This window comes from Ruminococcus sp. 1001136sp1, assembly GCF_039841815.1.
In the GTDB taxonomy this organism is placed as follows: domain Bacteria; phylum Bacillota; class Clostridia; order Lachnospirales; family Lachnospiraceae; genus Blautia_A; species Blautia_A faecis.
The window spans coordinates 1-44,993 of the sequence record NZ_JBDPGY010000001.1 but is presented as its reverse complement, the minus strand read 5'-3'; the positions used below and the strand labels follow the sequence as shown (position 1 = coordinate 44,993).

The following is a 44,993-nucleotide window of genomic DNA, read 5'->3' as shown; positions in this document are numbered from 1 at the left end:
TTCTTTCATATCATTTTTGGCCTGCTTATAGGCAGAATAGGCTTTCCGTTTTTGTTCCAGAAGATCGGTGTATTCCTCCCGGAGAGATTTGACAGAGGGGAGCTTTTTGATTCCCAGCTCGTCAAAATGATTCTTTGCCGCCTGGTGCAGCAGAATTTCAGCTTCATGTTCTGTTCGGAATTTTTTGCTGTACCCGGCTTTGCGATATTCTACATAGACAGCCCGCGTTTTCGCATAGTTTACGATCTGTTTTTGCAGCTCGGCATTGGCGTTCATTTTTGACTCCAGATCTTTGATCTGAACGGATAAGGTATTGAAATTAGTGGTAGTGGCGTTGGCTTTTTCCAGAAGATCCTCATAACCCATATCGCCATGTTCTTTTAAGTAGAGCACTGCCTGAGAAAGCTGCTTTAGGTTGAACACTTTTGCCCAGCGCTCATAACCAGGGCCCTTGCCGGAACGGATTGCAACTTCAATATCAACCAGCAATCCAACTTTGGAAACCGTTTTTTTAGAAAAGGCATGGCGGGGTTTTACTGTCCGTGTACCGGCAATCCGTTCTTTGATGGCTTGTTCTGTATAATCGCCTTTGAGCGTATCGCATCGGGTATAATTTTCTTGTCCCGGAACTCGGAACCGAAGATGTTTTCTTTCACGGTTGACTTCCAGCCCAGCAGTTTCCAGCTTCTGTAGAAGTTCCTCAAAATCTTTTGGCTTTTCCTCTAATGCAGCATCAATAGCAATGCGTATCTGCTCCTGAAAGGAAGGCTGCTTTTTATTCCCCAGCCATGTGCCATAATGCTCCCGGCTGGGTTTCGGATTTTCTACAATCGAAAGTCCATGTTCCAAACACAGCTTGTCATTCATTCGCCGGATTGCCCAGGTAGAACCCCAGAAGTTGCGAAATTTTTTCTGACAGTCCAGTGTAGTAGAGTTGATAATGATGTGATTATGGACATGGTGCTTATCCACATGGGTGCAGACAACAAAGGCATGGTTTCCTTTTGTGAGCTTCAGTGCCAGCTCCCTGCCGATCTGATTAGCTTCTTCTGGCGTAACTTCGCCGGGCTTAAATGCCTGACGGAGATGGTAGGCGATCACATCATCTGCACCCTGATTTCTGCCGGTCAGATTTGCATACTGTCGTTTGGACAGAAGAAACTCTGCATCAGCAAGCCGGGTATCACACTCATAGCCATAAATGAATTTTCCAAAATCGGTTTTCTGCGGATTTTCTACATAATCAATAATATCTGCAATCGCAGTAGAGATATTCCGACCTTTTCCTACATGCAGAGGCATCAGTCTTGTGGTCGCTATTTTCGTCACCTCCTTAACTTAATTTCAATCAGAGAAGTTATAATTGCAGAAAAAGAGCGGGGCTGCCTATGCGCCCCGCCAAATCTGCTTAACCAAATATAAAATCCTTTAAGGCACTGTTTGCCCCGCCAATGATCCCTACCAGCCATGCAGCCGCCAGAGGCAGACCGTATGGACTGATAAGAAAGGCGATCATAAGCCATGCAAGACCCGGCAAAAAACCTGCGACAAAGAACAGCACCAATGCCGCCAGAAAGATGATCCCGGAAAGAATCCCAAGTACCGCACCGGAAAAAACCACTAAAAATTTACATACCAGATAAAGAATCCCCGTAACCAGCATAAAGGGAAGTGCCAGTAATTTACCTATCAAACGCATACGCTTTGCCTCCTTTCAGAAGGGCATCTGCCCTTATAAAAATTTTACCGTGACGGCAAAAAGAAAGCAACGGCTTTCCGGTTGTTTATGAAATGTTTGCAAATCCCCGGATTAGTTTATCCATGCCATCCCAAAGGCTGTCCAGACGGGTGCGGATGTCCTCTATATCTGCGGCATAAATACTGCCGGTCTCATTGGCCCGTCTGGTATATTGGTTTAAGTTATTGGAACAAATGCGGAGAAGTCGGATCATTTCTTGAATGTCTCCCATATCAAGGTGAATGATGTAACCGTCTACGGCCATCTTTCGCAGATATGCCGACAGGTTGGTAATGCCAAGTTCCGCCATGCGTTCTTTTACCAGTTCGGCCTCCGCTTCGGACATGACAAATTCGACGCGGACGGATTTTTTGTTATGCCTGCCCTTCATCGTTCCAACCCTCTTTTATGAGATGAGACCTCCTGTGTTGAAACCACCGTCTTTGCTCTTTTGAGTTTTTCCCGCAGGGTGGTCTTTTCCAGCTTATCAAGATATTCCTCCAGATTTCCGGCTGTCGCATGATAGCTGCGTTTGAAGCGTTCCCGTTTTAGGATCATCATCAGCTCCGGCTCATTTTCCGGCAGATAAGTCATTGTTTTAGGGACTCCATGCTCTGGCATAAGCCGGTTCATAAGCTGTCTCCGTTCCTGATAGGGAATCGTGATAACATTTCCATCCTCAAATGCAACGGCTACATTTCCGATTGGACAGGTCAGCTTTTTCATCCGTTCCACATGTTCTCTATAATTTAGCGGATAGAGATCGCCAAATATTTTTCCGTCCCTGACTTCTTTCGAAGAGATGGCATAAGCCAAAACTGGATCATTTGTCTGTTCATGGTAAAACCGCCACACTTTATTTTCATGGCTTCCATCCAGATAAACTTCCCGTTCGCGCAGGGTATAGGTTCCGCAGGAGCGTGACATCCAAAGAAGCTGTTTATCCTCTGAACGTTCTGACACAGCCAGTTTTGAGATTAGTTCTTTATCCAGGTCAAAGTCCTCTTTATAATGTTGGGTATGAAGATCTACGATACGGGAAAGAGCACCCAGAAGATCTACATCCTCAAATCTTACCTCGGCCATCAGCGTTCCCTTTCCGGCACAGGAGGGATCATCTGCCTTGCTTCATGCTCCGGTTTGTCTGCTTTCAAACGGTCCATCAAAGACGGCTTTGCTTCCGGCACCAGCTCCCGGATTTCTTCATCCGTCTGTCCGTCTGTCAGATCCGGGCGCACAGGAGGTTCGTTGTTCAGCCTGCCATCCAGCATATTGTAGTTGCCGGTCTGACCTTCCTCATAAAGTTCCGCATTGCGCAGATAACTCTCCGGCGCCTGAAATGGCTGTCCGGCAAACAGAATTTCTCTTTGGGTGGTAAACTGTGCAAGGACCCCATTTTGCAGTCTTGCAAATTCTTCATACTGGCGCAGGGTAAGCCCTCGTTCCAGCATTTCCGCCTGGGTATGCGCCCAGCCTTCTCCATAGAGAAAATAGTACATGTCGGGCTGATCACAGACAAAACACAGGGAACCGTCCTGATTGTCATAGTAAGATGGCTGCATATTCTGGTAATGGCAGCGTTCCTCACGCCCCAAATACACACGGTTGTCCGCACCCAGCATAGCGACCATACCCGCGTAATTACTATGGACCGCAGAGCGGATTTCTACCAGCGGATCTGTTTGAGAAGGAATCTGTCTGCCCGGAATCTCATTTTGTTTTTCCGCTGCATCATTTCTTGGTATCACTTCTTCATGGCTGCGTGCATCCAGCTCCGATTGAGATGTTCCTTTCCGAACAGCACCGGGCTCCGGTTCTTTTTCTTTCACATAGTATCGGACATTTGCTGTCGTATGTTCGTTGGCTTCCTTTGCATAGTTTTCAGCAGCAGCTTTGGTATCAAACTCCAACGGTTTTCCATTTTCCTTGCACCAGCTTTGTGCCGGTCCGAAAATAGAAGTGCTGCTTCGTACTGCCCATACACCATAGGTCCGTTTCCTTTCCATTTCGCATCCCTCCTTATCGTTCCTGCTGTTTGGAAGTTTGTTGCTTTTTTACTGGGTCTGCCGGTTTTGTTGCCTTTAGCTGCTGACGGAGAGAATTCTTATGCTCCGGTTCGGAATCTGTGATGTTGACATATTCGCCAATGATACAGAGCGCTTCTCCATAACTGCCGGAAACAAATACCCGATCAGACATTTCTTTTGCCTGTTCTTTCAAACCATGCTCCCGCAAAGTACGGGAAGCAATACCCAGCAGATTAAAAATGTTCCCATCTGCTCCGATCAGCGGACAATCCGGTTTATCTGCCAACGCTTCCGGTGTTTCTATAAATCCGCCTAAATAATTCGGCACAAAGTCCGACAGCCATGTGCCGCCATAGACTTCATGGGTCTGTAAACGCCACAGGGCAAGTTTTCCTATATCCAGTTTCACATCATCAAACGGGTAAAGCAGACAGGTCAGTTCGCCGTGCTGAAAAGCAGCCACATTCTCAAACTGACAGCCATCTTTCAATATGCCTGCTTTTGTCAGCATTTCATTGATCCCGTCCACCCACTCTGTCAGATCCCCGCCACAGCCCTGTAAAATCAGTCCTTCCTTATCCGGCATGCGGCGAAGGTCCTCCGCGGTAATCGTGTTGATATTCAAAAAATCGCCTCCTATCGTTTTTGTTAAAATATATGTTTTGTCTGCAACTTAACCTCATTTCAAAGCACCGGAGTATTCTTATACAGCTCCCTTGAAAACAGGTGCAAAAAGCCCTTGAAAATCAAGGACTTTTAAGGCTAAGTTGCGGACATATCATGGTTGGTTTTGCCGCTTCCGGCGTTTGCGTTCCCGCTCGGATTTCCGTCTTGCATAGACCCGGCAGGCAGCGGAACAATATGCCTGGCTGGTTGTAGGAAGATATGCCTTTCCACACACAGGGCATATTTTCTGTCTCATGGAGGTGTCCTCGCCGGTAATGGCTGATTCCAGTGCTGCATCCACCGGCAGCACCGCTTTTTCAAAGTACCTGCAATAAGCACCGGTCCACCATTTATTCAGCATGTAACAAGGGCTGTCCAGAGGAAGGCAGATCTTATCCTGGGAGTCATAGTTGGCGCAAAGCTCCGTAACCAGCTTTCGGATCGTAGCCCGCTCCGAGCGGTTCAATTCTCTCTCCGCCATAACGCCTACCTTTCCGGGGCTCTGCTTTGCCGACCGCTGGAAATTTCGGTTGTATCAGTAACATTCCTGGGCTGTGAAAGGGCATCGGCGATAGAGTTCCGCTTTTTCTGTTTTGGTTCATGGTAAATAAAAAGTTCATTTTTTCCTGGTACATACAACAATCCATTTTCTTCGCAGCGGAAAATATCACATTCTTTGTCTGTTGAAACGGTATAAAAGTCTTTGTAATCATAAGGTGCTTTTTGCCGATCCTGATAGGTACACAGCCCTAAGTTGGGGTCACTTGCCAGCCGTTTCGATATGGCGAAAAAGTCGCCTTCTTTTTTGTGAAATTTTCGTATGGGCGTGAAGTGATAACCGCCATATTCAAAGGTTTTTCGATCGCTCATTTACGCCTGCCTTTCTTTACTGGAAATTCCAGCTTGAAATTCACATATTTACCGCCGGTATCATCCAGAATCACTTCCGCATCATAGGTCCTTCCTGTTTTTTCACTGTAAAGCCCGGACATAGAAATGCGGCCCTCTTTCAAAAGAGCCGCTGCCACAGACTTTGTGATAGATTTTTTCTTGCTGGAAAAGAAACGGTTATCTTTCCAAAGAGCAAAAGAACATTCCCTGTTGCCGCAGAAAAAACCTTTCTTTCCTTCAAATACCGGGGCACCGCAGCGGGGACATACCCCCACGGCTTCGTGTGCAGTTCCTTTGGAAGAAGGAAACAGATCCGCAAAACGTTCTTCCGGGGTAGTATGTTCTTTTACCAGCGTCCGGCTCATATCTGCAATCTGATCCATAAAAGATGTTGCCGACAGTTCGCCATGTTCCACTTGTTTCAGCATGGATTCCCATTCTGCAGTTAAGATGGGAGATTTGATATTGTCCGGCAGGACTGCGATCAGGTTCTTTCCTTTTTCCGTAGGAATGAGCTGCTTTTTCTTTCGCTGTACAAATCCGGCAGAAACCAGCTTTTCCAGTGTTGCCGCACGGGTAGCCGGAGTACCCAATCCTTTACGCTCGGCATCTTCCGGCATATCTTCCGCACCGGCAGTCTCCATAGCGGACAGCAGTGTGTCCTCCGTATAGTGTTTCGGCGGTGAAGTTTTCCCTTCACGGAGACTTGCTGATACAGCTTCAAAAGTCTGTCCTTCCTGCAGCACAGGGAGAGCGACAGCTTCATTTTCTTTGTGTTCCGTTTCACTCTGCCTGATACTCATACGGTGAATCCGTTCCACCTCTTTCCAGCCGGACTGTAAAATAGTCTTTCCTTTTGCCGTAAAAGTATATCCCTGGCAGTCCAATATAGCGGTGACCGCTTCAAATCGGTGTACCTGCGTTGTGGCACAAAGCAGTCTGACGGCAAGCAGGGTAAGCACATCCCGCTCCCCGGAAGGAAGCTCTGACAGGTCTGTCCGTGCGATTTCCACAGTTGGGATAATGGCATGGTGGTCAGTCACTTTGCTGTCATCTGTTACCCGGTCAATGTCCGGCTCTCCGGCGTAGCCTTTTCCAAAGGTCATATTGTCACGCAGCCACAGGATCAGGGAAGCGGCGGTTGCCTGCATGTCCTTCGTCAAATACTGGCTGTCCGTTCTCGGATAGGTTGCCAGCTTCTTTTCATAGAGAGATTGCACATAATCAAGGGTCTGTTGAGCCGTATAGCCATAAATACGGTTACATTCCCTTTGCAGAGTTGTAAGGTCATAAAGGCGGGGAGGCTGTATAGTTTTTACCTGCTTTTCCACAGAACGCACAAAAGCGGAGTTGTGGTCACAGTCCATACGGATTTTTTCAGCCTCGGATCGTTCCGTCATTTTTTCGCCGGAAGCAGTAAAACCTCCGCAGGTGATTTCCGGCACATAAAAAGGCTTACTGATGAAGGATTCAATATCCGACTCACGCTGTACCAAAAGTGCCAGTGTCGGTGACATAACACGGCCGACATTTAGGGTGACACCATACAGGACAGAAAAAAGCCGGGTGGCATTGATCCCGATCAGCCAGTCGGCTCCTGCCCGGCAGACCGCCGCATCATAGAGCTTATCGTAATCACTGCCGGGGTGGAGATGGTCAAAGCCCTCACGGATCGCCGCATCCTCCATACTGGAAATCCAAAGGCGCTCCATAGGCTTTTTACATCCGGCATATTCATAGACCAGACGGAAGATCAGTTCTCCTTCTCGTCCGGCATCCGTAGCGCATACCACGGAATCCACCCGTTTGTCCTTCATCAATCGGCACAAAAGGGCAAGCTGCGTTTTCTTATCCTTTGGCACTTCATATTTCCAGTTTTCCGGTAGGATCGGAAGATCCTCATACCGCCATTTGGCGTACTGTTCTTTGTAAGCCTCCGGCTGTGCCAGTTCCAAAAGATGTCCCACGCACCAGCTCACCAGATAGCCGGAACCTTCGAGATAACCGTCTTTTCTTTCCGTTGCGCCTAATACTGCTGCCAGTGACATAGCAACAGAGGGCTTTTCTGCAATCACAAGTTTCAATTTTTATTCCTCCTTCATAGTTTCAAATTCTTTATCCGCAAGTTTTCCGGTTTGCATAAGACACATCAACATAACGCCGGAAGCCATTCCTCCGGCAAAGGTAAGGAAATGTGAAATCAGGTTCCACATAAGCATTCCTCCTAAAAATGGGTAAAGAAAAACGCCCACTTCAAAGTGAGCGCATCAACAGGTATCTATTTTGTTTTTGGTTTCAAGTGATCCGGCAGGACGATCTCTCCAACCGGGATTTCCCGCAGTTCCTTTTTCATCCGATGGGTGAAGCGGATCGTCTTTGCCGTACCGCCGGTTTCCCGTCCGTCATATACAGCGATCACTCGGTCGGAGTGCTCCACCATATAGCGGTTTCTGTGGGAGTAGACGCTTGGGAGATATTTTTCCTGTATGACAACAACATCCGCACAAGCCTCCAGCAGTTCACGGGTTCTTGTTTTCTTATTCAGGCTGTCCAGACGTTTGCGGTAAGGGATCACTGCGATCAGCTCCAGCGCCGGATTAGTCTGCTTTCTTTCCAACACCAGCTCTGCAAAATACTGATCCACGCCATCTGCAAAGCCACTCATAAAACAGGTAAATCCATCTGTAACGGCAGCATCGATCTCATGTTCCAAAGCGGCTTTTATTTTGTTGATCTCATTCTGCGGCAAATCCCTGTGTCCGGTAACACAGCAAGTCTTTCCTTTCATCGGTCATCCCTCCATCTGATAGGTAAAATTCTTCACTTTTCATATAGTAATAGATTTAATTTAGCAAGTCAACGATAATACCCTTTTTCCTTTTGCGGATAATAAAGGGGCGTGAGGTACAATCTATTACAGAATGGGAGGTGAAGGCGATGTATGAAGATTTTGTCCCGGAACGATTAGCGAAGCTGCGGACACAAAAAGGAGTTTCCGCACGCGATATGTCTTTATCGTTAGGTCAGGCAAACAACTACATCAATAATATTGAGAATAAAAAGTCACTTCCCGCTATGCAGTCTTTTTTCTACATCTGCGAATATCTGGGTGTGACACCGCAGGAATTCTTTGATGAAGGAAATACCTACCCGGAAACCTTAAAGGAATTCATTGCAGAGGCAAGACAGCTTGATCCTCAATCCATGCAATATATCCTCGGTATTATGAAAGAACTCAATAGCAGAAAGTAAGCGGTCACGGTAATGGCCGCTTTTTTCGTGACTTTCTTTATTATATTTTATAATGTTCTCGAAATGTCCGCTCCCTATACCGATAAGTATTCAAAAACTGTTCTCCAAACAGCCTTTTTCTATTCGCCGGTACTGCCAAAGCTGCCGGTTCCTCGTTCTGTTCCCAGATCGGTTACAAAATCCGCAATGACGATCGGCGTGATCACAAGCTGCCCGATACGGGCTCCCTTAAAAAGAGACTGCGCCTGATTGCTTACATTGCTGATGATCGCATGGATCTCTCCACGGTAGCCGGAATCCACAGGCGGCAGTTCACAGACCAGACCTTTTACCGCCATGCTGGTACGGGGAAAGATATATCCCGCATATCCATCCGGTATTTCCAGTCCAAAACCCAAAGGAATTTTGGCGATTTCTCCGGGCTGTAAGGTACAGTCATAGGGCAGATAAACATCCGCTCCGGCATCATTGCCATGCGGACGGTAAGGACGCTGGTGCTCCGGTACGCCAAAGTCGATCAGTTTTATTTTCATCGGCAGTCTCCTTCCCAAAGAGCAGGATAATCTTTTTCCAAAATATCCTCTGGCGTCATATTTGCCTGCAGTTTTCGTCCGCAGGTCATTTTCCCTTCCAGACATCGATCCATCTGACAAAAAGGCCCGGTCAGTGATGGGGCAAACAAAGTAGGGCTTAGTTCATAAAGTTCTTTCCAGACCTTTAGCAGCACGATCCTTGTTTCATCTGTATTTCTCCGGCATACCCGCTGGCTGATGATATGTTTCCACTGATAAGGGGTGGCGCTGATGAGCAGTACATTCCGCAATCCCTGGGGCGTGGCATAGCCGGCCGCATCGTGCCCGCTTCCGGCAGTGCACAGGGCTTCATAACATTTCATGCTTTCATTACAGCTTTTTAAGTACAGTTCCCGTACCACTGCCGGAGCCGTCATAATAGAATACGGGACAGCGAAATCCGCCTGTCCCGTATAGTTGCTGTACTGCAGCGATGCACTCATAAATTTTACTTCGTTCTGGTGGCGGGTGATCTGCGCCAGAAAACGCCTGCTGGCGCCGACAATGGCTACCGTGATCACCGCAAATTTCTGGATGGTAGGATGGGGAAGCGCCCCCATAGCTGCTACTGTCTGAACGCTGAATGATTTTTCGTAGAGCTCCATCAGGTCGTCCATTGAGGCAATCTTATGTCCCTGCTGGGTAAGCCTTGCCGCAAAGACCATGTTTTTTTCTGCTTCCGCTACCGCCTGGCAGTTCAAAATTTTTACTTCAATCTGTTTAATTGGTATGTCCCTCCTTTACAATCGCTTTCAGTAAGAACAGATAGTTAAGACTGTCTGTGATCTTTTCGTCCCATGTGTCCATCGGATAAACCACTTCTTCGGCAAAGCACATATCGTATAGAGAAACAATATGCTTTGCCAGCATACCGGCAAGGGCACGCTGGGGCGTTGTGTGCTGTAAAGCTGCCGCTGCCTTAAATGCACCCAGCCGGTCCGGGTCATCCCCGGTGTATTCTTTGGTTTTCCGTTTCAAGGTATCAGCACAGAGCCGCACCTGTTCGTCAAAAACGGCATTGACTTCATTTTGCGTAATATAGCATCCCTCCTTTGAAAACAAGAAACCGGCTATTCTAAAGCATCTTAGAATAGCCGGCAAATAAATGGATATGTAATTGTTTATAGTGTATTGATCTCTTTTTCCAGTTCCTGGACCGCTGCTATGACTGTCTCAAATGTCGGAACATCCCCATACAACATATCCTGCATAGAGTTATAGTCCGCTTCCAATGCTGCAAACCGATATTCCGGCGGGAGTAATTTTAATGTGCCCGGCACAGCCTCCGGGTACTTCGCCCATGATCTGGGATAGAATTTCATTTTGAAATCTACAACTTTCTTCAGGAGGTCAAGCCTGGAAAAAGCAGCTTCTTTAACCGGTGTTGCAGCCATGCGGTAGAGATCATAATAATGTCTGGAATACCGCTGCGGCATTTCCAAATGTTCCGGTCTGTTCGCTTCATGGTGCAGGATTGTGGCTTTTTCCCAGAAGGTCCGTTCCGGGGCAACGGTAAGGATTGCGGTTTCTTTTTGCTCAAAAATCTTCGGATAATATTTTGCCGCGTATGGTTCGATCAGCGCTGTTTTTGCAGGAGTCCACGCTGCCAGCGCACCAATCTCTAAACGGATCACCTGTAAAGTCGCCGTATTCGTAAAAAGGTGCGGATAGGCGAAAATGACCGTCTGTTTATCCTTTTCATCTATGTAGACATTTGCTTCACAACCGATTTCCTGGGATAAGCCGGCTTTGACTGCCGGGCAGAATGTTTCGGACAGAAATACCTCTGCACGCACATTGGCTTCTTTGTTAAAAGCATCCTGTTTTGTATTGGAACGTTTCTCCCATGGTTCATCTTTGCCATATCCCAATACACGCCAGTCCAGAATCAAATCAATATCTTCTGAAAACCGGCTGATCAGGTGAAAGGCTTTTGAAAGGCTGGTACCACCCTTAAAGGTGATGGACTCTTTCCATGGTGAGCGGTGAAATAAATAATCCAGCGTAAAACATACCCAAAAGTCTTTTTCCACGATGGCATCATTCAGCCCCATTTTATCTGCTGTATTTCTGAACAGCTCCCTGCGGTCGTTATCTGAAAGTCTTGCTATATTTCTCATTGTACCTTTTCACCTCCACAAATCTGCCGTATCGTATCGTAAACCCAATCCGTAGACTCGGTTGCTTCCTTCAAACAAGCCTGTTTATCCTTGTCTGTCAGTTTTTCGGAAAGCATCTGTATGACTTCTGGCGTAACATTCGATCTGCCAAGCGTTTTTAATGCCTGTATAACCAAACTTGTCATATAGGACAATCCGGTAATCTCCTTATTGGTCCGGTGCTTAAATTCCAGCTTTGTAGAGTTCCACTCGTAGGTCTTATATGGACCATCGCTGATATAGGACCATACTGCTGTTACCTGTGTTGAAAGACCTAACAGGTTCAATGCTGTATTCCCACATGGGGCAATCGTCCAGTGATAACTTCGTGCCAATGCGTTCGCCACCGCTTCCGGGTCTGCCGCCACATATTCATCCAGAAGTTTGCTATATTTTGGTTTTTCATAAACTCCTTTCAAAATACGGCGCAATGTTCCTGATTGCACTAAACGGCTTAAACTTTGACGAATAGTGGATGTATCTGCAATATCCGCAAAATCAGACATCACAAAAACAGTTCCATCTTCAAGAGAAAGAACACGCTCTCGTATTCGTTTTGTATATCCGTTGTCCACAATACCGCCTCCCTTCATGTCACGAATATTATATATTATTCGTGACATGATTGCAATAGGTCCTATTCCTCTTATTTTGAGTGTTCCCATTAAAAATCTGATTTATACATCAAAAATCAAAAATTTTGCAAGGCAGTACAGTTTTCATATATGTCACATATTTTATATATTATTCGTGACATCAGGCAGTTGGCAGGTAGATCCAGTCGTGCATCAGGCACACGCTGGGTTCATCCTCCCTGGGAACCAGACGGTAGGTACATTCCCCATAGACCGTGCGTTTGTCCTCGATCTCCATGCCATAGGCTTTATAAAAGCGGTATTCCAGATTGGAGATAATACAGCGCAGGGTTTGCAGAGCCTCCCTTTGAGCTGATACGATCAGGTCACGGTCAATGCTGCGCTTCAAAAACAGCAGCGATTTGTAAAGCTGTACCTCTGTGCGGTAAGGGCGGCAGTCTTTCGTTTCCAGCCATCCGCAAAAAGCGACCGGTCCGCTCTGGATCACACTGCGGTCCGGGTGATAATACTCATAGCAGTCCAGGTTTGCCGTATTCAGAAGATAGAGCATTTCCCGGACTTCATTTTCCGGCATGTCGTAAAACCGCAAAAGCGAGCGGTAAAGATGGACATAGCCGGGAATGGAAATCATGGTATTTACCATAAAATAAAATCCTCCTTGTAAACAGCAGGTGCGGGAGCTTTTGCCCCCGCACCGTCTAAAATCTATATTTCGTTATCTACTTTCACGAGTTTTCCCATGACAAGAAAGCGTCCTGTGCCGCCCGGCGTACAGGTAGAAAGGGTCAGTACCTTATCGCTGCAGGTCACAGTCACATCACTTTCCACCGCAGAACGTTCCTTCATAGCTGTAAGCCAGGTAGTATAAGCACCGTCATCCTTCCAGGAAAGCTGCCAGGGAGAAGTTTTACTGCCGGATTCTTCCGGTTTTGCTGCAAATGCCGTAAAGATCTCCATGACATAACCCCCCTTCGGAGTAACGAGATACATCTGCCTGTGAGTATCAAAGTAACTTTGTTCATCGTACCGGTTCAGCAAGGCAAACATGGAACCATCCCGCATATTATGACCGTAAATGATCGTATTGCGGTCTGAAAAATCTGCCCGGTTTTCATAGTCGGCAAACAGGCAGCCAACCTTGTTATAGGTCCCGTCATAAAGATGGTTCAGGTAATACTCGTTGTTGTCGGTCTGCGTCACCGGATAATTGAGCACCGTATCAGGAAGAGAAAGCCATCCGATGATGTCCGGTCCATTTTCACGGAGCGTTTCAAAGTCTACCGAAGGCAGGACAATATCGGTATCGTCCCGTTTTGGTTCTGTCGGATCGGGTGCCGACTCCGGGGAAGCTGTCTGCTCCGGCACTTCCACATATCCGGCAAGATCTCGATAGGCATCTTTACTCTCAGCATACTGGTTCAAGTCACGGAACACCAAAAAACCGCTGCCAAGAGCCACCAGAACGCAGAGTGAAAGGACAGAAACCCCGACAGCCGTTCTTTTCAGGGAAGTCCTGCTGTATTTTCCCTTTTTGAAATAATACACAGCAAATACGCTGCCGCCGATCAGTGCGGCTGCCAGCAGTCCGCCATACAGGAAAATATACGGATCATCCCCGGTCTGCGGTACCGGCTTTTGAGGGGTGGAAGGATTGGAGGGAACAGAAGGCTTTTCCGGGTTCTTTGGGTTATCCGGCTTTTCCGGTTTTTCATTAAAGAACTGGACCGTAGATGTCTGATCTGCCTTGATCTCCACCGTAGCGGCATCAGGAATGATGTAATCCTTGCTTGCCCGGTTTGCAACTTCTGTTACGGTATAAATACCGACACGAAGGCCCTTAACTTCAATCACGCCGGATTTTGGAGTGGTGAATGTCTCGCAGTAGGAGCCGTCCGCACTCTTAACCTCGATGGCAAAACCATCTTTGCGCCCGTCGCTGGAATCCTTTGTGATCTTTAAGTTGCCGCGGTAAGCCTCATTGGTAAATCCGTGCCCGGCTTCTCCATTTTCCACAACTGCGACCTGTCCATCTTCTGTGATGGAAAAATAGTAAGCGTTTGAGTCAGGCTGATAGCCCTCCGGCGCTTTGCTTTCTTTGATAAAGTAGCCGCCAGCCAGAAGGTTTTCCGCCGTATGATAGCCTGCATCGGTTTCTTTCAGCGTACCGATCTTTTGATCGTCAGGATCATATTCCTGGTTGGCGTTGGAATCCGCATACAGGTCGAACACTGCACCGGGCAGGAAGCGCAGGAAAGAATTCTTGTCTTTCTTATCCTCCTTTTCCACAGGGGACGGTTCCTCCACAGCTTCGGTTTTAGTTACCTGCACACTGCCGCGGATCAGGGTGTTTTCCACACGGATCTCGATATGCTGTCCGTCTGCACCGATATATACATGGTGCTGCTGCGGGCTTACCGTATAAAGGTCAGGGGCAGAGATCTCCTTGACGATCCAGGGTCCGTAAGGAATGTTCTCAAAGGAAAAACTGCCGTCTTTTCCGGTAATAGCAGTAAGCAGCGCATTTTCTTCAGTAAATTCTTCGGTATCAGGTCTAAACAGACCCATGAGCGCACCGGCAAGCGTGACATCCTCGCCGCCTTCCGGGTTTTCCCCGACTTTTACACCGTCTACACGCCCACGGAGAAGTTCATTGGAAACAGCCTCGCCTTCATTGACAAGGATCTGTACCAGGGCGGTTTCCTGACCAGCATACTCAAAGACAACCGGATATTCCTGATTCGAAAGGATATAGGCGCCGTTGGTTGTGCGTTCCTTGACATAATAGCTGCCAAAAGGCAGGTCGGAAGCGAAGGAAGCGCTGTAACCGCCGGATTCCTCAGACGAAACAGAGACCACTTCCAGAAGTCCACCTGCCGGGATTACGCTGCCATCTGCCGCCGTCAGGTCTGCGGAAGCATAAAGTCCAAAGGAAATATCCTTATATTCCTCGTTCATGCCAAGACCGAACAGGTCATCGGTCTCCATTGCCTTGAAAAGTGTGACATCCACTTTCTGGCGTTCGTCATAAAGACCGGCCGCTGTCTGTGTAACCTCTACGGTCTCACCCGCATAGGTCAGTTCCACATATTCCGGTTGAGGATTCAACACACAGCCGGAAGGCGCCTGACGTTCCTCCAGACGATAACGGCCAAGATAGAGAGACCCGCTTTTCGCTGTGCCGTCCTCGCCGGTCGTAAGTGTTTCCACAACCGTATCTTTTTCTGCCCGCAAGGTACCGTCACCGGTATAAATATCTTCATCTGCGATCACATCATAGACCGCTCCAGGAAGTCCGGCAACCTCATATACCGGTTGGTACAGTCCGTCGTTTTCCTGGACAGAAGCAAATACTTCTCCGGTCTTTGTGATGGTAAGCTGGCCTTTCTGCGGCATATTGTACTGAGTGACCGTCACAACCGCCTCGCTGCCGTCAATGGTAAACGGTACCGGCTGATCGGAAAGCACATAGCCATAAGGGGCAGCCACCTCATAAAGTTCATAATCCCCGGCGGCCAAAGGCTCCGGCAGCATCAGCCAGCCCTCGTCAGAAACATAGAAGGTATCCAGTGTTTCCGGGTTCGGATAGTAGACGGTCTGGGTGATAAATTCCCCGGTGGAAAGATCCTTGATCTGAAAACCGGTTCCGGTCACAGGGATAATCTTTCCGGTCTCTGCGTCACATTTTTCAACTTTCAGACGGGCTGTGATGGTGCGGTTGTTCAGGATATAGCTGTAAGTCTTTCCGTCAGAGGAAATGAATACCGTAAAGTCCGGGACAAAGGCTTTGCCTTCCTCGCCTGCGATCTGATGGACCGTATAATGTCCATAAGGAAGCGGTTTACTGGAAGCAAAACCATCCGCATCCGTGGTAAGAAGGTCACGTTCACTTTCCTTTGCCGCGTCATAGCTCCCGGCTGCCTTTAAGTAAACTTCAAAGACTGCGCCTGCTTCCGGGCGTTCGATGATACCAGCATTGGGATCGTCGGTATTTTCGCCCTCAGGCACATCCGGGTCCAGGTCATCGGTGTGCTTGACAAGCTGGATATTTCCGTAAATAACCGTTTCCGTCACCTGATTTTCTGTGGTATTGAGTTCCACTTCATACAGGGAAGGGGATGCACCCACTTCATAAATGGTTTCATTCAGAAGATACCCGGTGCTCGGTTCGATTTCCCGGATCGTCCAGCCATCCCCGCATACATAATAGCGGGTCATAAAGCTGCCATCCGGTCCGGTAGTATAAGTGTCGATCAGTTCGCCATCACGGAAGATCCCATAGGCCGCCCCTGCAAGCGTGGCATCCCCCTGAGCATTTCCGGTGTCAGCATCACTCTTTACCACATGGACGCGAAATTTCTTCAGAATATTGCTGAAATGTACCGAAGAAGTCTGCCCGCTTTCAATGGTCACGTACTGTGCGGAAGGGGTCACATAGCGGTCCACCGGAAGTTCTTTTACCAGATAGGTTCCCGGCAGGAGCTTCTTTTCAATCTGGCCGTTTTCTCCGGTCGTAACTTCCTCATTGACTTCATTTCCCAAAATGTCCGTACCGGAGATATGGAAGGTGATACCGGAAACAATGCCGTCCTCACTGGTCTTGACAAGTTTTGCGGTACCGTAAGTTTCCGTTTTGAATTTTACAAAGAAGGAAACCGGATCGCTGGCGCCGGTCATCATGGTCTGGTAGCCGGGTCTGCCCCAGATCAGCATGTCGTTTGCCACCGGGATATTCTTTCGGAATTCAAACAGCACCGGGTCCATCATCATCTGCCTGCTGGTAAAGGTGTATTCATTTCCGTTTCTTGTCACAGAAACGCCGCTGCCTTTCAAAGCCTCCAGATCGATCTTCAAGTTATTGGTATCTGTGACCGTCAGGGTATAGACCTTTTTTTCTACATCCCATTTCAGTTCCAGTTCCGGTGCTTCGCTTTTCTTAGAAGAAGTAAAGGAAGGTACTGTGGAATGGGAAGCGACCTGTGCAAGAATCCAGTCATAGGCTTTTTCTGCCGGTCGTCCGGCGATCACGCTGAAATACTGGTCGGCGTCTGCGTGGCCGTTTCCGTGGCGGTTGTACGGATCGCTTCTAAGTTGCTGCTGGTATTCCCAAAGGATGATCTGGGTTGCCATCTTATAGTCATCCTCGTTGATTCCGGAAACAGGGAGCGCCGCACCGGGTTTCCAGCCATAGATCGCAGTCAGGGTGATCCCCCTCCTTGCCTCGGCAGGAAGCAGGTTCAGGTATTGGCTGTTGGTCCCGCTTTCCGAAACATAGGTATTTTCCGAAGTATGGTAAGGAATCCCGCTCTCCACACAGTAAACCTGGTGGCTGATCCCGTCAGAATCCGTCAGCATATAGTGCCGGTAAGCATTGCCCCCGGAACTGGTGTGTACATCGATGGTTCCGTCTGCATGGTAGGCAAGATAAGTGTAAGGCGCCGGGGCACGGTAGTGGTTCCCATCAGAGCCCACATACTGGTCGCCCAGCCAGGAGCTTGCCGTCTGTCCGACAGACATGGCAAAAGCCTGAGCCGGAAGAAGCCCCAAAATGCTTGCCATACAAAGCAAAAACGCCAACAGCTTGCGAAAGCCGCGGCGTCTGGTTATGATATGTTCCATGAAAAAATCCTCACTTTCATAAAATCTAAAAGGACAGCCTTATTTGCTGTCCTTGTCGTCAAAATCATCCTCGGAAAGATATTCCGGTTCCCCGTATGCCTCATCCGGGTCAAAGCCTTCGCCATAACCGTCATCCTCAAATTCCGCATCGTCCTCGGCCTGCTGTTTCGGACGCACGATTTTTACATAGTAACCGATCCCGCCGACCGCAAGTAAGGCAGCAAGGATAAACAGGATCGTGCCGACGCTGCCGGTTTCTTTCTTCGGCTTTTCCGGTTCTGCCGGTTTTTCAGTTTCCGCCGGCTTTTCTTTTCCTTTGCAGCCATTTAAGTCATTTTTGCAGACCGGACAGCCGGTATTAACCTTTCCTGCCTCACATTTTTCTGTGCAGTTACAGCTTTCTTCCTGGGGGATCATGCTCATGCTGCCATTGTTCTTTTCTGCAAGTGCCATCAGGTCGGACTCTGTGACGCCGTTTAAGAAGTAGACATTGTTATCTTCCCGTTTCCCGTCGATCACCAGATAAAAGACATTGCCCGCGTCCGTAGTGATGGTGTAAAACTGTTTTTCCCCATCCGTACCGCTGATGTTGTCCTGTACCGTTCCGGTGCCTTCCGGGGTAAATGCACCTTCCGGGATCGCAGAAGTATTTTCCTGCTGTCCGGTACTGTTATCTGAACCGGAAGAATTTCCGCCGCCGGAAGGGGTTGCAGCGTTTGAGCCGGAAGGTTTTTCTTCCTTAGGCGGTTTTGTCTGTGTACCGGACGGACTCTGGGGTGCTGTCGTAGCAGGTTTCTTTTCAGGAGCCGGTTCTTTGTAATACGGATTATCCAGCTTTACCACATCAGAACGGTTGCCGGCATAATCTTTTGCGTATATGCTTACCTGTTTTTCTGTTCCGGCATAATCTTTCAGTGCGACCGACGCTTTCCCGTCGGTGAGGGAGTTGATACGGTTTTCATCAACAAAGACCGCCTCCACGCCGGATAGATCGTCACTGCTTTCTATTTTCAGGGCATCGCCCTCCATGGAAGCAGTCAGCGTTGGCGGTGTGGTGTCTTTGGAACCGCCGGCATGAGCCGTTACAGGTAATGCGCTGACACTTACAAGAAGCGTAAGCGCCAGCAGCAGGGAAAGTTTTTTAAGCCTCATGCACATCCTCCTTCTCCTGCGGTAAAACAGTTTCCGAAGGGGCTGCCTGCTGTGATTTCAAAAAATCCGCAAGCTGCTGGGGCGTCAGTTTGAAACTGCGCGCCACCGCTACATAATCGGTATTTTCCAGCTCTGTTTTCTGTTCCTCCAGCTTATGGAGCTTTGCCTGCATTTCCGCAATCCTTGTTTTGGTCTTTTCAATTTCCTTTTCCAGTTTTTCAATTTTAGGATTCAATTTATTACCTCCAATCTGTTAAGGCAGACGCCCAAATGTATAAAAATGCTGCTGCCAGTAGCTTGTATTGATGTTTGCATAAGAAATCGGGTCTCCACAGTGGATCATCATTCCATTTCCCACATAGATCCCTACATGGCTTGCGCCGCTGGTGTTGTAGGTCCCCTGGAAGAAGATCAGGTCGCCCGGTTTTGCATCCGCACTTGATACCGGCGTACATACACCTAAAAGACCATCCGCGGTCAGCCTTCCGAAATTCCAGCCAACGCCGCAGTTGTTGATCACCCAGGACACATAGCCGGAACAGTCAAAGGAAGTGGAAGGGCTTGCGCCTCCCCATACATACGGATAGCCAAGATATTTTTCCGCCTCGGCCATCATTGCGGCAAACTGTTCATCCGCAAGGGCTTCCGGTGGAATGTCATAATCGAAGTAGTTTCCTGTGCCGCCTGAACCAACTTCCGGCAGGTGCCGTTCGCTGGTATCGCCGGTATCGGCAAAATACAGGGGATTCAAATACTGGCCGTCAACCAGGACTTCTAAGTGCAGGTGGGCCCCGGTAGAATTTCCGGTATTCCCGACCTTTGCGATCACATCCCCGGCTTTGACCTCCTGCCCGGCAGAAACAAGGATCTGGGAACAGTGCCCGTATTTGGTCGTCAGGGTATGTCCTTCGTATGCCTCGCCTTCAATAGCGACACACAAGCCATAACCGCCGGCATTTCCCGCAAGGGTGACCGTTCCGTCATGCCCGGCAAGGATCTCTGTGCCCTCCGGCATCCCGATGTCCACACCGGTGTGATAGTTCTTTTCCCCACTGATGGGATGTACCCGGTAGCCGTAATAACTGGTCACATAAGGGAGCCAGTTGGTGCCAAAGACATTTTTGACATACTGGCGGTTTCCTTTTGTCTGCAGCAGGATCTCGCAGATCTCTTTCTGGTCTGCGTTCATCCGGGAAACGACCAGGTTTTCTAGAGGTGTGACTGTGAGCTTGACATTTAAGATGCGCCATTCATAAGGCACTTCCTCCTGGGTTTCTTCCCCGGTTTCCGGATCAACGGAAGTTTCGGTGCGGTAACGGATCTCGGTTTCTTCTGAAAAGGACAGGGTATATTGTTCCTGGAAAAGCTGCCGCAGCACGCTTTCCACTTCATCGTAAGTAAATCCCTGATAAGCAGAAGTCAGATACCCCATCAGCACATACGGGTCATGCTCGATTGCGCCCAGGTTATACCGGTATTCGTCATAGCCGGGGCGGTCTGATTCCACCCGGTCTATTTCCATTTGCAGATCCGTTTCCCATTCGGTATAGGTAAGCTCCGCCTGGTTGATGTCCTGATCATCTGCAAGATAGGTAGAAGCAGCCAGACTTCCCAAACCGCCGGTCCCGATATTGGAGAACGTGGAAAACAGGGATGTGATCAGGAAAATTACCAAAAGGAGAAGCAGGAGGACAAGGCAGATTACAGGGTGCCGTTTGACCGCATGGACAATACCGACGCTGACCCTCTCTGTTGCGACTGCGGCATTTTTTGCCTGTTTCCCGGCTTCACGGGCAGCCTTGGCATACTGCCTTTTCAGTTTTTGTTTCTGCCATATCCGGGCAATCGCATGTTTCTTCAGCTCCGGGTGGTCGCTAAGAGCCTGCCGGTAAGCAAGTCTTGCGTTTGCTTTTGCTGATTTTTGCTGTAATTTCGCTGCCTTTCGGTAGGGGGCAGTTTTATGCCGGTGATATGCCGTGCGAAGCCCTGCCTCGCCCACAAGTTCAGAGCGGTGGGCTGCCTTGATGCCCACATTTTCATCCTCTGCCTCATAAATCTTTTTATGAGCGTAACCAATGGCAGTATTGGCGCCCGCCTTGACCGGACGCAGGGGTACAGGTCCTTTTACATGGACCTTTTGGGATTTGACCTCCTTTTCAAATTTTAAGTGTTTTTTGGCTTTTCCGGTCTCCGGGTCGGAAACCGTCTCCATGCGCAGTTTCTTCCGGGCAGGTAGACGATTTTGCGCCTGCTCTGCTTTTTGTGCAGTCCGTTCCGCCTTCCGTCTTGCATGGGTGAGCTTTTTATCCTTTGTCTCCGGCGGTAGTTCATCCGCAGTAAATTCCAGCTTGGATGTTTTCGGCGGTTCGCTATCCATACCCTTTTCCTTCTGCGCTGCCTGTTCCTCCGCCTGTGCCGCTTCCTGAAAACGCTGCTGATATTTGTTCCCATGCTGGTGTGTTCGGTAACGGTGTTCCTGACCGGATCTGTCTGTGCCGTTCGGTGGGGCTGAGCCTTCGGAAGAAGGAGCATATTTTCCGGTATCATGGTCTGTCACATCCTCTGTTACAAAAGAACGCCTGGAAGCCTCCTGCCGGAAATTGCTTCGCACGTTGTCCTGTATCGGGGGCGCTGTCCTGGTAGCATCCGGTGTCTCAAAGTGTTCCGAAAAACCATCCAAAGCGGTTGCATACGCTTCGCCCTGTTCCAGCAAGGACGCCGGTGTTTCCGGTGACAGATGGGAAAATTCCGTCTGTACAGGGATGTCCTGCCTGTGTGTCTTGCCGTTGACAGAAGAAGGGGTGTCCCGTGCCCTGCGCAGGTCAAAATCCTGTTCGGTCTGCCTGGCTGCCGGTTGATCCTCCCCGTGGGAATCACGCACCGGCATCCGGGTATCTTTGCGCTTCCTTTGAAATTCCCTGTCGTGTGCCATTGTTCTCACCTCCGATCCATTTTAATTTTTGTCTCACGCTTTGGTCCCCGCTACTTCATCCGGTCTTGTGGTAAGCACGCTGTACAAGAGTGTGTCCTTCGGGAAGTGGTCCACAAAGGGGATGATCACATTTCCAAAGAACAAAAGCCCCTCGCCGGGACCGGAATGGGTCACATACGAAAGCTGGTGCGGGGAGATTCCCAACTGCTTTGCCAAAATCTGACGGTCTCCCTGGGCCTGGTTGAGCATATAGATAAAGTCCGAGTTCTCAAAAATATTTTCGATCTCACGGGAAGCCAGAAGGTCCTTGACATTCTGCGTTAAACCTGATGGGATTCCGCCCCATTTACGGAAGCGTTTCCAGATCTCCACGCTGAAACTTCCTGTCTGCCCTTTCAAAAGAAGATGGAATTCGTCGATATAGAACCAGGTTGTTTTATGTTTGGAGCGATTGGCCGTGACACGGTTCCACACCGCATCCTGCATGATCAAAAGCCCGATTTCCTTTAAGGCTTTTCCCAGTGACTTAAGCTGGAAACACAGTACCCGGTGTTTATCCATCTGGATATTGGAACGGTGGTTGAACACGTTAAGGGAACCATTGACATAGATTTCCAGCGCCGTTGCGATATTCTGTGCCTCCGGTTCAGACTGTTTCAAAAGCAGCTCGTAAAGATCACCTAAGATCGGCATATTTTCCGGGCACGGGTCCTGCAGGTATTCCCGGTACACCAGTCTGGTACAACGGTCGATGATCGTCCTTTCAATGGGGGAAAGTCCTTCTTTGCCGCCGATGATAAGGTCACACAGCGACAGGATAAAATCACTTTTCAAAGTGATCGGGTTTTCATCATCGGAATAGTCCAGATTGATGTCCATCGGGTTGATGTAGTTCGTGGAAGTAGGGGAAATATCAATGACCTGCCCCTGGGAACCGAACTGCTGTACCAGCGGCCCATACTCATTTTCCGGGTCGGCGATAATGATGTCGTCCTCCGTCAGAAGGAACACATTGACGATCTCACGCTTGGCAGAGAAAGATTTGCCGCTTCCTGGGGTACCGAGAAACAGCCCATTGGGGTTTTTCAGCGTTTTTCTGTTCGCCATGATCAAGTTATTGGAAAGGGCGTTCAGGCCGTAATACAATGCCTCGCCCTCCTGGAACAGTTCACAGGTCGTAAACGGTACAAAAATCGCTGTGCTGCTGGTCGTAAGCCCGCGCTCAATTTCAATCTGGTTCGTACCAAGAGCAAGCGAGGACATAAGCCCCTGTTCCTGCTGGTAATCCAGCCGTTTTAAGGCACAGTTGTATTTCTGTGCCACACCCGAAGCGGCAAAAATATCATTGAACAGCTTTTGGCGTTTGGCAGCGATATTTTCCACCAGTACCGTCACAAGGAACATGCGCTCATTGCGGCTCTGCAAATCCTGCAAAAGATTTTTGGCTTCCTCTCCATAGGTGGCAAGGTCGGTGGGAATGATGTCCATGTCATACCCGGATCGGACCGCTTTCTTTTGTTCCTCAATGGTCATTTTCTGCAGGTCCGACATTTTGCGCTTGATGTTTCGGATCGCCTGCGCCTGGTCGATAGACTGGATATGCAGGTTGACGGTCACGGCGTCGTTTAAGTCAAGAAGATCCGCTAAAAGCCGGTCAGTAAGCTCCGGCGCTAGAATCTGCAAAAAGGAGACAGCACCGGAATGGTCGCCTACCCGAAATGTCTTTCCATCCTTTGAAAAAGACAGCCCGGATGGGGAAACGAAGTCTTTGGTAGAAAGACCGGTCTTAGGCAGATCCGACCACTGGAAATGAAACTTTTCCTGGCCGTCCGGGTGAAGCTGGCTGTGAAGAAGTTCCAGACGTTCCAGTCCGTTTAAGGATCTCGCCTGAACTCCCAGAGTCTTGAAATTTGCCAGCACATCCGTTTCAATGCGTTCCAGACGCATTTTCGCAGTACGCAGGTCATCTGCCTCGATCCCAAAGGTAATGTATTTGCGTTTGGTGAGACCGTTATTTCCTTTCTGCAACTGGTTCTTTAACATATCCCCGTATTCCTTGCGGATTCCGTCATACTCGTCGCCGCGGGGAGGGATGTCAATGCTTTTGGTAAAATCCTGCATATTGGCTCGCTGGTTGATAAAGGTAAGCTGCACATGGATCGAGGCGTCGAAGTAATTTAAGAAATCGCAGTAACCCTCGAAGATCTGTGCTTTATCATCTGCCTGTGCAAGCTGATAGTTAATATCAAAAAACTGCACCGTTTTGGTGTAAAGGGTATCGGTCAGCCGGCAGATCCCATCCCGGTACATTTCACGGTAGGGAATGCTCTGCTGGACCGTCTGCGGGGCATCTGCTTTCAGCCCGGCAAAAAAGCCGCCTTTTTTAGACGGCTTGGAACGGGCAGACTTAGTTTTGCCCTGCTTTGCATCGGCTCCGGTCTTTTTGGCCTGCCTGATGTTTTTTTGCAGACGCTTTTCCTGAGCTTCCTGCTGCTTGTTTTTTGGCAATCTTTGTAACCTCCTTCTTTGACATAGATTTATACAGGTTATCCGTCCTGTATGGACGGTCCTTCGGCCAGAGCTTATAACGGAGCCGGTTCTTCAAGATCTTTTCTGCCGGCTGCCCGTCACGCTCATACATGGCGAAGAAGAAAAAGGGCATCATCAGCCCGATCATCAAAAGTACAGCCGCCGAATTGCCGATCGCCCCGCGGGTAAAGAAATACACCGGAAGGCCGACAAGTCCGGCAAGGCTGAAACAAATAAGCTGGCGCTTCGTCAGATTGAAGGCCAGCTTAGTCTTAACTTTGGTTAAATCCTTTGGTACAGGTACATAAGGCATCTATACACCTCCCATCGTAATATAATTTCCGGCCCATTACCGTGCACCGAAATCGCGTACCGGTTTCTCCACAGCCGGACATTCCCGCACTTCCTGAGCCGCATTTTGCAGCCGTGCCAGGACAGAAACAGCCGGCTCTCTCTGACACAGGTATTCCTGGCTGTCTCGGATTCCGGCAATATTTTCCCGAATATCCATATCCACGTCGAGCACATCTGAAACCGGCATAAGCCAACGGTCTGCAAAGTATTTCAAAGGATTCTCAAGCGCCAGCACATCATCCAGCATTTCATCCCTGAACTCAAACTTTGTTGTCAGATAGGAATACGCCTCCTGCATGGCTGTAATTTCAGCAGCTTTTTCAATTAAGGATTCCTTATCTCTTGACATAAGGCTTTCCCTGTAAGCAAAGTAATTCTGTCCCAGCCGTTTCATCAGGAGCGTATATTTGTCCTGTGCGGAAGGTTCGCTTGTGAAATGTTCAAATTTTTGCGCTGCATCAATTTCTTTGAGAAGATCGCAGATCGGGAAACTGTGTTCATGGTTATTTTCTTCCCAACACCATCGGGCTACATCCAACGGGTCCTGAAAAGAAAGAAGCGCCTCTACTTCCGCCGGAGTAAATACATGCTCAACCTTCAGATAATAGTGGAGTTCCGAAAGTCCCTGTAACTCGTAAATACTGCCGATGTTCTGTGCATCCAGCATATCCGCATGAACCTTCAAACACTCGTCCAGCCGTTCCATAAGCAGCCGCTTTGCATCTTGTTCTATCAAAATCACCCCTTTCGCTCCGGCATAGTCAGCGTACAGTTCACTTCATTGCCCCATACATCCCAGCCGGGTGTCTTTTGTCTTGCAAACAGTTCCACTCTGGGCTGATCGCCCATGAGTTTTACGATCTTATCCCGCACCTCGTCCGGTTTCTTGCTGTGCTGCTCAATATGGGAGATCACAAACTGATGGATTCCCGCACATTGGCGTTTCGGACGGCCTCTGGTTGCCAGCAGGCAGACCTCCGCGTTTGAGCGGGTCCAAAAGCCCATGCCATAAAACCAGCTATCCGCTTTCCGGTTCTGTTTGAGCCATAGAAAAGCCAGCGTTTTATATTTGAATCCCCAGGCATCGATCACCCGGAAGGCTTCATTGAGCTGCGGGAAGGTCGCCCACAGAAAAAGGGCACTGTCTTTTGCGGCAAGTTCCGATACCGGCAGGGCACAGATTTCTTCAATGCTCATTGTGGGGTAATGGTTTTCCGCAACGCCGCTTCCATGTTTCCTGTCATAATGCCAGGGCGGATCGGCATAGATAATGCCGTACTGTTTCGTTTCCGGCATTAGCGAGCCTGCTCATTCTTAGATGTGGCCGGTTTGGCCGGCTGTTCTTTGACCTTACCGGCATTTTCTTTCAATGCACCGGTCAGGGAAGGCTTTTCCGCTGCTCCCTTTGTCGCTTCAAGAGTTGCCTGCAAATTTTCAATAGCCTGCCCGTACCCATCGATTAAGGCATCGTTGAGCTGCTTGCGGAACTCTGCCGTAACCGGCCAGCAGACATCTTTCCAGTTGCCTCCCTTATCCTGGGTTGCGGGCATATTGACATACAGCCCCTTTTCACTGGAACAGATACGGAAGCCGTCAATCTTAAAGCATCCGCCAATCGTAACATTGGCAAACGCCAGCAGGTTTCCCATTGGGGCGATCGGACGCACGCGGACATCCAGCTTCATGCCGTTTGCCATTTCCGGCGTCTGTGTCTCCGGCGCCATTTTTTCTGTATTGGTTTTACTCATATATAAAATCCTCCTTTTTAGAATTGGTTTTGTTCATGCTATCTTGCATTAAATATGGATTTGGATAACGAACCTGTCTTAAACAGGGCAAAAGCCAGCAGTACCGTATAACCCGCCGTTCCCCAGATCGCGCCGTGCACGTCGCCGGACGATGGGATAGACTGGACCAGCACTGCATAAATGGCAACACAGATCAGGATCAAAAACCCCTGAAAGCCCAGGGCAAAAAGGGAACGCAGATACCCGGTTCCCATTTGTCCCCATTCCCGGTTTGCCATTGTGGAAAACGGGATCGGTGCAAGGCTCACGGTTAAATAAATCTCGATCATACGGCCATATACAATGACAAAGATCACGATGGACAGTACCCACATACACAGATTGATGATGTTGGTTTCCAGCCACAGTCCAATCAGTTCCCACATTCCCATTGCTTCAAGCTGGGTTTTCAGATCAGACAACGCCGCCTGCACATCCAGGTTCCCGTTTATGACACCGGCACTTTGCGACACCACATTTTGGGCCACATCAAAGACCGCCATCACAATCGTAAAACAGTTGGTGAGCAGGTAAGTGGCAACAAAAGTCTTGAAAATCCACTTGAAGATGTTGAATGTATCGAATTCGTGCATGTTGTTCTTTTCGAGAATCATCTGGATCAGTTCATACACCAGAACAAAGGTCAGGATCATGCCCGCAATGGGAATGACGACGGTTTCTGAAAGATTCTGAATCATGGAAAACACGCCGCCATTCCAGCCCTGCGGGGTCTGTCCTACCTGATTTGCCACATCCGCAACCTGATTGTTGACGGAGTTGAAAATACTGGTGTACTGTCCGGTGATCGCATCGATCAGGCCCTCTTTAATCCAGTCTGTTATCCATTCAAACAGACTGCCCATAAGTCAGCCCTTAACCGAACAGGCCGGAAAGCAGCGGGATCAGCGTTGCACCAACCAGAGCGATACCTCCGCCTGCCATAAGCTGCTTGATCCCCTGGGATTTTGCACCTGGGTTATCATTTCCGTAACCTTCGAGAAGGTTTACAACACCCCATGCGCCCAGACCTGCGCCCAGGGCGATCACAAGGATCTTCAAAGTATCAATCGCGCTTGCAAAAAATGCCATATAGTTCCTCCTTTAATTTCAGAAATTTTAATTTGTGATATGGCCGTATCAGGCCGGAAACAAAAAAAGCCGCCGCACTGTTTTTAGAAAAAAATCTGTTTCAAACAGCACGGCGGCATGGGGCAGGAAAAATCCTGCGGTTATTTACTTTTCAGGGAGAATCACGAATCCTCAAAATATCCTCCTTTCATCGTGACAAAAACAAAGCCTGCCAGGGCGTCATGCTTTGACAGGCAGGAACAACTCTATAAAGTCTGGGAAGCCAGATCTTCGGCTGTGACTTCATAATTACGGTATCGTTCACCGGGACGCATCGGCATCCGGGTAGAAAGAAACTTTTCGATATTAAAAGCGTTCTTCTCATTAAAATCGGAAAGCAGTTTGTAATTTGGGTGTTTGGTTATATCGTATTTCCGGGAGAGGAACGGCCGCACACCCCTGATCTGCAGCAGACATTTGCCCCCGTCCATAACTGCCAGTTCATCCACCGACATCAGGTCCTTTCCCAGCTTTTGAAAATTTTGTCCGTGGGATTCCTGATTTCCCTTTGTGACACTGGTGTTATACAGATCAATAGTCTCTTTCCCTAATAGGGAGTTCCAGCTTTTTAAGGTAGTTTCTTCTTTGCCTCCTAAGAAAAGAGAGGCGTCACAGTTACCGATGATGGTGTCCATGTTGTCTTTATACAGGGCTTTGAGCTGGCTTTGCGCCTGCAGCACCAAGCAGGCAGAGATCTCACGGCTTCGGATGGTCGCCATAAGACGCTCCAGGTTCGGGATCTGCCCGATATTTGCCGCCTCGTCGATCAGGCAGCGCACATGGATGGGAAGCCTGCCCCCATATACATCATCCGCCCGCTCGCATAAGCGGTTAAACAAAATGGAATAGATCAGACTGATCAAAAATGCAAAGGTTCCGTCCGTATCACTCATAATAAGGAAAAGAGCGGTCCGTTCATCCCCCAGCATATCCAGATCCAGCTCGTCATACATGGTAATTTCCCTGACTTCTTTAATGTCAAAAGGAGCCAGTCTGGAAGCACAGGAAATAAGGATCGACTTCGCTGTTTTTCCGGCAGCGAGCTTATATTTTTTATATTGACGCAGGGCAAAATGATCCGGGTCTTTCTGTTCCAGAGCGTCAAAGAGAAGGTCAACGGCATTTTTGAATGACTCGTCATCCTCACGGACCTCCATTGCGTTCAGCATTTCTACCAGTGTGGCAAAATTCTGTTCGTTTACCGGAGCTTCATAGTAGATATATCCGATCAGTGCCGTATAAAGCAAGGTTTCTGCTTTGACCCAGAAATCGTCTCCGGCTTTTCCTTCGCCTTTGGTATTGGCGATCAGGGTAGTGACGATCTTCAGAATATCTTTCTCGGAATGAATGTAGGCGAATGGGTTAAAGTGCATACTTTTCTGAAAATTGATCGTATTGAATACCCGTATTTTATAGGGCTCATAGATAATCTTTCCTTTTTCATTACGCATAGGCTTTCCGTCCTTGTCCAGCTTTGGTGTGCCTCGCTGCAACATCTTTCCGCATTCCACAAGGACTGTACCTTTCGGATCGGTGACGACGTAGGAACTGTGCATTTGCATCAGATTGGGCTTGATGAAAAAGCGCGTTTTTCCCGAACCTGATCCTCCGACTACCAGTACATTTTTATTTCTTGCATTGGCCGGATTTTTGGGCCGTCCGTTTAACATCAGTCCTTCACTTTGGGTAAGAATGATATTGTTTTCCGGCTTTGGGTCCATAAATGGGGCAATATCGGCTTTATTTCCCCATCTTGCAGAACCATATTCCACATTTTTGCGGTATTTCTTAGCGTCTTTCCCTCTAAGATAGACTGCCAGCCGCATAATGGCTGCACCGCATAAACCAATCAGCCAGTCCATTGCCGCTCCCGGCCACATACTCTGAAACGCAAGGGCAAAGCCTTCGGACAGTCCTAACAGCTTTTGGGAAGCGTCTGCTCCGGGAGCCAGACGCACCGCCTCGCCCAGCTTGGCAAATACCAGAAGGAACAGAATATAAGGCAGATGGAGAATGACCTGTTTTTTCAGTGTTTCTGCATCAATCTTCATCGTTCCGGTCCTCCGTGTTCTTTGTTCTTTACACGGTCACGGCCAAGCGACTGCGCCAGTTCTTTGAACTTATGAAGCTGTGTAAGCAGCGACGGTCTGGTGCTGCGTGTAAGGTCTTTCTTCGTATATTCCTTAAAAGCTGCCGTCAGTGCATCCGCCTGGTTTGCCTTGAAATATACCGTCCATTTTGGGGGATCGGTCCCAAGTTCCTTTTCTATATGGTAGCGTACCTGATGTTTCCTGGCATACCGTTCAAAAGAGCGGATTCGCCCTGAAACTTCAATGGTATTGGCTCCGGGGTCTTTATAAGTCAGCCGCTTCATGCTGTTGCGCCCGACTTTTGGCATTGTGCGTTCCTGTTCCATCTTTTGGAGTACCGCAGCAATAGCCGCACGCAGTACCCGCCCTGACAGTTTTGCTGCCTGTATAGAAACAGAAACCGTTCGTTGTTCGAGATCTTCCTGCAAGAGCATCCTCCTTTCTGATAAAATCGGTATTTATAATATGGAAATAACTTTTTACCGGCTTTCCCCAAGAACCTGCTGTCGGGAAGCGTGTTCAAAGGCTTTTGCTGCCTGATCGACCTGAATTTTAGCATGTTTCAAAAGCGTCTTGATGATCGTAGCCGGGCGTTCCTGTTCCTCCAGATGATCGACCATCCCTTTGCACTCATCCGGGAGGTATTCCGCCATATCTTTCAACACATCGGAAAAGTTACCCATAAAGCCCCAGCAGCTATCCGACAGCTCCCCGTTTTTATAAAGCTCAAACCCATAACATTCGCCATGCAGATAGGAATCGTAAGCGGCGACTTCACTGCGCATCAGTGCGTCCGCTTTCTGCCGGATGGTGCCGGTCATCTTGTCAGCGTCAAATTCCTTTAGGGCATCTTCTTTGGAAACATAGATCCAGCCGACCTGTCCGCTGTCCCATTCTGCATGAGGGGCCCTGCCTGAGAAACTTTCTGTACTCATGGCAAGACCTGAGTGGTCGTAGAGATAGAGGGGGAGCATCAGATACTTTTCCGAAATTACTTTCTGCATTGCTTCATCGATCGCCCGTTCCTCTGTCTTTGGTCCATGCCGGAAACGGCTGCTTACAATGTTTACCATCCGTTCATAGCGTTTCATGCCGGCTTCATCATGTCCTACGGTATCTAAATACATTTCCCGCAGGAAGTCGTCTTTGTCCATATAGTTGTGATGGTCGCCCAGCGCATAGCGGGGATGGAAGCATACCATCGTCCCAAAATGTTCATCTACCTCACGGGGAGAGATCAGAATATCGTCCGGCTGCACCATAAGGGCATAAGGTTCATTTACTGCCATTAACATAATTGGCTCCTTTCTTTCTACAAATCCGGGCCGGAATGGTGCATCCTCGGTTTTTCCCGGTGTTCATTGGTTGCAGGCTGCTTGACTGCAATGATCTCGCCGGCAATCCTTGCAAATTTTTCAGGGTACTTGAACTGCTCCCCGTATTTCTCCATCAAGTCCGGGGAAAGGTCTGTAAAATCTTCCTCGCCAAGACCAACGATCAGAAAATTCCCGGACACAATATCATAAACGTGGCCGTCATCATCAAAGAGAGCCCGGTTCAGAGGCAGTCCCATCAGCTTGCCTTCATCATTGCAGATCAGAGCCACCGGGTCCTCATACGGATAGACCGCCTGAATGTCTCCACCCACTGCCGCCTGCAAAGATTTCAGACCGCTTTCAATCTCCGCAGCATAAGGGGACTTGCCCGGCTCTACCATTAACACTTTCATAACTGTATATCCTCCTTCTTTTTCATTGCCATACCGGGAGCGGCTGGCGTTTTTTCCTGGGTTTTTGCCACAGAGAGCTTCCCCAGGACGGAAGGCTTCTCCTGGTTTTGGGGCGTAAAAATACCGCCCTCCGAAACCTCGGCGGCGGCATGTTCCGTTTTGGTCTGTTCCAGTCCTTCAACCGTATAACCAGGTAAGAGAGTGCCATGAACCATAAAATGACGCTCATATTCTTTCGGAATTGGCGGGGAAATTTCCGTGAATAAATGGGAATAGGCTTTCTTCCGCCCGTCCAGGTATTTTATGGCTGCATTCTTATCTGTATATCGTTTCTGGTTTTGTCCGGCAATCTTTTCTCCATATCCCTGCTTCGGGGAATGAATACGGACTTCCCATGTCACATACCAGGCAACCGGAATACTCTGTTTTGTTTCCCTGTCATATTTCGTATCTTCCCAAATACTGCAGGTCATCTGATAGACCCGGTTGCTGATTTTCTGATCCGCCCTCCAGTTATCGGTGTCTTTCCACTGATTGCCGGTATGTTCAATCTCAGGTGTACGAAGATATTCCAAAGCCCGGTTGATCGTCTGTGTTGCCGCTGCCTGCTGTTCCCACTGTTTTGCGGCAGCCACCACGATTTCATAGGCTTTCTGCTCCCCGTCGATACTTCCCTGGCGCATGGCTTCCAGGCTATCGGTTCCCATTGTGATCAGTGTAGAAATATCCACATTTTCACAAACTACGCTGTGCTCAATTTTAAGCTCCGATCCCGGCGTCAAGTGGTCGCCATACCGGTAGGCACGATAATCTTTATTTTCTTCCAAAATGCTGTTCACCTCCTGCTATATTTCCGGCTCGTGGTTTTTTCTGGAAAACGTCTGTGCCGGTGATTTTTTATCTGCCGGCCTGTTTGCCGCAAGCTGATCCATCACGGAAGGACGGCCGACGCCGAACATGGATAGCTGCCCGTCCGCCGCCTCACGAAGTTCAGAAACAGAGAGGGGAAGCGTTACATCGGCATGGGTCAATAGCTGTTCCCGTTTCAAATCCTGAATGATCTCGTCAAAAACAGCGTTGATTGCACGGCGTTCTTCCCCCACAGGGAAGGCTTTCAATACCTCCATTTCTCCGTCTTTACCGGAAACCAGGGTAAGGGCACAGTCGGCATGGCCTGCCAGATAATCCGATGTGTAGGGCAGTTTGTCCTTGATATAACAGGCAAAGGCTCTGGCTGTCATTTCCACATTGCTGTCCCAATAACCGCCGTCTTTTTCACATTCTTTTCCCATGCGTACCGAATTACGGTAAAAATCAGTTTCCGTCCGTCCAATCTGCGGAGCTTCCTGCGCCTGCATCCCGGAAAGCATACGCTCAAAAATTTCCAGCCGTTCCCGTTCACTTTTGGGAATTACCCGGCCGGTAACATTCTTCTTAAATGCGCTGATCTGTTCCACAGAGCCGGGTTCGCCGGACAAAAATGCTTCCCGCAAGACTGCGTAGGTTTCCATCTGTTCCTCATTGCCATACCGTTTCAGGGAGGCAAGAACCGAGGAATCCAGCCAGCTTGCCGCATTTTTCCGGGTGCGTTCTGTTTGTGCTTCCGTGCGCTTTGCTGCCTGTTCCGGTGTTTCCGGTTTATACTTCATGGTGTCAATGAGTTTTTGGAACGGCGCATAGAGGTGGGGCTGTTCTGACAGCATCCCTTTTGCTCCCATCTTTGTACCAAGATAATCGTCAAGTCCATGCCACCATTCATGTGCCAGGGAACCGGCCCCGTGCATTTTTGTAAGATTGATGACTGTACGCAAAGGTTCATAATGAGCTGCAGCATTGCCACTGCCTCTTGCACCAAAAGCGATAGCAAGTGTTCCCTGATAAGCAATATCTTTATCGCTGATCTTAAGGGCTGACGCCAGATCCTTTAGTGCTTCAAATCCCATGTTAAGGGAGGTCTGCCGGTCGTTCTGGTTCATCCAGTTTCCAAACTCACCGCCGCGGAACCCAAAGGTATCAAGATAATGCTGTCCGGTGATCTCCACGCCATTCCGATAATCCGGTCCGGTACGTTTGACATGGGCAAGCTGTGGAGGGACAAAACGGATCTTTCCGTTTTTGTTCCTGCCTTTGGCAAGTTCCTGCACCCATTTCAGGGCAGCTTCTTTGGTCTCAAAATTGGTCCGCAGGATCGAATAGCCTTTTGTCACATAGTAGGTACCGGGTTTCCAGTCCCCATTTTTAGAATAGGTCTGTTTCCCGTCGTTGAAGTGGATCGCATAACCTTTCGGTATTTTCTGCTCTTTGGAAACACAAAACTGTTCCTTTTTTGCTTTCTGAGCAAAGTTGCGCTCAAAATATTCAGCCGAGCGGATCAGCATGGTATTGGACAATTTGTTTGTAATCACGGGATTGTCCTGACCCTTTTTCGTTGCCCGGTAATGGATTCCGCTTACCCAGCCCTGTACCTTTTCTAAATATCCATTGTCAACGAAAAAGCGGTCATAGGCTCTCATGGCATCCTCCACAGTACGGACATCTGAAAGCACTGTCTGCAATTCCCGGACTGTTTTTATATACTCCTTTTGCCTCGCAGTCCGTTTTTCCGGGGTGTCATCCGTGCGGTAATACTGAGGAGAGGCGTTTAAGCCGTCCCTTGCTTTTTTGATAAAATAGACCACGCCAAGAGGAATCCCTTCCTCCAGCATGGCTGCATAGTCCGGCTTTTTCCAGACATTATCCTTTTTCACAAATTTTTCGGCTTCGCGCTCATTCATGGCTTCCAGATCATCCGCATACAGCCCGCGGTCTTTCCACAGGTCTTTTTTCGCACCGCCGATCTTTTCACCGAAATCTTCATGCACTCCTGCCAATCTTCATCACCTCCAGTCAGTGTAAAATTCTTATCGCTCCGGGGCAGGGCGACGTTCTTCGTTTTTGTGAAGTTGTGGGAGGTTTCCTGTGAGCCGGTCAGTTTCCCTGCGGATCAGTTTGTCCAGAGCGCCTAAATCCTCTGGTGCAATGGCAAACTCCCGGTAATTTTCATACCACAGGCCCGTAGAGATTGCCGCGATGGGCGCAATTTTCTCCGAACCGGATGGAAGAAGGCGATACACAGGGGCTTCGTCATAAAGAAGCATCTGCTTTGCCGTTCCCTGTGGTATGCGGTACTTATCCATATCCGGGTTCTGGGCTGCCTCCATATATTGCATATTCAGGCGTTCTTCTAAATCCTGGGGCATATAACGAAATGCCTGATCCATCCACTGTCTGAACATCGTGGAATAGTGGTACTGCCATTCCGTAACTTGATTCGGGGCATAAGAAAACCCCCAACTTTTCAGAGCATCTTTTTCGTAAAGCTCCATTTCAGTCCATTCTTTCAGGCTGACCGTAGCCGCTGAACCATCTTTGCGTTCGATATTGACGCCGCAAGGATAGAGGATATTTCTTTTTATATCCTGCCGCAGCGTGTCTAAATCCATCATCAGGACATCTCCGTACAAGTGACCGCCCTCTCTGCGATCCGTATGAAACAGGAAAGCCCTCGCTCCGATAAACTCCGTTGTTGAGATCATTTGATAAAGATCCGCCGTAGAACAATAAGCAAACAAAGCGTCGGAAAGCCATATGTGATTTTTTCCCATGATGGCAATGGAATCAGCCCCGGTATTTGTCGCCAGAGAACGCATATTAAATTCGCATTCCCTAAGAAAATCTCCGGCAAAAATATGGAGCTCATACGCAAAGACGGATAAGTCTGTATCACGGATCAAATGAATCTGCGGTAGTGGTTCCTGATTCAATCAAATTCCTCCTTTCATGTGAAGCAGCTCTTTGACCTGCTCATTTTCCGCAAACGGCTGGCTATCTGTCTCCGCCATTTAATCAATCCCTCCCATCTGCCGGTAGCTGCCCGCCGGCAATCTTGCCGACAATCTCCGGACCGGTTTCATAAATCTGCATGAGGCGTTTTGCTGTGCCGCAGGGCTGTGCAGCTCCGCTGGTCCAAAGACGCACTGTGGATGGGGCAACATTCATCAAAAGAGCAAAGCCCTTTTCGTTCATGTCCAGCTTTTTCATCAGCGATTTAACCATATCGGGGCCGTAGTCTGGACACCGGGAAGCCTCGGCAATCATCTGCAAAGCGGTATTTTCAATTTTTTTCATTTTCAAATCCTCCTGTTATTTGTTTTCCAGCCTTATGCCGGAGCAAAGCTGATCTGGTTGTGTTTCATCCTTTTGGCAAAATCCGGCAGCGAATAATTTACCCCGTCAATTTCTGCATGGGTGTCATCCAGACGATGACAAACAGCAAAGTGCCTGTCCCCGTTTCCATAGAACAGGCAGAGTAAACCATTGTCGGGAATGGAAAACAGCGCTTTTCCGGCGCTGTCTGTAAAGCAGATATGTTGAGATCCATTCATGTTGAAATCCTCCCTAAATTGAAACAGCCGCCTCTTTTGGGCGGCGTTGGTGCTGGCTGGTTTGCAGTTGTTCCCGAACCAGCAGCAATTTCTCATTGTAATCTTTTCCCATCCGGGGAGGGTTGACACTTACCCGGATATGACGGAAACGTTTATCCTCGTGAAGCATGGTCTTGATTTTCCGGGCATTGACAAATCCGGCAAGGTCGTGGTCCATATAAAGGGTAACACGCCGGATCTCCGGGTGGCGTTCCAGGAAAGAAGTCAGCGCCACATGGGAAGTACCTCCCAAAGACAAGCGGTAACCATTCCATTTCCATCCCTCCAGCTCTTGAAGTGTCGCATGGGAAAGCGCATCAATAGGAGCTTCAAAGACTGCCACATGCCGGCTGCCCGGACTTTGCGGGGGATAACAAAAGTTATATCCTTTGTCGCTGCCATAGACATCCTTTTTGAGATTGCCGCTGATACTGCGCATACAGGCAAACTTCGCTTTCCCGGAATCATCTTTCCCAACAAACACACAAACCGGTTCTCCATGATACCGGGCTTCGTAAAAAATCCCGGCTTGTAAACACTGGCGAATGACTTCTGAGCTGATCCCCCGTTTCTGCAAATAGGAGACCGCAGCGGTCGCGCAACGTCTGGCCCAGGGGAGAGCGAATGTTTTCTTTTCCGGCTCTTTTGATACCTGTATTTCTGCCGTACTTCGGTAAGCCGGTTCCTGTGGGATTTCGCCACCTACCAGAGCATGAACCGCATCCACAAGACCATATCCCCGAATCTGGATCAGGTAGTCCAGCGCATTGATACTCCGTCCGCGGCTGTTCCAGTACCAGTACCTTTTCCCGGTCACATATACCAGACTGTCATGCTCCTTATGCCGGAAATTAGGTCCATCCTGTTTCAGCACGCCGGGTTCATGGAATTGCAGGTAAGTAAACAAGTCAGCTTCCCGCGCTGCCTGAATCTGTTCTTTGGTTACGCCGGGCATAGTACCGGCACAGTGTTTCTTTTCATTGTGCTTTGCCTCCTTCCTGTGATGAAATGAAAAAAGACACCCAAAGGTGCCTAACAGCCGTACAGGTCGTGATTGACCTCGGCACGGTAATAGCTGTCCATTGTAGCCGGGGCATTATACAGCGCCGCCAGCAGATACGCTTTGATGTTTCCGACCTTCGTTGTGTTCTTGTCGATACAGTCAAAGACATACTCTAAGTGGCCGGAATTGATCTTCAGGAACCGGCTCTTGACGATCTCCCTCGGAAAATCATCTCCGGCAATGCGAATGTAAGGGCGTTTCGACAAAATCACTTCAAGCATAAGTTCAAGGGCTTCATCCAAACGTTCCCTGCCATACCGTAAGACCAGTAAGTCATATTCAATATTTTCTTTGATGATTTCACGATAGGCTTCTATCAGCTCTATCCGATCCATCCCATCCGTGCGGTTTGCCGCTTCCGGCTCTGCCGGATAGATTGATGGATAAGTTATTGATTTATCTTTTTTTGATTTTTTTGTTTTTAATGGATTAGTATTTAATTGTGCCGGATTTTCCTGTTCAGGTTCCGCCTGTTTAGGTTTTGCCTGTTCTGGTTTTACCTGTCTTGGATTTTCCCGTTTAGGTGAAAGCCCTGTGTTTTCGGTACTTACAGGCTGCTCATGGATCGTATATTCAATGTCTCCCAACTGCCCGTTATCATAGCGGAGGCGCTGTCTGGTGAGATAACCATGCCGCTCCAGTTCCTTCAGGGCAGTAGTGATAGAATCCACACCATCCTTGCAGATATGGGCGAGTCCCTTTGTGGTATAATCCCAATCTTCCGGCAGCGACAACATAAGTGATAAAAGCCCCTTTGCCTTTAAGGACAACTCCGTATTGCGCAGATGGTGATTGCTCATTATCGTAAAGTCCTTTGTTTTCTCTACACGGAATACTGCCATTGTACCGCCTCCTTTCTTCGACTATTCCGTTACAAGGCATGATCCCTGCGGTCATAATGGAGATGACCGTCAGAGACCTTCGCATGGTTTTTCAGTTTCACTTCGCCCCGTTCCTGGCTCTCTAAAAATTTCTGATAGCCGGCATCTGTAAGGAACAAGCGCATCTTATCGCCTTTGTCGCCAACAGGGGAATCGTAAGACAATACATCAAAGACGATCATGTGCTTTACTTCTGGATCAAAGCGTTCAAGTGCCATGATGTCATGCCCCTTCAATTTTTCTGCCCCTGATTGTTGTCTGGCCTCGGCGATCTTTTCTCCAATCGTCCGGGCTGGATAGGGCAGACGGTAATTCTTCTGAATATCTTTTACCAAGTCCATGCACTCTGCATTTGACAGAACACGAAGTTTTGCCATAAGACCTTCTGCCGCCTCCCGCTGTTCGGAATTATTTGAATACCGCACGGTCATATAAAGTTCATTCAGGATCTTTGTCTGATAATCGCCCTCCACTTGAAAGAGCAGCTTTTTTTCCATTTCGTTTAATTCCATGTGGATCTCCTTTCTCTCGAAAATGAGTATGAAAAAAGGGCGTCCACCTATAAAAGTGAAACGCCCACGGCAACCAGCGGTCAGACATAAAGCCGGACCGCTGGCACTATTAAATTTTGTCGTTAATAAAACAGCCTCCTTTTTTCTTTATAGTTTTCGTCAATTTTCAACTTGGAAAAGGAATTGAATAAAAGACGACAAACGCTCAAACCCCTTGAAAATAAAGGCTTTTTCTGTTTGTCGTTATTATACCGTAACGGCATTCTCATGTGTCGTTATTGATCAATATGGGATATTCTGCGGTGGCAATAGGAGAAAGGGTAGGACATGAAAGTGTGGAGATCACATATCGATATGCACATTTGTTCCCGACAATCCAAATAGAAATGGCGGAAAATCTAAATCAGGAAAGAGAGGAATATCTGGATGAGTGAAAAAAATAGGGATAGCAAGAATCGGTGGCGTAATGTAACCATAGCATTTCGAATGTCTCCGGAAGAAGATGCAGAATTAGATTTAAGAGTGAAACTTTGTGGATATCAGACGAGACAAGAATATATCATTGAAAGCGTTTTACATCAAAAAGTTACAGCAGTAGGAAATCCGTTGATGTTAGTACAGTTTAGAAAACAACTTAAAGGGATTGAAGAGGAACTGAAAAGGTTGACTACATTAGAGGATGCCGATGAAGAGTTGTTTACACCTATTCGAACGATGTTGGAAATATTAAATGCATTTGCAGAAGAAAGGAACTATGAAAGAAGGACAAAAGAAAAAGCCCAGAAATAATCTGAGCAAGTTCCCTGATCATCAGAATAACTGATATATCACCTTAACAACTTGAGTATATCACAAAATTGTTGTTACAACAATTGCTAAATTCTGTTTGCCAGGGACTTGCCCGGTTGGGCAGGAGGTGGAAATGGAAGATAATTATAAAGAAGTAAAAAAGGAAGAACCATGCCTGAAATTGATCCACATGGATCAGGTTGAAGTGGAAGAAATCGAGTGGCTCTTTTATCCATTCATACCATACGGGAAGGTCACCATTATTCAGGGAGATCCTGGAGAGGGTAAGACCACCGTGGTGTTGCAGATCATTGCAAAGTTAACAAAAGGAGAAGCAATATTAAGTGAAACAAGCGAAGGAAAATCCGAAGAGATAGGTGTAGAGCCAATCAATGTGATTTATCAAACAGCTGAAGATGGATTAGGCGATACGATCAAACCGAGATTGTTAGCGGCAGGGGCTGATTGTTCCAGAGTCTTGGTGATTGATGACCAGGAACAGCCATTAACAATGGTAGATGCAAGGCTGGAAGAAGCGATCATACAGACGAAAGCAAGACTTGTAGTATTAGATCCAATTCAAGGCTTTCTTGGGGTTGGTGTTGATATGCATAGGGCAAATGAGATTCGTCCATTGATGAAAAGAATTTCTGTATTAGCAGAGAAATATCAATGTGCCATTATTCTGATCGGTCATATGAATAAGAATAGTAATGGAAAATCATCCTATCGTGGATTGGGGTCTATTGACTTTCAAGCGGCAGCAAGAAGCGTGTTGATTGTTGGAAGAGTGAAAGATGAACCGGAAATCCGAGTGATCTGTCATGTAAAGAGTTCTCTTGCTCCGGAAGGAGATGCTATCGCCTTTCGATTAGACAAAGAAAAAGGATTTCATTGGATTGGAAAATATGACATCAGTGTAGAGGACTTATTGTCTGGTGATGGACGAGGGCAAAAGATCCGAAGTGCGAAAGAATTTTTAAAAGAGATCTTAGCAAATGGATCAATGGAACAGGCAAAAATAGCGGAAGAAGCAGAAGAACGAGGAATTAAAAAGAAAACACTTTGGAATGCGAAGAAGGAATTACAGATTGATTCTGTGAAGATAGGAAATAAATGGTTCTGGATGTTACAAGACGAGTAAAGGAAGATGGCAAGATTACCATATCTTAAAGAATAGGGAATCTTGCCACCTTGAATAAAAAGGAGTGAAGCAATGAAAAAAGTACAGATTGATTATGAACTGTTTCGAAAATTGATCTTTTATCATCTGTGTTCAGATGCTCAGTATGAAGAAGAGATTCGAAATGGCTTGGAAGAAAAATTGGATGCATTAGTCAGACATGAACTCTATACGAAGTATAAGACTGCTCCTTCTGAGGAAGAGCAGGAGAAAGCACGACAGGAATATTTAGATAAGCGTGGAGTGTCAGCCAGTTATCGATGGTGATGTTTGTTTGGGGAATATAGAACAGGAGCGTGGCACGCACCTGTGAATATCAAACAAGGAAAATTGTCGTAGAGTGTAGCCGATACGGTACTGGCTGATTTGAAAGCTCCCGGCAGGGCGCAAGGGTACTTTTGATGGACGTTAGGCTGTCGAAAGTGCTTTTGCGTTACTTTTGACAAAAGTAACAAAACATAATCGTCATATCTGGCGTTTTAAAATGAATGAAAGGAGATTTATTGAAGAGGACAATTAGTTTTATGACAGGAAAAGGCTCCCTGAACCATAATAGTAGAAAATTTCATGCAAAGAATACGGATCCGAACAGAACCCATTGGAATGTTGAATATTGCAATGAAAATATCAAAGACGTATATCATGAATTATTTGACGAAGCCTTGAAGCGATACAACGATAAACAGACTAGAAAAGATCGTAAGATAGATGATTACTATGAAAAGATACGTTCTGGAAAACAAGAAAAATTATTTCATGAGGTTATCCTTCAGATCGGTGATAAAGACAATATGGGATCAGAAACGATGGAAGGACAACTTGCTGCAAAGATATTAGATGAATACATGAAAGGATTTCAGGAACGGAATCCTACGTTGCGAGTATTTGCTGCTCATCTGCATTTAGACGAAGCAACGCCACATCTACATATTGATTTTATTCCCTATGTTACAGGAAGTAAGCGAGGACTTGATACAAGAGTATCTTTAAAACAAGCCTTATCGTCATTAGGATTTAAAGGTGGTTCCAGAAGTGAGACAGAGTTAAATCAATGGGTACAGTCAGAAAAGCAAAAATTAGCCATGGTCATGAGAGAAAATGAAATAGAATGGGATCAGAAGGGAACTCATGAACCACATCTTTCTGTATTGGATTACAAGAAAAAGGTTCGAGAACAGGAAGTAGAAGAATTAACGGAACATAAGAATTTATTGGAACATGATTTGCATGATATCAGTGAATGTGTGGATGAGATCCAAAAGGAAAAAGAACAGGTAGAAAAAGAGAGAGATGCAGTAATTAAAAAGACAGAAGTATTAGAAAAACGATTTTCTGCACTAAATTTAAAAGCTGGACGTGTTGACTCACATGCACGTGAGTATGGATATTACCCGGAAGAATGGCTGCCAGAAGCTGGAACTTTAGAGTCAGCAAAATCTTATCGGAAGAGAATATTTCCTTTGGTGAAAAAAGTTGCGAATATGATACAGGTATTATATAGCAAGTATTTGGATTTGAAAAACAAAAATCAAAAGCTATCAGATAGAAACAGCGATCTTGAAAATCGTGTAGATCGGTTGCGAGAGGAAATATCTGTTATAAAGAAAGATAATGTAGCGTTATTAAATGTGGTATATGATATGGATCGGGTTGTAGCTGTTTTAGGAGAAGATAAGGTAAAGGAAGCGATAGAAGTGGCAAAACATTTGGAACAGGAAAATGCAAGACAAAAAATCAAGAAGAGACGTATAGATAGAGAGAACAGATAAAAAATGGTTGTGAAAATGGACTAGTTCAGGACGGATTCTGGATTAGTCTATTTTTGAAATATATGGTTATAAAAATAAAATCAAGAATGAAAGTTAAGAAACTATAATGTATAATATTTTAGAAATAAAAGATAAAAATAGCATGTTTTATGTAATATAAAGCCTGAATAACAGCATGGCAAAGGAAATTTGCGTAATATTTTGGGATAGGTAAAGCCACATTGCTAGCCATCAGACATAAAGGCGAGTAATAATATGGCTAAAGGAGGTAAGCAAATGAACATTGGTGAAAAGATTATCGAAATCAGAAAAGAAAGAAAAATGACACAGGAGGATTTTGCAAAAATATTTCATGTAACAAGGCAGACAGTTTCAAATTGGGAACATGAGAAAAGTTATCCAGATTTGCAAACAATTATTCAAATCAGTGATGAATTTAATATTTCGCTGGATAAGTTGTTAAAGGAGGACATACAAATGGTGAAAAAAATCGATAGTTATAAGAAATATAAAAAGGTATTTTGGGGAGTGGGAATATCTATTTTAAGTATTGTTATTTGCGTAATAATATATCTGGCTGTATGTACGGTGCAACATAATAAAATGTATGATAAGGTACTAGACGCTGGATTTGAAAAAGAGTTGACGGAAGATTTTATCGAAAAATATCAAGGCTATTATGCTTTGACAGAAGATGGCGTGGATTATTTGGTGGAACCAAAGGCTATTGGGAAATACGAATTAGATAATAAGAATTTTGTTTTAGTTGCTCGAAAAGGAGAGCAAGATATTACATTGATGATTGATGAGAACAAAAAAATTACATTAGCATTATACCCGGGACGGATTGAAATTGATCAGGAAGGAAAACAAGTGAATGTAACAGAAAATATGACAGATGAACAAAGAAAACGTGAAAATGAGTTGTTAAGCGAACGAAAGGAAGAACTTATGCCTATTCTTCATAAAGCTTTAGAACTTTGGGAAGCAATAAATAATTAAAATGCTAGAGTGCATATAAACAGTTGCTTTCATAGTAGTATAATAGTTATGAACAAATAGCTCAGAGTGTAAGCTTTGGGCTATTTGTTTTAGCTGGAATATATTAACATAGTATTTTGAAAATAACCGTGAAGCATATTGTTATTTTAAAGAATAAAATAGTATAATGTATGCAAATGATAATGTACGAAAATGTATGAGGGTGTATATGGGACAAGTAAATTTATATAAAATTGATGAAAATAAGAGAATTGGTTTTCTTGATCAACTTAGAGAAAAATTTGAATTTATTGGAGAACAGAATTATAATTTGTCGGATGACGAGAAAAATACATTTACTGTAGGTACATATGTATATTTTCCGGATGAAAAAAGGATACCGGAATGGCGATGGATATTAGACGAATACGAATGTGAGTTTGAAGGAACAGTAGGAGCACCTAGAGCTATTTTAGTTATTGAAAATAGGGGAATTACATATGCGGTGACATATGGTTTTTCATATTTTGCAGTTGATAAATATTGTGACATTGATTTTGCATTTGATTTTGCAAGGAGAGTTGTTTTTAAACAAATAAAAACAACGACATTAACTGCACCAAATGCACAGAGGAATAAGATGATAAATGTATATCTTAATTATAACGATATATCTTTTGATAGTGGTGAGTCCTATGCAAAAATAAAGGCGAAAGTGAAACTAGAAGAAAATTTTACCCTACATGGAGAAATGGTGGAAATTGGACATTCTATAAAGACTCAATTACCGGAAAATAATATTGCTTGTATTTTGAAATTTATAGAATATGTTGAAAGAGTGAGAAAAAAAGAGGAGTGTCAAAAAATTCCCGTATTTAGCAAGATAAAAGATGAAGATACTATTCATGAGTTAGATGAAAGATTACTTGAAAAGATTGAAGAGAATATAGAATGTATAAATATATCTGAACTAGATATTATTGGTGCTACGGAAATTTTTAATAATAATGATGCTTCTTTTACATTAAAGCATGAACACAAGCACCAAGACATACAGGAACTGACAAAAGAAAATATCTTGCAGTTTATGGAAGAAAATAACTTCAATATAAGAAAAAATTTTTTAAATATAAAGGTTGTTAGTAAGAAAAATGGTGAACCAGTATGTACAGATATCATGAAGAAATTGGTTGATTTTACTGATGATGAGAAAAGATGCTTGCTTCTAAAAGGTGAATGGTATTCATTTAATGATGATTATGTCCAGTATTTGCAGGATTCGATAGCAGAATTAGATGTTATTTATGATTCTCGATTTGATTTTTCTAATAAAAAATTATCAGAATATGTGGAAAGAAAATATCAAGAAGAAAAAGATTGTATAGATTATGCTGGTCTAACAGGAGAACAGATAAAGAAAAAAATTAAAGATAAATATTATGCAGAACGTGTTTTTAATAATATATTATCAGAACAGTTTGGTTTTGAAAATCATGATCGAGATAGTGATGAGACTGGAGCGGGAAAGGTAGAATTAATGGATTTATACAAAGATGGAACAATGTATGCAGTTAAGATTGGAAATTCTTCTGCTAAATTAAGTTATGTTGTTGAACAGTCTATTAGTTCTACAAGAATGTATAAACATCAATCGCTTCCTGATATGCCACGGGTAGAGAAAGTTGCTGTTTGGATTGTTTTGAAACGATGCACACATTTGCCGGAGATAGATGGAAAGCCAGATCTTTCTTCTTTAAAAATGATTATGTTAAAAAATCGGTTAGATGCATGGAAAAAAGAAGTTAGAATATTAGGTTATATCCCGGTGGTTTACTTAAATTATTGGGAAGACTAAGGTTTTGAAAAACAATAGATAGAGTTGGGGGGAGGGGTGAACACTTTGCTGACAATAAAATGACAATACAATCGGATAAAAACATAGCGAATACATACAAAACAGTTCGAAAATGAACTGTTCAAAAACTAAAACAACGAGAAAGCACTACAAAGCGAATAGAACTTTGCGAGTTCGAATAATTTGAAATGCTTTAAGAACCGTAAGCGCTTAATTTTTAGGTATGATAGAAAAATCCCCGACTACTTTTCAGTAGCCGGAGCACCTTGACAATTCACA

General features: G+C 46.6%; 47 protein-coding genes and 1 pseudogene. 8 read left to right on the top strand and 40 right to left on the bottom strand.

Annotation, left to right across the window (positions count from 1 at the left end; genetic code table 11):
- The 11 genes from ABHC48_RS00240 to ABHC48_RS00190 form a co-directional block, all read right to left on the bottom strand.
- On the bottom strand, window positions 1-1,329 hold a 1,329-nt coding region (locus ABHC48_RS00240), incomplete at its 3' end, for a relaxase/mobilization nuclease domain-containing protein (protein WP_347505117.1).
- Window positions 1,330-1,408: 79 nt separating this feature from the next.
- Entirely contained in the window at window positions 1,409-1,699 is a 291-nt protein-coding gene (locus ABHC48_RS00235; protein ID WP_117552653.1) for a CD1845 family protein, read from the bottom strand.
- A gap of 85 nt (window positions 1,700-1,784) precedes the next feature.
- Window positions 1,785-2,129 (bottom strand): plasmid mobilization relaxosome protein MobC, encoded by a 345-nt coding sequence (gene mobC / locus ABHC48_RS00230; RefSeq protein ID WP_117552652.1) that lies wholly within the window; start codon window positions 2,127-2,129, stop codon window positions 1,785-1,787.
- Entirely contained in the window at window positions 2,126-2,824 is a 699-nt protein-coding gene (locus ABHC48_RS00225; protein WP_117552651.1) for a hypothetical protein, read from the bottom strand. Before ABHC48_RS00225 ends, mobC begins: the two co-directional genes overlap by 4 nt.
- Window positions 2,824-3,744, bottom strand: coding sequence for a DUF4316 domain-containing protein (locus ABHC48_RS00220; protein ID WP_117552650.1), 921 nt, complete (start codon window positions 3,742-3,744; stop codon window positions 2,824-2,826). The genes ABHC48_RS00225 and ABHC48_RS00220 overlap by 1 nt, the downstream gene beginning before the upstream one ends.
- A gap of 13 nt (window positions 3,745-3,757) precedes the next feature.
- Window positions 3,758-4,390, bottom strand: a complete 633-nt coding sequence (locus tag ABHC48_RS00215; protein WP_117552649.1) for a hypothetical protein — start codon at window positions 4,388-4,390, stop codon at window positions 3,758-3,760.
- 153 nt (window positions 4,391-4,543) lie between these two features.
- Window positions 4,544-4,912, bottom strand: coding sequence for a cysteine-rich VLP protein (locus tag ABHC48_RS00210; protein ID WP_055156923.1), 369 nt, complete (start codon window positions 4,910-4,912; stop codon window positions 4,544-4,546).
- 5 nt (window positions 4,913-4,917) lie between these two features.
- The gene (locus ABHC48_RS00205; RefSeq protein WP_025580944.1) at window positions 4,918-5,301 is read right to left on the bottom strand and encodes a hypothetical protein; all 384 of its coding nucleotides are present in this window, start codon (window positions 5,299-5,301) and stop codon (window positions 4,918-4,920) included.
- Window positions 5,298-7,406: a DNA topoisomerase 3 gene (locus tag ABHC48_RS00200; RefSeq protein ID WP_055156921.1), complete on the bottom strand. Its 2,109-nt coding sequence runs from the start codon at window positions 7,404-7,406 to the stop codon at window positions 5,298-5,300. Before ABHC48_RS00200 ends, ABHC48_RS00205 begins: the two co-directional genes overlap by 4 nt.
- A gap of 3 nt (window positions 7,407-7,409) precedes the next feature.
- A complete protein-coding gene (locus ABHC48_RS00195; protein ID WP_081017347.1) occupies window positions 7,410-7,535 on the bottom strand; it encodes a DUF3789 domain-containing protein in 126 nt (41 codons plus the stop codon).
- A gap of 65 nt (window positions 7,536-7,600) precedes the next feature.
- Complete coding sequence (locus ABHC48_RS00190) at window positions 7,601-8,110, bottom strand: SLOG family protein (RefSeq protein WP_055158503.1); 510 nt, start codon at window positions 8,108-8,110, stop codon at window positions 7,601-7,603.
- A gap of 149 nt (window positions 8,111-8,259) precedes the next feature.
- Here ABHC48_RS00190 and ABHC48_RS00185 point away from each other — a divergent pair, with 149 nt between their 5' ends.
- Window positions 8,260-8,574, top strand: coding sequence for a helix-turn-helix transcriptional regulator (locus ABHC48_RS00185; protein ID WP_005361112.1), 315 nt, complete (start codon window positions 8,260-8,262; stop codon window positions 8,572-8,574).
- 119 nt (window positions 8,575-8,693) lie between these two features.
- On the opposite strand, the gene ABHC48_RS00180 is transcribed toward ABHC48_RS00185, so the two are convergent.
- From ABHC48_RS00180 to ABHC48_RS00040, 29 genes are all read right to left on the bottom strand, one after another.
- On the bottom strand, window positions 8,694-9,107 hold the full coding sequence (locus ABHC48_RS00180; RefSeq protein WP_005361111.1) for a deoxyuridine 5'-triphosphate nucleotidohydrolase: 414 nt from the start codon (window positions 9,105-9,107) through the stop codon (window positions 8,694-8,696).
- Window positions 9,104-9,871, bottom strand: a complete 768-nt coding sequence (locus ABHC48_RS00175) for an FAD-dependent thymidylate synthase (protein ID WP_199596375.1) — start codon at window positions 9,869-9,871, stop codon at window positions 9,104-9,106. Before ABHC48_RS00175 ends, ABHC48_RS00180 begins: the two co-directional genes overlap by 4 nt.
- Entirely contained in the window at window positions 9,867-10,208 is a 342-nt protein-coding gene (locus ABHC48_RS00170) for a hypothetical protein (RefSeq protein ID WP_223385985.1), read from the bottom strand. Before ABHC48_RS00170 ends, ABHC48_RS00175 begins: the two co-directional genes overlap by 5 nt.
- Before the next feature lie 59 nt (window positions 10,209-10,267).
- A complete protein-coding gene (locus ABHC48_RS00165) occupies window positions 10,268-11,266 on the bottom strand; it encodes a nucleotidyl transferase AbiEii/AbiGii toxin family protein (RefSeq protein WP_064785857.1) in 999 nt (332 codons plus the stop codon).
- Window positions 11,263-11,928 (bottom strand): DUF6088 family protein, encoded by a 666-nt coding sequence (locus ABHC48_RS00160; protein ID WP_179960456.1) that lies wholly within the window; start codon window positions 11,926-11,928, stop codon window positions 11,263-11,265. The genes ABHC48_RS00165 and ABHC48_RS00160 overlap by 4 nt, the downstream gene beginning before the upstream one ends.
- Before the next feature lie 133 nt (window positions 11,929-12,061).
- On the bottom strand, window positions 12,062-12,544 hold the full coding sequence (locus ABHC48_RS00155; protein ID WP_015542949.1) for a hypothetical protein: 483 nt from the start codon (window positions 12,542-12,544) through the stop codon (window positions 12,062-12,064).
- Window positions 12,545-12,606: 62 nt separating this feature from the next.
- Window positions 12,607-17,517 carry a class B sortase gene (gene srtB, locus ABHC48_RS00150; protein WP_117552648.1) on the bottom strand — a complete coding sequence of 1,637 codons (4,911 nt, stop codon included), beginning with the start codon at window positions 17,515-17,517 and terminating at the stop codon, window positions 12,607-12,609.
- A 39-nt stretch (window positions 17,518-17,556) separates the two neighbouring features.
- The gene (locus ABHC48_RS00145) at window positions 17,557-18,669 is read right to left on the bottom strand and encodes a DUF4366 domain-containing protein (RefSeq protein WP_117468867.1); all 1,113 of its coding nucleotides are present in this window, start codon (window positions 18,667-18,669) and stop codon (window positions 17,557-17,559) included.
- Window positions 18,659-18,904 (bottom strand): DUF4315 family protein, encoded by a 246-nt coding sequence (locus ABHC48_RS00140; RefSeq protein ID WP_117505244.1) that lies wholly within the window; start codon window positions 18,902-18,904, stop codon window positions 18,659-18,661. The genes ABHC48_RS00145 and ABHC48_RS00140 overlap by 11 nt, the downstream gene beginning before the upstream one ends.
- Window positions 18,905-18,922: 18 nt before the next feature.
- Window positions 18,923-21,601 carry a CD1108 family mobile element protein gene (locus ABHC48_RS00135; RefSeq protein ID WP_117552647.1) on the bottom strand — a complete coding sequence of 893 codons (2,679 nt, stop codon included), beginning with the start codon at window positions 21,599-21,601 and terminating at the stop codon, window positions 18,923-18,925.
- A gap of 33 nt (window positions 21,602-21,634) precedes the next feature.
- Window positions 21,635-23,911: a VirB4-like conjugal transfer ATPase, CD1110 family gene (locus ABHC48_RS00130; RefSeq protein ID WP_117552659.1), complete on the bottom strand. Its 2,277-nt coding sequence runs from the start codon at window positions 23,909-23,911 to the stop codon at window positions 21,635-21,637.
- 97 nt (window positions 23,912-24,008) lie between these two features.
- Window positions 24,009-24,443 (bottom strand): PrgI family protein, encoded by a 435-nt coding sequence (locus ABHC48_RS00125; RefSeq protein WP_117505240.1) that lies wholly within the window; start codon window positions 24,441-24,443, stop codon window positions 24,009-24,011.
- 36 nt (window positions 24,444-24,479) lie between these two features.
- Window positions 24,480-25,226, bottom strand: a complete 747-nt coding sequence (locus ABHC48_RS00120; RefSeq protein ID WP_222847487.1) for a hypothetical protein — start codon at window positions 25,224-25,226, stop codon at window positions 24,480-24,482.
- Window positions 25,223-25,780, bottom strand: a complete 558-nt coding sequence (locus ABHC48_RS00115) for an MT-A70 family methyltransferase (RefSeq protein WP_005361089.1) — start codon at window positions 25,778-25,780, stop codon at window positions 25,223-25,225. The genes ABHC48_RS00120 and ABHC48_RS00115 overlap by 4 nt, the downstream gene beginning before the upstream one ends.
- The gene (locus ABHC48_RS00110; protein ID WP_117442477.1) at window positions 25,780-26,232 is read right to left on the bottom strand and encodes a SpoVG family protein; all 453 of its coding nucleotides are present in this window, start codon (window positions 26,230-26,232) and stop codon (window positions 25,780-25,782) included. Before ABHC48_RS00110 ends, ABHC48_RS00115 begins: the two co-directional genes overlap by 1 nt.
- Before the next feature lie 38 nt (window positions 26,233-26,270).
- The gene (locus ABHC48_RS00105; RefSeq protein WP_117442478.1) at window positions 26,271-27,134 is read right to left on the bottom strand and encodes a VirB6/TrbL-like conjugal transfer protein, CD1112 family; all 864 of its coding nucleotides are present in this window, start codon (window positions 27,132-27,134) and stop codon (window positions 26,271-26,273) included.
- Between the two features lie 10 nt (window positions 27,135-27,144).
- The gene (locus tag ABHC48_RS00100; protein WP_005361081.1) at window positions 27,145-27,360 is read right to left on the bottom strand and encodes a Maff2 family mobile element protein; all 216 of its coding nucleotides are present in this window, start codon (window positions 27,358-27,360) and stop codon (window positions 27,145-27,147) included.
- A 245-nt stretch (window positions 27,361-27,605) separates the two neighbouring features.
- Window positions 27,606-29,450, bottom strand: coding sequence for a VirD4-like conjugal transfer protein, CD1115 family (locus ABHC48_RS00095; protein WP_117552645.1), 1,845 nt, complete (start codon window positions 29,448-29,450; stop codon window positions 27,606-27,608).
- Window positions 29,447-29,923 (bottom strand): PcfB family protein, encoded by a 477-nt coding sequence (locus ABHC48_RS00090; protein ID WP_223385988.1) that lies wholly within the window; start codon window positions 29,921-29,923, stop codon window positions 29,447-29,449. The genes ABHC48_RS00095 and ABHC48_RS00090 overlap by 4 nt, the downstream gene beginning before the upstream one ends.
- Window positions 29,924-29,968: 45 nt before the next feature.
- Window positions 29,969-30,784, bottom strand: a complete 816-nt coding sequence (locus ABHC48_RS00085; protein ID WP_195698976.1) for a hypothetical protein — start codon at window positions 30,782-30,784, stop codon at window positions 29,969-29,971.
- A 17-nt stretch (window positions 30,785-30,801) separates the two neighbouring features.
- Window positions 30,802-31,218 (bottom strand): DUF3846 domain-containing protein, encoded by a 417-nt coding sequence (locus tag ABHC48_RS00080; RefSeq protein WP_117552644.1) that lies wholly within the window; start codon window positions 31,216-31,218, stop codon window positions 30,802-30,804.
- Window positions 31,215-32,045 carry a hypothetical protein gene (locus ABHC48_RS00075; RefSeq protein WP_117552643.1) on the bottom strand — a complete coding sequence of 277 codons (831 nt, stop codon included), beginning with the start codon at window positions 32,043-32,045 and terminating at the stop codon, window positions 31,215-31,217. Before ABHC48_RS00075 ends, ABHC48_RS00080 begins: the two co-directional genes overlap by 4 nt.
- An 18-nt stretch (window positions 32,046-32,063) precedes the next feature.
- A complete protein-coding gene (locus tag ABHC48_RS00070; RefSeq protein ID WP_242994080.1) occupies window positions 32,064-33,992 on the bottom strand; it encodes an LPD1 domain-containing protein in 1,929 nt (642 codons plus the stop codon).
- A 126-nt stretch (window positions 33,993-34,118) separates the two neighbouring features.
- Window positions 34,119-35,021: a hypothetical protein gene (locus tag ABHC48_RS00065; RefSeq protein ID WP_117468897.1), complete on the bottom strand. Its 903-nt coding sequence runs from the start codon at window positions 35,019-35,021 to the stop codon at window positions 34,119-34,121.
- An 82-nt stretch (window positions 35,022-35,103) separates the two neighbouring features.
- Window positions 35,104-35,385, bottom strand: a complete 282-nt coding sequence (locus tag ABHC48_RS00060) for a hypothetical protein (RefSeq protein ID WP_005361060.1) — start codon at window positions 35,383-35,385, stop codon at window positions 35,104-35,106.
- 32 nt (window positions 35,386-35,417) lie between these two features.
- The gene (locus ABHC48_RS00055; RefSeq protein WP_055156485.1) at window positions 35,418-35,642 is read right to left on the bottom strand and encodes a hypothetical protein; all 225 of its coding nucleotides are present in this window, start codon (window positions 35,640-35,642) and stop codon (window positions 35,418-35,420) included.
- Between the two features lie 13 nt (window positions 35,643-35,655).
- Complete coding sequence (locus tag ABHC48_RS00050; protein ID WP_055156483.1) at window positions 35,656-36,636, bottom strand: DUF3991 domain-containing protein; 981 nt, start codon at window positions 36,634-36,636, stop codon at window positions 35,656-35,658.
- 77 nt (window positions 36,637-36,713) lie between these two features.
- Window positions 36,714-37,586 (bottom strand): DUF6017 domain-containing protein, encoded by an 873-nt coding sequence (locus tag ABHC48_RS00045; protein ID WP_005361053.1) that lies wholly within the window; start codon window positions 37,584-37,586, stop codon window positions 36,714-36,716.
- A 29-nt stretch (window positions 37,587-37,615) separates the two neighbouring features.
- A complete protein-coding gene (locus ABHC48_RS00040) occupies window positions 37,616-38,137 on the bottom strand; it encodes a DUF5720 family protein (RefSeq protein WP_005361050.1) in 522 nt (173 codons plus the stop codon).
- Window positions 38,138-38,394: 257 nt separating this feature from the next.
- Here ABHC48_RS00040 and ABHC48_RS00035 point away from each other — a divergent pair.
- The 7 genes and pseudogenes from ABHC48_RS00035 to ABHC48_RS00005 form a co-directional block, all read left to right on the top strand.
- Window positions 38,395-38,571: pseudogene (locus ABHC48_RS00035) on the top strand (site-specific integrase); the annotation flags it as partial.
- The gene (locus ABHC48_RS00030) at window positions 38,564-38,926 is read left to right on the top strand and encodes a hypothetical protein (RefSeq protein ID WP_118660815.1); all 363 of its coding nucleotides are present in this window, start codon (window positions 38,564-38,566) and stop codon (window positions 38,924-38,926) included. The pseudogene ABHC48_RS00035 and the gene ABHC48_RS00030, both read left to right, overlap by 8 nt.
- Before the next feature lie 133 nt (window positions 38,927-39,059).
- Window positions 39,060-40,070, top strand: a complete 1,011-nt coding sequence (locus tag ABHC48_RS00025) for an AAA family ATPase (RefSeq protein ID WP_195698977.1) — start codon at window positions 39,060-39,062, stop codon at window positions 40,068-40,070.
- Between the two features lie 72 nt (window positions 40,071-40,142).
- Window positions 40,143-40,376: a complexin-2 gene (locus tag ABHC48_RS00020; RefSeq protein ID WP_118660811.1), complete on the top strand. Its 234-nt coding sequence runs from the start codon at window positions 40,143-40,145 to the stop codon at window positions 40,374-40,376.
- Between the two features lie 221 nt (window positions 40,377-40,597).
- Complete coding sequence (locus tag ABHC48_RS00015; RefSeq protein ID WP_334285394.1) at window positions 40,598-41,878, top strand: plasmid recombination protein; 1,281 nt, start codon at window positions 40,598-40,600, stop codon at window positions 41,876-41,878.
- A 276-nt stretch (window positions 41,879-42,154) separates the two neighbouring features.
- A complete protein-coding gene (locus tag ABHC48_RS00010) occupies window positions 42,155-42,880 on the top strand; it encodes a helix-turn-helix transcriptional regulator (RefSeq protein WP_195698978.1) in 726 nt (241 codons plus the stop codon).
- Window positions 42,881-43,088: 208 nt separating this feature from the next.
- Window positions 43,089-44,714 (top strand): DUF6119 family protein, encoded by a 1,626-nt coding sequence (locus ABHC48_RS00005; RefSeq protein WP_195698979.1) that lies wholly within the window; start codon window positions 43,089-43,091, stop codon window positions 44,712-44,714.
- The last annotated feature ends 279 nt before the right edge of the window (window positions 44,715-44,993 follow it).

Excerpts from the sequence above, each read along its gene's own strand:
- ABHC48_RS00235 (WP_117552653.1), bottom strand. The coding sequence starts at position 1,699 with ATGCGTTTGATAGGTAAATTACTGGCACTTCCCTTTATGCTGGTTACG.
- mobC (WP_117552652.1), bottom strand. The coding sequence starts at position 2,129 with ATGAAGGGCAGGCATAACAAAAAATCCGTCCGCGTCGAATTTGTCATG.
- ABHC48_RS00225 (WP_117552651.1), bottom strand. The coding sequence starts at position 2,824 with ATGGCCGAGGTAAGATTTGAGGATGTAGATCTTCTGGGTGCTCTTTCC.
- ABHC48_RS00220 (WP_117552650.1), bottom strand. The coding sequence starts at position 3,744 with ATGGAAAGGAAACGGACCTATGGTGTATGGGCAGTACGAAGCAGCACT.
- ABHC48_RS00210 (WP_055156923.1), bottom strand. The coding sequence starts at position 4,912 with ATGGCGGAGAGAGAATTGAACCGCTCGGAGCGGGCTACGATCCGAAAG.
- ABHC48_RS00205 (WP_025580944.1), bottom strand. The coding sequence starts at position 5,301 with ATGAGCGATCGAAAAACCTTTGAATATGGCGGTTATCACTTCACGCCC.
- ABHC48_RS00195 (WP_081017347.1), bottom strand. The coding sequence starts at position 7,535 with ATGTGGAACCTGATTTCACATTTCCTTACCTTTGCCGGAGGAATGGCT.
- ABHC48_RS00190 (WP_055158503.1), bottom strand. The coding sequence starts at position 8,110 with ATGAAAGGAAAGACTTGCTGTGTTACCGGACACAGGGATTTGCCGCAG.
- ABHC48_RS00185 (WP_005361112.1), top strand. The coding sequence starts at position 8,260 with ATGTATGAAGATTTTGTCCCGGAACGATTAGCGAAGCTGCGGACACAA.
- ABHC48_RS00180 (WP_005361111.1), bottom strand. The coding sequence starts at position 9,107 with ATGAAAATAAAACTGATCGACTTTGGCGTACCGGAGCACCAGCGTCCT.
- ABHC48_RS00165 (WP_064785857.1), bottom strand. The coding sequence starts at position 11,266 with ATGAGAAATATAGCAAGACTTTCAGATAACGACCGCAGGGAGCTGTTC.
- ABHC48_RS00160 (WP_179960456.1), bottom strand. The coding sequence starts at position 11,928 with ATGTCACGAATAATATATAATATTCGTGACATGAAGGGAGGCGGTATT.
- ABHC48_RS00155 (WP_015542949.1), bottom strand. The coding sequence starts at position 12,544 with ATGGTAAATACCATGATTTCCATTCCCGGCTATGTCCATCTTTACCGC.
- srtB (WP_117552648.1), bottom strand. The coding sequence starts at position 17,517 with ATGGAACATATCATAACCAGACGCCGCGGCTTTCGCAAGCTGTTGGCG.
- ABHC48_RS00145 (WP_117468867.1), bottom strand. The coding sequence starts at position 18,669 with ATGAGGCTTAAAAAACTTTCCCTGCTGCTGGCGCTTACGCTTCTTGTA.
- ABHC48_RS00135 (WP_117552647.1), bottom strand. The coding sequence starts at position 21,601 with ATGGCACACGACAGGGAATTTCAAAGGAAGCGCAAAGATACCCGGATG.
- ABHC48_RS00130 (WP_117552659.1), bottom strand. The coding sequence starts at position 23,911 with ATGTACCGGGATGGGATCTGCCGGCTGACCGATACCCTTTACACCAAA.
- ABHC48_RS00125 (WP_117505240.1), bottom strand. The coding sequence starts at position 24,443 with ATGCCTTATGTACCTGTACCAAAGGATTTAACCAAAGTTAAGACTAAG.
- ABHC48_RS00115 (WP_005361089.1), bottom strand. The coding sequence starts at position 25,780 with ATGCCGGAAACGAAACAGTACGGCATTATCTATGCCGATCCGCCCTGG.
- ABHC48_RS00110 (WP_117442477.1), bottom strand. The coding sequence starts at position 26,232 with ATGAGTAAAACCAATACAGAAAAAATGGCGCCGGAGACACAGACGCCG.
- ABHC48_RS00105 (WP_117442478.1), bottom strand. The coding sequence starts at position 27,134 with ATGGGCAGTCTGTTTGAATGGATAACAGACTGGATTAAAGAGGGCCTG.
- ABHC48_RS00100 (WP_005361081.1), bottom strand. The coding sequence starts at position 27,360 with ATGGCATTTTTTGCAAGCGCGATTGATACTTTGAAGATCCTTGTGATC.
- ABHC48_RS00095 (WP_117552645.1), bottom strand. The coding sequence starts at position 29,450 with ATGAAGATTGATGCAGAAACACTGAAAAAACAGGTCATTCTCCATCTG.
- ABHC48_RS00090 (WP_223385988.1), bottom strand. The coding sequence starts at position 29,923 with ATGCTCTTGCAGGAAGATCTCGAACAACGAACGGTTTCTGTTTCTATA.
- ABHC48_RS00085 (WP_195698976.1), bottom strand. The coding sequence starts at position 30,784 with ATGTTAATGGCAGTAAATGAACCTTATGCCCTTATGGTGCAGCCGGAC.
- ABHC48_RS00080 (WP_117552644.1), bottom strand. The coding sequence starts at position 31,218 with ATGAAAGTGTTAATGGTAGAGCCGGGCAAGTCCCCTTATGCTGCGGAG.
- ABHC48_RS00070 (WP_242994080.1), bottom strand. The coding sequence starts at position 33,992 with ATGAATGAGCGCGAAGCCGAAAAATTTGTGAAAAAGGATAATGTCTGG.
- ABHC48_RS00060 (WP_005361060.1), bottom strand. The coding sequence starts at position 35,385 with ATGAAAAAAATTGAAAATACCGCTTTGCAGATGATTGCCGAGGCTTCC.
- ABHC48_RS00055 (WP_055156485.1), bottom strand. The coding sequence starts at position 35,642 with ATGAATGGATCTCAACATATCTGCTTTACAGACAGCGCCGGAAAAGCG.
- ABHC48_RS00050 (WP_055156483.1), bottom strand. The coding sequence starts at position 36,636 with ATGCCCGGCGTAACCAAAGAACAGATTCAGGCAGCGCGGGAAGCTGAC.
- ABHC48_RS00045 (WP_005361053.1), bottom strand. The coding sequence starts at position 37,586 with ATGGCAGTATTCCGTGTAGAGAAAACAAAGGACTTTACGATAATGAGC.
- ABHC48_RS00040 (WP_005361050.1), bottom strand. The coding sequence starts at position 38,137 with ATGGAATTAAACGAAATGGAAAAAAAGCTGCTCTTTCAAGTGGAGGGC.
- ABHC48_RS00030 (WP_118660815.1), top strand. The coding sequence starts at position 38,564 with ATGAGTGAAAAAAATAGGGATAGCAAGAATCGGTGGCGTAATGTAACC.
- ABHC48_RS00025 (WP_195698977.1), top strand. The coding sequence starts at position 39,060 with ATGGAAGATAATTATAAAGAAGTAAAAAAGGAAGAACCATGCCTGAAA.
- ABHC48_RS00020 (WP_118660811.1), top strand. The coding sequence starts at position 40,143 with ATGAAAAAAGTACAGATTGATTATGAACTGTTTCGAAAATTGATCTTT.
- ABHC48_RS00015 (WP_334285394.1), top strand. The coding sequence starts at position 40,598 with ATGAAAGGAGATTTATTGAAGAGGACAATTAGTTTTATGACAGGAAAA.
- ABHC48_RS00010 (WP_195698978.1), top strand. The coding sequence starts at position 42,155 with ATGAACATTGGTGAAAAGATTATCGAAATCAGAAAAGAAAGAAAAATG.
- ABHC48_RS00005 (WP_195698979.1), top strand. The coding sequence starts at position 43,089 with ATGGGACAAGTAAATTTATATAAAATTGATGAAAATAAGAGAATTGGT.